The following is a 55,928-nucleotide window of genomic DNA, read 5'->3' on the forward strand; positions in this document are numbered from 1 at the left end:
TTTCTTTTTCTGTTCTCTCTCTCCCCCCCCCCCCCCCCCCCATCCTCCCCCCCCCCCCCCCCCCCCCCCCCCCCCCCCCCCCCCCCCCCCCCCCCCCCCCCCCGGCCCCGTACGTACGCAAGACCTCGCTCAGGCGGCCGGACCGGCCTTCGCGGCGGCGCCGGCCAGGGCCTCCAGGTCGCTCTTGCGCACCCGGATCACCAGCAGGGCGGTCGCCAGGGCCAGGCCCGCCATGGCGACGGCGGCGTAGAACGCGGTGGAGATGCCGTGGGCGAGGACGAGGTCGCCCCAGGGGTCGGGCAGGAAACCGGTCTCCTTGAAGGCGGCGATCTGTTCGGGGTCCGCCTGCGCCATGAAGGACGGGACCTGCTTCGTGGCCTCGTCACGACTGGCCGTGCCGAAGACGGTGACCAGGATGGACAGGCCCAGCGAGCCGCCGACCTGCTGGCTGGCGTTGAGCAGCCCGGAGGCCGCGCCCGCCTCCTTCGGCGCCACACCGGAGACGGCGGTGAGGGTGAGGGTCACGAAGTTGAGGCCCATGCCGAAGCCGAACAGCAGCATCGGCCCGAGCACTCCGGAGACGTAGGAGCTGTCGGTCCGGATGAAGGTCAGCCAGGCCAGCCCGGTTCCGGTGAGCGCGGACCCGAGGACCATGAAGGGCTTGGGACCGAAGCGCGGCAGGAAGCGCTGCGAGAGGCCGGCGGCGGTGATGATGGCGACCGTCACGGGCAGGAAGCCGAGTCCGGACTGGATCGGGGAGAAGCCCAGCACATTCTGCACGAACTGGACGATGAAGAAGAACATGCCGAACATCGCGGCGGCCAGGCCGAGCATGATCACGTAGGTGCCGGTGCGGTTGCGGTCGGCGAACATGCGCAGCGGGATGATCGGCTCGCGAGCCTGCGACTCGATGACGACGAAGAGTGCGAGCAGGACCAGGGCCGCGGCGAACGAGCCGAGGGTGATCGCGTCGCGCCAGCCCTTCTCCGCTGCGCTGATGAACCCGTACACGAGCGAGGCCATGCCGCCGGTGGAAGTGAGGGCTCCGGCGATGTCGAAGCGGCCGGGGTGGCGCTCGGACTCGGTGATGTAGAGCGGGGTGAGGACCGCGATCAGCACGCCGATCGGCACGTTGACGAAGAGGACCCAGCGCCAGTCGAGCCACTCGGTCAGCATGCCGCCGGCCAGCAGGCCGATCGCGCCGCCTCCTGCGGAGACGGCGGCGAACACCCCGAACGCCCGGTTCCGCTCGGGGCCTTCGGGGAAGGTCGTGGTGATCAGGGCGAGCGAGGTCGGCGAGGCGATCGCGCCGCCGACCCCCTGCAGGGCGCGGGCCGCGAGCAGTTGCCAGGGCTCCTGGGCGAAGCCGCCGAGGAGGGAGGCCAGGGTGAAGAGCAGGATTCCGGCCAGGAACACGCGGCGTCGGCCGAGGATGTCGCCCGCCCGGCCGCCGAGCAGCAGCAGGCCGCCGAAGGTGAGGGTGTAGGCGCTGAGCACCCACGACAGGTCGGTGGTGGTGAAGTCGAGGGCGCTCTGGATGTGCGGGAGCGCGATGTTCACGATCGTCGCGTCGAGGACGACCATGAGCTGGCACGCGGCGATGACGGCGAGCGCCACTCCGGGGCGCCCCTCCCGGCGTGCCGCGCCCGGTATCCGGGGCGTGGCGAGTTGAGAGCTTGTCACTGAGGATTCCCCCCAAAGTGAAATAGTGAACGCATTCGTTCACTGCGGGTCCACGGTAGGAGCCGAGCCTTAGTGAACGCAAGCGTTCACTAAGGCTGAAAATATGTGCGCCGAACGCGCAATCCGGTCGGAGGTGGGGAGATGGTGGGCTCGCGCTGGTCAGCGGCGTCGCCGGGGCGCAGGCGGGGTCCGGAGCTCGAACGGGCGATTCTCGATGCCGCGTTGGAGCAGCTCAGTACGGTCGGGTGGAACGCGCTCACCATGGAGGGTGTCGCGTCCGGCGCGCAGACGGGCAAGGCCGCGCTCTACCGCCGCTGGCCGTCGAAGGCGGACCTGGTGGCCGATGCGCTGCGCAGCGGTCTGCCGCGGATCGGTGACATTCCCGACTGTGGTTCGATCCGCGAGGACCTCTACCTCCTGTGTGTGAGCACGCGGGACGTGATGCACTCGCGCGCCGGGCAGGCGCTGCGGTCAGTGCTTCACGAATGCGATCACATGCATGCCGATCGGTTTCACGGAGTCATCTGGTCCGGTCTGCACGAGCCGGCCCAGCGCCTGATCAGGGAGCTTGTGGAGCGGGGAATCGCACGGGGTGATGTGCGGCCGGACGCGACTGGTCCGTTTGTCGTGGATGTCATTCCGGCGATGCTGATGTACCGCGCCAAGGTGTGCGGAAGCGAATGGGAGGACGCGGACATCGCGGCGCTGATCGACGAGGTGATGGTGCCGCTGCTCAGGGCGTGAGGCGTGGCGGGGGCGGCGCGGGGCGTGCGGACCGGGGTTCGCGTCCGATCCCGGGCGGGTCGGACCGGGGCGGGGGTGTGCAGTTGGCTCGGGGCGGCGTAACCTTGCTGGCGCCATGCCGTACGAAGCACCCACCCACACCGTCGAACGCTCCCTCCGTGCAACCACCGGCGCCAAGGTCATCGCCGGGGTCGACGAAGTCGGACGAGGGGCCTGGGCCGGACCCGTCACCGTGTGCGCGGCGATCACCGGCCTGCGCCGGCCGCCCGCCGGGCTCACCGACTCCAAACTGCTCACCCCCAAGCGACGCGACGCCCTGCTCGATGTCCTGGAGGACTGGGTCACCGCGTACGCGCTCGGGCACTCCTCGCCCGAGGAGATCGACGACCTGGGGATGACGGCCGCCCTCCGGCTGGCGGCGGAGCGCGCACTGGAGGCGCTGCCGGTGCGGCCCGACGCGGTGATACTCGACGGTAAGCACGACTATCTCGGCCCGCCCTGGCGGGTCCGTACGGTGATCAAGGGCGACCAGTCCTGCATCGCCGTCGCCGCGGCCTCGGTCATCGCCAAGGTCCGCCGCGACCGCATGATGGCCGAACTCGGTGAACGGGGCGGTGGAATCGAGGACTTCGCCTTCGCCGCCAACGCCGGATACCCCTCGCCCGTGCACCGGGCGGCGCTGGAGGAGCTGGGGCCCACCCCCTACCACCGGCTCTCGTGGTCGTACCTCGACGCGCTGCCCCGGTGGCGCCATCTCAAGAAGGTGCGCCGCAGCGAGGAGTCGATGGAGCTGGAAAACGGAGGCCAACTCGGCTTCGATTTCTGATCGCACGCGTGTGCCACCGACCGGTACGTTTCGTACCGGTGTTTGATAGATGTCAACTCATGCCTCTCACCCCCGCCATCGAGGAGCCTCAGATTCACGAGAGTGCCCAGGGTCCCCGCGTCACGCCGGCCGCGAGCCGCACCGCGCAGACCCCCCGCCCTGTACCTGGTCCGCGTCCCGCCGCCGTACCGCGGCCCGGCCGCCCCGGTCCCGCCAGGCCCGCACCGCCCGCGCAGCGTGCGCCGCAGGCCACCCCCGGACCCGTTCCCGCAGCCCCTGCCGCTGCCCCCACCGCACCGTCCGTCTCTGCGGCGGTGCCGCAGATCCAGCTGATCCCGGCCTCCGCCGAGGGCGCGCTGGACGCGGCCGAAGAGGCCGTCGACCTGCTGCTCGACACCGGGCGCGCGCCCGGCGACATCCTGGTGCTCACCAGTGGCGACCCGCACCCGTGGGCCGCGCACGAGCTGTCCTTCGGCGAGGCCGCGTACTGGGCCCTGCACGACGCCGGGGACGACGTCTTCTACGCGGACGCGGCGCAGGTCCAGCGCGCCGCCGACCGTCCCGTCGTGGTCTTCGCGGCCAACGGCGGAGCGGTCGACGCCATCGCGGGAGCCCTGCCGGTCGCGCTCACCCGGGCGGGTGCGCTGCTGATCGTGTGCGGCGACCCGCAGCAGATCAACTCCGTGCTGGGTGCGGGCGTCTGACGCCCTGCACCCGGCACGGGCGAGGGGCGGGGCGGGCCATGGGCCGGCCCCGCTGAAGCCCGCGCCGGGGCCCGGGTCGGAGCCTGAGGCCTGATCCGCCGTACGCCCGTTCCTGGGTGCACGGCCGTGAGGCATGCCCGCACGCAGGGCGGGCGTGCCGTGCCGTTGTACGAGGGGCAGCCGCACGGGTGGCTGCCCCGCAGTGACAGCAGCACGGGCGCGGACCGTACCCGTGGGGGCCGTACCCGTGGGGGTGCACCCCGGGGCCCTGCGGGGGTCAGCGCGCGGCGGTCCGCCGCAGGGCCTCGACCGCGCCGCCCCCGGTGTGCAGGGCCAGCGGAGAGAACTCGGCCACGGTGTCGCCCAGGCGCTGCGGCCGCGAGTCGGAGCTCGGGCGCCGACCGCCACGGCCCTCGCCCAGCACCTGCCAGCCCCCGTGGGTCAGCGTGATGTACGCGCCGCAGCGCAGACCGTGCAGGGTGCAGGCGTCCCGCAGCCCCCACATCCACGCGCCGTCCTCCTCGGTCCACCGCTCGTCGCCCTCGCGGCAGTAGAGCAGCACCGCCGTCCGCACCGGTGTCCTTCTGCGCAGGTCGTGCGGGAGCACCCGGCGCAGCCGGGACAGCAGGGCGTTGCGGTACTCCCAGCCGTCGGCCGAGGCCGACCGCTGCACGAAGGAGGCGCTCGCCACGAGCTGCTCCTCCGGGCCGAGGACGGCGATGACCGCGGTCGAGGGCACGGGGCTGTGCCGGGAGTGCAGCCCGCTGACGACCTCGCGCGGATTACGGAGGAGCGGAATGCCCGCCGCCGTCCATTCCGCGGGTTCCAGCAGTCTGCCGTGCCGGCTTGTGCCGCCGGTGGCTGTTGCCAGGGACGTGGTCGGGGGCGGCGCGAATCCGAAGGTCACGGTCCTCCCTTCGGGTACACGCCCGCGAACGGGCACGGTGGAGTCAGGGCGCGCCGCAGCGCGGCCCAGGAGGGTGCCGAGGAGCCGAGCGGGAGCACCCCAATTCTCGCGTGGCTTCTGAGCGTGCGGCAACGAGCAATTGACGCCGCCGACCGGAATTCGCCGGTATGCCGTTCATATCCTTGCCCCGCCACGCCGAAGATGACGCATTCGGCTAGCCCTGAAGCGCCAGCACCAGCGGGAACACCTCTTTCGCGCCTGCCCGTCGCAGCAGCCGGGCGGCGACCGCGACGGTCCACCCGCTCTCCGTGCGGTCGTCGACGAGCAGCACCGGGCCCGCGGACTGCGCCAGCGCATCGGCCAGCGCCGGGGGCACGGTGAGGGCTTGGTGGAGCCCCCGTACCCGCTGTGCGCTGTTCGAGGACACCGCTCCGAACTCCGGTGCCTGGTCCGTGTAGGCGAGCGCACCGAGCAGCGGCATCCGCCCGATCTCCGCGATCCGCGCGGCCAGCGAACCGATCAGCTGAGGGTGGCTGCGCGAGGGCAGGGCGACCACGCCCACCGGCCGGGCCGGTGCGTCCGGCGCCCCCGAGGCCCAGCCGCCGGGGCCCCGGGCCCAGTCCGCGAGCACCGCGACCACGGCCTGCGCGACGTCCTTCGGAACCGGCTGGTCCGGAGCTTGCGGGGCCAGCATCGGGCGCAGCCGGTTGCCCCATCCGATGTCGGACAGCCGGCCCAGCGCCCGGCCCGTCGAGGCCTGCTCCCCGGCGGGGATGCGGCCCTTGAGGTCGACGCCGACCGCCGCGAGCCCGGTCGGCCACATCTTGCGCGGCTCCAGCTCCACGCCCGGGCGGCCGAGTTCACCGCGCGCGGTGTCCAGCGCGGTGGTGGAGACCTCCGCGGTGAACCGCGCCCCGGCGCAGTTGTCACAGCGGCCGCAGGGCGCCGCCTCCTCGTCGTCGAGCTGGCGGCGCAGGAACTCCATCCGGCATCCGGTGGCCGCGGCGTAGTCGCGCATGGCCTGCTGTTCCGTGGCCCGCTGGCGGGCGACCCACGCGTAGCGCTCGGCGTCGTAGGCCCAGGGCTCGCCCGTCGAGGTCCAGCCGCCCTTGACGCGGTGCACGGCGCCGTCGACGTCGAGCACCTTGAGCATGGTCTCCAGCCGGGTGCGGCGCAGATCGACCAGCGGCTCCATGGCGGGCAGCGACAGTGGCCGGCCGGCCTGGGCCAGGACGTCGAGCGTGCGGCGCACCTGCTCCTCCGGCGGGAAGGCCACCGAGGCGAAGTACTGCCAGATCGCCTCGTCCTCCCGGCCGGGGAGCAGCAGGACCTCCGCGTGCTCCACGCCACGGCCCGCGCGGCCGACCTGCTGGTAGTAGGCGATGGGGGAGGAGGGCGAGCCGAGGTGCACCACGAAGCCCAGGTCGGGCTTGTCGAAGCCCATCCCGAGGGCGGAGGTGGCCACGAGCGCCTTGACCCGGTTCGCCTGGAGGTCGTCCTCGGCCTGCTGGCGGTCGGCGTTCTCCGTCTTGCCGGTGTACGAGGCCACGGTGTGCCCCCGGTGGCGCAGGTAGGCGGTGACCTCCTCGGCGGCCGCCACGGTCAGTGTGTAGATGATCCCGGAGCCGGGCAGGTCCCCGAGGTGGTCGGCGAGCCAGGCCAGCCGGTGCGCCGCGTCGGGCAGGGTCAGCACCGCCAGGCTCAGGCTCTCGCGGTCCAGAGGGCCGCGCAGCACCAGAGCGTCCGTACCGGCCCCGGTGCCGAGCTGTTCGGCGACGTCGGCGGTCACGCGGGCATTGGCCGTGGCGGTCGTGGCCAGCACCGGGACACCCGGCGGCAGGTCGGCCAGCATGGTGCGCAGCCGGCGGTAGTCGGGGCGGAAGTCGTGACCCCAGTCGGAGATGCAGTGCGCCTCGTCGACCACGAGCAGCCCGGTGGCGGCGGAGAGCTTCGGGAGGACCTGGTCGCGGAAATCAGGGTTGTTGAGCCGCTCCGGACTCACCAGCAGGACATCGACCTCACCCGCCGCCACCTCGGCCTGGATGCCCTCCCACTCCTCGGGGTTGGCGGAGTTGATGGTGCGGGCGCGGATCCCGGCCCGGGCCGCGGCCTCGACCTGATTGCGCATCAGCGCGAGGAGCGGTGAGACGATCACGGTGGGGCCGGCGCCGTTCGCCCGCAGCAGCGAGGTGGCGACGAAGTACACCGCGGACTTGCCCCAGCCGGTGCGCTGTACCACCAGCGCCCGCCGCTTGTGCGCCACCAGGGCCTCGATCGCGCGCCACTGGTCCTCGCGCAGCCTGGCGGCGCCCGTGGGGTCGCCCACGAGACGGGCTAGTACGGAGTCGGCCGAGGACCTCAGGTCTGCGTTCATGCCCCCATGCAACCTGATGCCTCCGACATCGCGCCAATGCCGCTCCGGGCCTGTGGACGGCGGCGGCGGGAGTTATCCACAGGGCTTTCGGGATCGGATCATGCGCGGGACCTTCGTGGCATGACGAACAACCACGAATCACGCACCCCGTCCGACCGGCCCTCCATCAGCCCGGCCGGAGCCGCCACCGGACCCCAGATCACCCTGCGCAGCCCGGCCGAACTGGCCGACGCGCTGCCCTACATGCTCGGCTTCCACCCGACCGACTCCCTCGTCATGGTCGCCGTGCACGGCGAGGGCGGGCGCTTCGGCGGCCGGCTCCGCGTCGGTATTCCCAGCTCGCCCGGGGAATGGGAAGACACCGCCCGACAGGTCGCAGAGTGCCTGATCAGGGGCAGCGAACGGCGCGGCGGCAAGCCCGACGGCATCGTCGTCTACCTCTGCCAGGAGCCGAGCGGGGAGGAGAGCGGCCGGCGGGTGATGGCCCGGCTGCGGCCGCTCGCCCAGGGGATCCGGCTGGCCTGCGGCGCGCTGGACGTGCCCGTACTGGAGGCCCTGTGCCTGTCCGCGGGACGGTTCTGGTCCTACGTATGCCCCGACGAGCGGTGCTGCCCGGCCGAGGGCAGCCGGCTGGCCGCCGTCGGCACCTCGGTGCTGGCGGCGACGGCCACTTTCGCCGGACTCCAGGTCAGGGGCTCCCTCAAGGAGATCGAGGGAAGGATGGCACCGCTGCGCGGGGCCGTGGCCGAGGAGGCGGAACGGGCCCTCGACCGGGCCGCCGCCGCCCTGATGCCCAGGATCCTCGACGGGGCCACCCGTGAGGAGGTCGGCGCCGAGACCATCGCCCTGGCGCGGACCCTGATGCGGCGCCTGACGCTGGCCCCGCCCGTCGAGGGCGGCGCCCACGCCGACGACTGGGACGACGCACTGCTCGGCCACGACGAGGCCGCCTCACTGATTCTGGGCCTCCAGGACCGCGAGATCCGGGACATCGCGGCGGAATGGATGGAGGACGAGGACGCGGCCCCGGCCCTGCGGCTGTGGCGGGCCCTGGCCCGGCGCTGCGTCGGGGCCTACGGCGAGCACGCTGCGGCCCCGCTCACTCTCGCCGGCTGGGTCTCGTGGTCCACGGGGGACGAGCCGACCGCCCGGATCGCCTTCGGCCTGGCCCTGCGGGCGGACGCCGAGTACCGCTTCGCCCAGCTGCTCCACCACGCATGCAACGAAGGGATCGACCCAGAGGGGCTGCGGCAGTGCCTGCGGGAGGAGCGGCGCCGCCGGGAGCCCCGGCGAGGGCGCTCCTCGGCCGGTACCCGTCCTCCTGGCCGGCGGAGCCGGACGGCCTCCCGCCGCGGGTCCCGCCGTACCGCGGGGAGCGAACAGTGAGCGCGCACCGGTTCACGTCGTCCGGCGGTCCGGTGAGACCGCTCAGGTACGCCCTGGGCCTGCCCCGGCGGCGCGGGCTTCACCCCGGGCACGCCCGGACGGCGCCCGGGCCCGTGACCCGGGCGGGGGTGGGGGCGTTCAGCTGGGGGGTGGTGGGGGCCCGGCCGCGCCGCCGCCCAGCTGAACCGACCGGAGCGCAGACAAGGCGACACATGTCTCACCCCGCACCTCCCCGCCCACCCGGCGTGCCCGCCGCCCGCAGGTCCGAACTGCCGCCCGTGCACGGCGCCGTCATCTGCGTCGCCGCGCCCTGTCTGGTCATCTCCCCGGAGCACGGCCAGCTGACCGGGCGGGGGATCGACGGGATCTACCGGTCCGGGCGCCGCCTCCTCTCCCGCTGCGTGCTGCGCGTCGGCGGCCGGGACCCGGTCGCCGTGCAGGGGCGCAGCCTCGCTGCCGACCGGGCCGTCTTCACCGCGACCGTGCGCACCGGCGCCGAGCCCGGCCCCGACCCCGACATCGGTGTGGAACGGGTCCGGCACGCGGACGGCACCGAACGGATCACCCTGCGCAGTTTCTCGGCCCGGCCGGTACGCCTGCCCGTGGAGGTGCTGCTCGGAACCGACCTGGCGGAGCTGGCCGCCGTGGCCGCGGGCCGGGCCGGGCCGGAGCTGCCCGCCGGGGTGCACGCTGCCGGACTGCGCTGGAGCACCGGCGAGGCGCAGGCCGTGACCGCCGCCGACCCGCCGCCCGACGACGCGCTGGCTTCGGCGGGGCTGCTGCGCTGGCAGCTCGAACTGGCTCCCGGCCAATCCCGCACCATCGAGCTGCGGACCACGCAGCAACGGGTGGGGCGGGCTCCCGCCGGGCAGGTGGCGAACCCGCTGGCCGACGCCCGGGCCGAGGGGGACGATCCGAGGGCCGAGGCATGGTTCCGGACCAGCGTCGAGGACCTGGGCGCGCTGCTCCTGAGGGACCCCGAGCAGCCGGGCGACGCCTTCGCTGCGGCGGGAGCGCCCTGGCGGCTCGGCCTGGCCCCGGCGGAATCGCTCTGGGCCGCCCGGATGGCGCTGCCGCTCGGGACCGGTCTCGCCGCGGCCACCCTGCGCATCCTCGCCCGGACCCAGACCGAGGAACGGGGGCCCGACCTCGGGAAGATCCCGGGCCCGCTGCGCGGAGCGGGCGCGCAGCTTCCGCCGGGGTGCACCGGCACCGAGGCGACCCTGGCCTTCCCCGCGGTGCTGGCCGAGGCCCGGCTCTGGGGCATGCCCGAAGAAGAGGTGGACCGGCTGCTCCCGGCCGCCGAGCGGTGCCTGCACTGGCTGCGTGGCGCGTGGGGGGAGGACGGCTTCCTGGCCGATCCCGACCCGGGTCCGCGGCGCTGCGAGACCCAGGCCCACGCCCATCGGGCCGCCGTGCTCGGCGCTGATCTGCTCGCCGCGTGCGGACGGCCCGGAGCCGAGGAGTGGCGGGAGCGGGCGGCCGGGCTGCGGGAGCGGTTCCGGGCCGGGTTCTGGATCGACGGCCCGGACGGCGGCCGGCCCGCTTCGGCCCTCCACCCCGACGGGAGACCGCTGCCACGGCTGACGGGGGCCGCCGCCCACCTGCTCGACACCGGACTGCTCAGCGGCGGCCGGCTTGCCCCGGGACTCCTGGACCGCACCCGCGCCGAGCAGCTGGCCCGGCTGCTCGGAGCCCCCGCCATGGATTCCGGATGGGGGCTGCGGAGCATGGCCGTCAAGGAGCCGGGGCACAACCCGTTCGGCCACCGCTCGGGCGCCGTGCGGGCGTACGAGAGCGCGGTGGCCGTGGCCGGACTGGCCCAGGCAGGCTTCGAGAAGGAGGCCGCGGGCCTGCTCGGAGGCCTGCTGGACGCGGCGGAGGCCTTCGGGTACCGGCTACCGGAGATGTTCGCGGCCGAGCAGCGCACCGCGGGCAGCGCCCCCGTGCCGCACCCGGCGGCCTGCCGACCGGCCGCCGTGGCCGCGGCGGCCGGGATCCACGCGCTGACCGCCCTCGCCGGAATCCGCCCCGACGCCCCCGCCGGCACGGTCGCCCTCGCGCCCCTCCCCGGAGCTCCCCTGGGCGGACTCAGACTCTCCGGTCTGCGGGTGGCGGGGGAGCCCTTCGCCGTCCGGATCAGCCGGCTCGGCCTCGGCATGGTGGAGGAGGCGGCCGATGCGCTCCAGTTGGGTGGCTGAGCACGCCCCACCCCGCTCAGGCCGGAACGGTCCGCTCGATCGAAGGCCCCGCCTTCGGGGCGCTGTCTTCAAGGTCACCAAAGCGCTGTTTATCGTCAGGCAGACGACTATGATCGCGGCATGTCGCCCTACGACCCGTCGGCCTATCCGCCCTTCGCCGTCACCGTCGACCTGGTCGTGCTCACCGTGCGGCGCCACGCGCTCTGCGCGCTGGTCGTCCGGAGAGGTGAGCAGCCGTTCCAGGGGCGCTGGGCGCTGCCCGGAGGATTCGTCCGAGGGGACGAGGACCTGGCGGGGGCCGCCGCCAGGGAGCTCTCCGAGGAGACCGGCCTGTGCGCGCACGACCCCGCCCTGCCCGGTGCGGGCAACGGGGCGCACCTCGAACAGCTGGCCACCTACGGTGATCCGAAGCGGGACCCGCGGATGCGTGTGGTCAGCGTGGCGCACCTGGTGCTGGCTCCGGACCTGCCTGCACCCCGGGCCGGGGGCGATGCCAACAGCGCGCGCTGGGCCCAGGTCGACGAGGTGCTGGCCGACACCGACGAGGCCTCCACGGGGCTGGCCTTCGACCACGCCCGGATCCTCGCCGACGGTGTGGAGCGGGCCCGCTCGAAGATCGAGTACTCCTCGCTGGCCACCGCCTTCTGCCCGCCGGAGTTCACGGTCGGCGAGCTGCGCCGGGTCTACGAGGCGGTCTGGGGTGTGTCCCTCGACCCGCGCAACTTCCACCGCAAGGTCACCGGTACTCCCGGATTCCTGGTGCCGGCCGGAGGTACGACGACGCGTCAGGGCGGGCGTCCGGCCCAGTTGTTCCGGGCGGGCGGGGCCACCCTCCTCAACCCGCCGATGCTGCGTCCGGAAGTCTGACACCGGGGCGTACGAGGCGCCGTCGGCAGCGGCGCGACCGCCGTGCCCCATCCCAGGACCGGGTCCGGCACCGGCACCGGCTCCGGCACCGGCTCCGGACCCGCCGTCCGTGCGGGGCCCGGCGGCAGTATCGGCATTCCATCGGACCGGTTGCGCTGAATATCGGACATATCGCGCTATCTTGCTTGCGGTACCCACCCTGCCGCTGAGCGGTCTCACCCCCCGCGAGAGAAGCGATGCTCCAGGCCATCGGACTCACCAGCAAGCCCCGCCCCGACGCCCCGCCCCTCGTGGACGACCTCACCTTCGAGGCCCGCCCGGGGCATGTGACCGCCCTGCTCGGCGAGCCGGGATCGGGCAAGACCACCGCACTGCGGCTCATGCTCGAACTCGAACCGGGCCGCGGCGTCACCTACTTCCGCGGCCGCGCGCTGCACCGGATCCCGCACCCCGGCCGTGAGGTCGGAGTGCTCCTCGGCGACGTTCCCGGCAACCCCGCGCGGACCGTCCGCAACCAGCTGCGGATGCTCTGCGCCGCAGCCGGGGTGCCGGCCTCCCGGGCCGACACCATGCTGGAGGTCGTCGGCATCGCGGGCCTGCGGGACCAGCGCCTCGGCTCGCTGTCGCTCGGCATGGAGCGCCGGGTCGCCCTGGCCTCGGCACTGCTTGCCGATCCGTGCACCCTGCTGCTCGACGAGCCCGGCGCCGGACTCTCCCCCCGCGAGCGCGGCTGGCTGCACGGGCTGCTGCGCGGCCATGCCTCCCTCGGCGGCGCGGTGCTCTTCACCACAGACGACGCCAAGGAGGCCGCCCGCAGCGCCGACCGCGTCGTCAGCATCGAGGCGGGCCGGCTCGTCGCCGACCAGGATGCGGCCGAGTTCGCCCGGACCAGGCTGCGTCCGCGGGTCGCCGTGCGCACCCCGCACGCGGCCCGGCTGGCCGACGTACTGGGCCGCGAGGCCCGGGCCGCCCGGCGCGCGGTGGAGATCGTCGCCGAGAGCGGCAGCCGCCTGTCGGTGTACGGCAGCAACTGCGCCGAGGTCGGCGAGGCGGCGTTCCGGCACGGCGTGCTGGTCCACCAGCTCGCCGACGAGACGGGCGACGCCGGCGCGCCGACGGTGCCCGTCCCGGCCGCGCGCACCGCGGCCGGAACGCCACCGGAGCCCGGCACGGGCCACGCCGAAGCCGTCGCCGAGTCCGTCGCCGAGGCCTCCGGCGACCACCCCCGGCAGATCCGCTCCGGGCGTCCGGCCTCGGCCGTGCGCCGTGTGGGCGGCCCGCTGCGTCCCCTGCGCTACGAGCTGCTCCGGGTCTTCGGGACCGCCACCCCCGTCCTCACCGCCGCCCTCGTCGTCGCCGTCTCCGTCCTCACCGCCCTGGTACTGGCCCGGACCGGGCAGACCCCGCAGAACCGGCTGCTCGCCGCCTGGCCCGAACTGCTGCCGCTGCCGCCCGCCGCCCTGGGCGCCGGCCTGCTCGGCGCGCTGGCCTTCGGCGAGGAGTACCGCTACCCCGCACTCGCCGCCGACCGGGGCACCGTGCCCCGCCGGATGGGGCTGCTCACCGCCAAGCTGGGCATCTGCGCCGCCCTCGCGCTGCTGCTGGGCGCCCTGACGGTGGCCGCCGACGCCGCCGCCCTCGCACTGGTCTTCGACAGCGGCCCGCTGCGCACCCCGGTGGAGTGGCTCTCCCCGGCCGTGAGTTGGACCGGGCTGCTCATCGGATGCGCCTGGGCCGGCGTACTGGCCTCCGGTGTCTTCCGGTCCGCCACCGCGGGACTGGCCGCGGTGCTCGCCGTGCCGGTGATGGTGGTTCCGCTGGTGCGCAAGGTGCTGGCGGGCTCGTTCGCGTACCCGTCGACCGGGCTCGGGTCCCGTCTGCGCGGCCTGACCTGGGGGCAGTGGCCGCCGGAGGCCGACCGCCTGCTGGTGGGGGCCCTCCGGGTGATGGCCCAACCCGTCGGGACCGCACTGGTGTTGTCGCTGATGGTCCTGTTGTGCGCCTATGGGTTCACCGGACTGCGCAGCCGGGTCCGTTGGTGATCGTTCCGGTTCGGGAGAAGTCGCGGACGGGACCGTTGCAGTCCGTGTCACGTCAAGCGGACCGCAACTCCCCGCAAAAGGTCTGGTTCTTTACGATAAGTCGTCAATTGCGTAGGTGGCACCGATCACCCTTTCGTGTGCTTTTCACCAAAGACCTCAAGGGTCATGGAGGCACGGCCGACAAAGGATTCGTGAGTACCCTTGCGCACACCATGATGACCGCCGCCCGCCACGCCGACTCCGGCCTCGCCGGCCCGGGCGAACTCGACCGCTATCCCTACGCGGAGACCCCCGGGTCCGACCGCGTCGGAGCACCCCACTGGGACGGTGCCGACGTCGAGTTGAGCCGCGTGGGCCGCCGAGCGGCAGGCAGCCGCGGACGCGGACTGCACGGCCAACTCGTCCAGCAACTCGGCCAGATGATCGTTTCCGGTGACCTCGGTGCGGACCGCCCGCTGGTCCCCGAGGAGATCGGCCAGCGCTTCGAGGTCTCCCGCACGGTCGTCCGCGAATCGCTGCGGGTCCTGGAGGCCAAGGGCCTCGTCAGCGCCCGCCCCAACGTCGGCACCCGGGTCCGTCCCGTCGCCGACTGGAACCTGCTCGACCCCGACATCATCGAATGGCGCGCCTTCGGCCCACAGCGCGACGACCAGCGCCGCGAGCTCGGTGAGCTCCGCTGGACCATCGAGCCGCTCGCCGCCCGCCTCGCCGCCGGCCACGGCCGGCCGGACATCCAGCAGCGCCTCGCGGACATGGTCGAGATCATGGGCCACGCCCTCGGCCAGGGCGACGCGATCACCTTCGCGCGCGCCGACAACGAATTCCACGCGCTCCTCATCCAGGTCGCCGGAAACCGCATGCTGGAGCACCTTGCCGGCATCGTCTCCGCCGCCCTCCAGGTCTCCGGCAGCCCGATCACCGCCTGCGACCGCCCGAGCGAGACCTGCGTCGCGCACCACGCTCGGATGGTCGAGGCCCTCGCCGCGGGTGACGCGACGGGTGCCGAGAACGCCATGCGCCAGCTCCTGACGGTTCATCCGGAGGTCGAGCGCGTGGTCCCCGCCCCGCGCGAGCACTGACGGGCGGACGCGCGGGGGTGCGGGGGTGCAGAACATGTCGCCGGGCCCGGTCGGGTCCGGCGACACCGGCGTGAGGCCCCGTTTCGTGGCGGTTCGGCATACACGGAACACCGGGTTCGACCACAGGAGCGGCACTCGTGCGTACGGGGTGTGACTCGGGCCACGAAGATTGGGCGTAACGCTCTGCGAGGTCACGCGATGACGTAAGAGGTGATGGCCGACGGAGGGAAGACAGCAGCCCTTGGGGGTGCTGTGCAGCTCCCCGGCCCCTGCCCGCGCCGCCGGCCCATCCCCGGTCGGTGGTCGTCGGCTCCGGTCCAGCACCACCAGGCCCGGGGTCGGAAGCCGTTCCCATCGTTCCGAGAGGTTGTTCGTGTCGGCCAGCACATCCCGTACGCTCCCGCCGGAGATCGCCGATTCCGAGTCTGTGATGGCGCTCATCGAGCGGGGCAAGGCCGAGGGGCAGATCGCCGGCGATGACGTGCGTCGGGCCTTCGAGGCTGACCAGATTCCTGCGACCCAGTGGAAGAATGTTCTGCGCAGCCTCAACCAGATCCTCGAGGAAGAGGGTGTGACGCTGATGGTCAGTGCCGCGGAGTCGCCCAAGCGCACCACCCGCAAGAGCGTCGCAGCCAAGAGCCCGGCCAAGCGGACGGCCACCGAGACCGTCAAGAAGACGGCGGCCCGGACGACGGCGGCGCAGCCCGCGGCCACCGCGGTCCCGGCGGACGCGGACATCGCGGAAGCTCTCGCGGGAGAACCCGGAACGGAGCCCGCCGCCAAGAAGACGGCGGCGAAGAAGACGGCGGCCAAGAAGGCCGCGCCCGCCAGGAAGACCGCTGCCAAGAAGACGGCGGCGAAGAAGACCGCCTCCAAGAAGGACGCGGACGAGGACGAGACCGCGGACGAGGGTCCCGACGCCGCCAAGGCCGAGGCCGAGGAAGAGGAGGAGGGCGGGGAGAACAAGGGCTTCGTCATCTCCGACGACGAGGACGACGCCCCCGCCCAGCAGGTCGTGGTCGCCGGCGCCACCGCCGACCCGGTCAAGGACTACCTCAAGCAGATCGGCAAGGTCCCCCTCCTCAACGCCGAGCAGGAGGTGGAGCTCGCCAAGCGCATCGAGGCGGGTCTGTTCGCCGAGGACAAGCTGGCGAACTCCGACAAGCTGGCGCCCAAGCTCAAGCGCGAGCTGGAGATCATCGCCGAGGACGGCCGCCGCGCGAAGAACCACCTGCTGGAGGCCAACCTCCGCCTCGTGGTCTCCCTCGCCAAGCGTTACACGGGCCGCGGCATGCTCTTCCTGGACCTGATCCAGGAGGGCAACCTGGGTCTGATCCGCGCGGTCGAGAAGTTCGACTACACCAAGGGCTACAAGTTCTCGACCTATGCCACCTGGTGGATCCGGCAGGCGATCACGCGCGCCATGGCCGACCAGGCACGCACCATCCGTATCCCGGTGCACATGGTCGAGGTCATCAACAAGCTCGCCCGCGTCCAGCGCCAGATGCTCCAGGACCTGGGCCGCGAGCCCACCCCGGAGGAGCTGGCCAAGGAACTCGACATGACCCCCGAGAAGGTCATCGAGGTCCAGAAGTACGGCCGTGAGCCGATCTCCCTGCACACGCCGCTCGGCGAGGACGGCGACAGCGAGTTCGGTGACCTCATCGAGGACTCCGAGGCGGTCGTCCCGGCCGATGCCGTGAGCTTCACGCTGCTGCAGGAGCAGCTGCACTCGGTGCTCGACACCCTGAGCGAGCGCGAGGCCGGCGTGGTCTCGATGCGCTTCGGCCTCACGGACGGCCAGCCCAAGACCCTGGACGAGATCGGCAAGGTCTACGGGGTCACGCGTGAGCGGATCCGCCAGATCGAGTCGAAGACGATGTCGAAGCTCCGGCACCCGTCCCGCTCCCAGGTGCTGCGCGACTACCTGGACTGACCGGGCGGCTTTCGGTGGCGCCGGCCGCCGCCGAAAGCCGATGGGGACGACAGGGCGACGGTGGCCGCGCGGGTGCGCCCGGCCACCGGGCGACCCACTCTGGGTGGAGTCATGCACACTCGGAGTCAGGAGGCCTCATGCGTCGTCCCTTTGCCCGTGCTCTGGCGGGAGCGCTGACCCTGGCGGCGGGAGCGGCCGCGGCGCCGTTCGCCCAGGTGCCGCACGCGGCCGCGGACAGCGTGGTGATCGGCGGGAAGCCGGTGAAGGTGGCCGACAGCCCCTGGGTCGTCGCCCTCGCCAGCCGTGACCGGTTCGGGGGTACGCGGGGCGGGCAGTTCTGCGGAGGCGTGGTCGTGTCCCCGACCAGGGTGCTGACGGCGGCGCACTGCCTGGGCAGCCAGGTGCTGGGCGGCCCGGTCGAATCCGTGGCCGACTTCCGGGTGATCGCCGGACGTACGGAGCTCCGGGCGGCCGAGGGCCGGGAGATCGCGGTGCGCGGGGCGAGGGTGAACCCGGCCTACGACCCGGCGAGCAATGCCGGGGACCTCGCCGTTCTGGAGCTGGCCGAGTCGGTACCGGCCCACTACGTGCTGCCCATGGCGGGGGCGGGGCATCCCGCCTACGCGGCGGGGACCGAGGCGGCGGTGTACGGCTGGGGCGACACGAGCGGCTTTGGTGACTACGCGTACGGGCTGCGTGCCGCTGGGGTGACGGTGCTGGCGGACGAGGTCTGCGGGCGTGCCTACCCCGGGGACGCGGACGGGCAGTACCGCGCGGAGTCCATGGTGTGCGCGGGGGACAGCGGCGGCGGCAAGGACGCCTGCCAGGGCGACAGCGGCGGGCCGCTGGTGGCCCAGGGGCGGCTCATCGGGCTGGTCTCGTGGGGCCGGGGCTGCGGGCGCGCCGACAGCCCTGGGGTCTACACGCGTGTCGCCCCGTTGGTCGACTTCGTGCTGGCCCTGGAGACGGGCGCGCAGCCCGAGAAGGTCCAGGGCGTCGGGTGGGACGCCCGCGGGGCCTCTGGGCCGTACGCAGGGCCCGTACAGGGGCATCGCACGCCCTAGCCGCAGGGTCGCGGATGTGAGGACGGGCGGCACCCCTGGGTCTCAGGAGTGCCGCCCGTCGACCGGCCTGGCCGGTCCTGGCTCGTCGGATGCGAGGTGCAGGCCTGTGTCAGCGGTCCTCGGGTTCGGCATTGGCAGCCGGAGCGGACGTGAGCCGCTCGGTCTCATCCTGTATTTCCGCGGCGATCTTCTTGAGTTCCGGCTCGAACTTGCGCCCGTGGTGGGCGCAGAAGAGCAGTTCACCGCCGCTCAGCAGGACGACGCGCAGATATGCCTGGGCGCCGCAACGGTCGCATCGGTCAGCGGCCGTCAGCGGGGTCGCGGGTGTCAGAACAGTAGTCACGTCGCCTCTTCTCTAGCTCGACGAGCTGTCGTACCAGGGTCAACATCCAACCAGGCCGAAAACGTTCCCGCTCGCGGCTTTTCCTCGAAACTTCCTTCCGAAGCTGGCCGGCTGTTGCCGGTTGGCGGCGAAGGAGCCGTATTGCGTTGCTTTACGGTTTCGCGTTGTCAGTCGTGCGCTTGTTGCAGTTCCATCCTCCCCCGGCGTGAGTGCCAGGTTGTTCATGAGGACGTGCCCGAACCCTAAATGGTTCATGCGCGGAAGGGAACGTGATGTTTCCTTCACCCGCGCGGGGGATCGAACATCCGTACGGATCTGGACTAGGCTGAGGAATGCGCGAGGGTGGCGTTGCATCGGCTCTACCTGGCCTCGGTACCCTTCGAGCGGCACCCGAGCCACCCCTGCGCCCGACCGGGCCAGAAAAGAAATTCAGCGAGGAGCGAACTGCGTGACCGCCGACACGTCCGTGCCTTCCAGCGCGCTGCTGTCCGGAGCAGACCGGGACGGTTCCAACTACACCGCGCGGCACCTGCTCGTCCTCGAAGGGCTGGAGGCCGTCCGCAAGCGCCCCGGCATGTATATCGGCTCCACCGACAGCCGGGGCCTCATGCACTGCCTGTGGGAGATCATCGACAATTCCGTCGACGAGGCCCTGGGCGGCTACTGCGACCACATCGAGGTGATCCTCCACGAGGACGCCTCCGTCGAGGTCCGGGACAACGGCCGCGGCATCCCCGTGGACGTCGAGCCCAAGACCGGCCTGTCCGGCATCGAGGTCGTCATGACCAAGTTGCACGCCGGCGGCAAGTTCGGCGGTGGCTCGTACGCGGCCTCCGGCGGCCTGCACGGCGTCGGTGCCTCCGTGGTCAACGCCCTCTCCGCCCGCCTCGACGTCGAGGTCGACCGCAACAGCGCGACCCACGCCATCAGCTTCCGGCGCGGCGTCCCGGGAATGTTCACCGAGCAGGGCCCCGAGAGCCCCTTCGACCCCGCCAACGGCCTCCGCAAGGTCAAGCGGGTCGCCAAGGGCAGGACCGGCACCCGGGTCCGCTACTGGGCCGACCGCCAGATCTTCCTCAAGGACGCCCGGCTCAACCTGGAGACGCTCTACCAGCGCGCCCGCCAGACCGCCTTCCTCGTCCCCGGCCTGACCCTGGTCGTCCGCGACGAGCGCGGCATCGACGGGGCCGGCAAGACCGAGGAGACCTTCCGCTTCGACGGCGGCATCAGCGAATTCTGCGAGTACCTCGCCCAGGACAAGGCCGTCTGCGACGTCCTGCGCCTGACCGGCACGGGCACCTTCAAGGAGACCGTCCCGGTCCTCGACGACCGCGGCCACATGACCCCCACCGAGGTCACCCGCGAGCTCGGCGTGGACATCGCCCTGCGCTGGGGCACGGGGTACGAGACCAACGTCAAGTCCTTCGTGAACATCATCGCCACCCCCAAGGGCGGCACCCACGTCTCCGGCTTCGAGCGCTCGGTCGCCAAGACCGTGAACGAGGTGCTGCGCTCGGCCAAGCTGCTGCGCGTCGCCGAGGACGACGTGGTCAAGGACGACGCGATGGAGGGCATGACGGCCGTCGTCACCGTCCGGCTCGCCGAGCCGCAGTTCGAGGGCCAGACCAAGGAGGTGCTCGGCACCTCCGCGGCCACCCGGATCGTCGCCGCCGTGGTCGCCAAGGAGCTCAAGGCCTTCCTGACCTCCACCAAGCGCGACGACAAGCAGCAGGCCCGCGCCGTGATGGAGAAGATCGTCGCGGCGGCCCGGACCAGGATCGCGGCCCGTCAGCACAAGGAGGCGCAGCGTCGCAAGACCGCGCTGGAGACCTCCTCGCTCCCCGCCAAGCTGGCCGACTGCCGCAGCGACGACGTGGACCGCAGCGAGCTCTTCATCGTCGAGGGCGACTCCGCCCTCGGCACCGCGAAGCTCGCCCGGAACTCGGAGTTCCAGGCGCTCCTGCCCATCCGCGGCAAGATCCTCAATGTCCAGAAGTCCTCGATCTCGGACATGCTCAAGAACGCCGAGTGCGGGGCGATCATCCAGGTCATAGGAGCCGGCTCGGGCCGGACCTTCGACATTGACGCCGCCCGGTACGGCAAGATCGTGCTGCTCGTGGACGCCGACGTCGACGGCGCGCACATCCGCTGCCTGCTGCTCACGCTCTTCCAGCGGTACATGCGGCCGATGGTCGAGGCCGGCCGGGTCTTCGCGGCCGTGCCGCCGCTGCACCGGATCGAGCTGGTCCAGCCGAAGAAGGGCCAGGACAAGTACGTCTACACGTACTCGGACAACGAGCTGCGCCAGACCCTGCTGGAGTACCAGCGCAAGAACATCCGGTACAAGGACTCGATCCAGCGCTACAAGGGCCTCGGCGAGATGGACGCGGACCAGCTGGCGGAGACCACCATGGACCCCCGCTTCCGCACCCTGCGCCGGATCAACATCGGCGACCTGGACTCGGCCGAGCAGGTCTTCGACCTGCTCATGGGCAATGAGGTGGCCCCGCGCAAGGAGTTCATCACGAGCTCCGCGGCGACCCTGGACCGCTCGCGCATCGACGCCTGATCCGGGTGCCGCCGGAGCGCGGCGGCACCGAACACCGAAGGCGCCACGGCAGACCGGTGCTCTTCGCTCCATCACCTGTTGGAGTGAAGAGCACCGGTACACCAGTCCGGAAAGCGCCCATTCCGCACATCCTTGTGGGCACGCGGCCAATGCGGCAGCGGACAAGGAGAGTTCGGTGGACAAGCACGAAGGTCGTGATACCGGAACGATCCGGCTCGACGACCCCTGGTACGACGCGCTGGCCGTCGGGTGGGGCGAGGGTGAGGAAACGTCCCAGCCGGTCCCGGTCCCCGGTGGCGGGCGCCCCGCGCCCGGCGCATCCGACATCTACCTCGAAGTGCAGCGCAGCGCCGCCTTCCAGGAGGTTCGCACCCGCTACCGCAGGTTCGTCGTCCCCGCCACCGCAGGGTTCTTCCTCTGGTACGTCGCCTACGTGGTCGCCGCCACCGCCGCGCCCGGCCTGATGGCCCGGCCCGTGGTGGGCGCGGTCAACGTGGCCATGCTGGCCGGGCTCGGCCAGTTCCTCAGCACCTTCCTGCTGACCTGGGCGTACGCCCGGCACGCACGGCTGCGCCGGGACCGGGCCGCGCTCGATCTGCGCTGGACCGTCTTCGAGCAGGAACGCGGCCAGGAGCGGACCCGGGCGGGGAGGGCCGGCCGGTGACCACCGAGCACCAGACCCTCGCGCTGATCCTGTTCAGCGTCTTCATCGCGGTGACCCTCGGCATCACCACCTGGGTCAGCCGGAACCGGCACGGGTCGGCTGAGGAGTTCTACGCGGGCGGGCGATTGTTCTCCCCGATGGAGAACGGTTTCGCCATCGCGGGCGACTACATGTCCGCGGCCTCGTTCCTCGGCATCTCCGGCCTGATCGCCCTCTTCGGCTACGACGGGCTGTTGTACTCGGTGGGCTTCCTCGTGGCCTGGCTCGTGGTGCTGTTCCTCGTCGCCGAACTGGTCCGCAACTGCGGGCGCTTCACCCTCGCCGACGTGGTCGCCGCCCGGATGAGCGAACGTCCAGTGCGGATCGCGGCCGGCACCTCCTCGGTCGTCGTCTCCGTGCTCTACCTCATCGCGCAGATGGTCGGCGCGGGCAGTCTCGTCGGCCTGCTGCTCGGGAGTTCGGGCCCCGCCGCCCGGACCCTCGCCGTGGTGGGGGTCGGGGCGCTGATGGTCGTCTACGTCTCCTTCGGCGGGATGCGGGCCACCACCTGGATCCAGATCGTGAAGGCCGTGCTGCTGATGGGCGGCGCGATCACCCTGACCGTGCTCGTGCTGCTGCGCTTCCACGGGAACTTCGACCAGCTGCTCACCAGCGCCGCCGACCGCAGCGGGCACGGCCGGGCGTTCCTGAGCCCGGGCCTCAAGTACGGCGGGGACTGGACCGCCCGCGTCGACTTCATGAGCCTCGGTCTGGCGCTGGTCCTCGGCACCGCCGGGCTGCCGCACATCCTGTCGCGGTTCTACACCGTGCCCACCGCACGGTCGGCCCGCCGCTCGGTGGTGTGGGCGATCGCGCTGATCGGTGGGTTCTACCTGATGACCATCGTGCTCGGCTTCGGGGCGGCCGCGCTGGTGGGACCGGACGAGGTACGGGCCTCCAACGCCTCCGGGAACACGGCCGTTCCGCTGCTGGCGGCCTTCCTCGGCGGGGGCGCCGGCTCCACCGGGGGCGCGGTGCTGTTCGCCTTCGTCGCCGCCATCGCCTTCGCCACCATCCTGGCCGTCGTCGCCGGCATCACCCTGGCCTCCTCGGCCTCCGTGGCCCACGACCTGTACGCCTCCCTCAAGCGTCGCCACGCCCGGCAGCGCAGCGAGGTCGCGGTGGCCCGGGTCGCGGCCGTCGGCATCGGGGCGGTCGCGATCGCCCTCGGGCTGCTCGCCCAGGACCTCAACGTGGCGTTCCTGGTGGGGCTGGCGTTCGCGGTGGCGGCTTCGGCCAATCTGCCGGTGCTGCTGTACTCGCTCTTCTGGAGCGGCTTCACCACGCGCGGAGCCGTCTGGTCGGTGTACGGCGGCCTGATTCCGGCGGTGCTGCTGGTGCTGGTCTCGCCGGTGGTGTCGGGCAGCGCCGAATCGCTCTTCCCCGGAGTGGACTTCCAGTACTTCCCGCTCCAGAACCCGGGGATCGTCTCGATCCCGCTGGGCTTCCTGGCGGGCTGGCTGGGCACGGTCACCTCGGGCGAGGAGGCGGACGAGGCGAAGCACGCGGAGACGGAGGTCCGCTCTCTGACCGGAGCCGGAGCGGTCTGAGTGTTCGGAGCGGTGGAGCGGCGGTGCGGCGGATGGTCGGCCGGGGCTGCCGGTCGGCCGGGCGCCGTCAGGCCGGCCCCTCCGACGGGAGCCAGGTGTAGCGGTGCTCCGGGCGGCCGGTCTCGCCGTAGCGCAGGGCGAGGCTGACCCGGGCGGTGCGTTCGAGGAGCTTCACGTAGCGCTGGGCGGTCTGCCGGCTGATGCCCGCGCGGTCGGCGATCTGCTGGGTGGACAAGGGGCCTTCGGCGGACCGCAGCACCTGGCGGACGAGCTCCGCGGTGCTGGCGGAGTGGCCCTTGGGGAGCTCGTTCGGGGATCCTGCGGCGGCGAGGGCGCCGAAGATCCGGTCCACCTCGGCCTGTTCGGCCTCGCCGCCCGTGTCCAGGGTGCGGCGCAGGGACCCGTACGCCTCCAGCCGGCTGCGCAGTCCGCCGAAGGTGAAGGGTTTGACCAGGTACTGCAGGGCGCCGAGGCGCATGGCGGCCTGCACGGTGGCGAGGTCGCGGGCGGCGGTGACCATGATCACATCGGTGCGGTGGCCGAGCTGGCGCAGGCGCCGGACGAGGTCCAGGCCGTTCTCGTCGGGCAGGTAGTGGTCCAGGAGGACGAGGTCCACCGGATGTGAGGTGAGGAACTCCAGGGCCTCGGCGGCCGAATGGGCCTGCGCCGTCACCAGGAATCCGGGAACTTTCGCCACGTACGCCGCGTTGATCCGGGCAACACGCATGTCGTCGTCGACGACCAATACGTGGATCGGGGTCTCGTTCACCGCAGGGCCTCCGGGAGTACGACGGAGAATTCCGCCCCTCCGTCCGCTGCTTCACCGGCCCGGGCGCTGCCGCCCTGCCGCTCCGCGAGGCGGCGTACGAGGGCGAGGCCCAGCCCGCGCTCGCGGTGGGCCTTGGGCTGCTTGGTCGACCAGCCCTCCGTGAAGATCTCCTCACGGCGCGCGGCGGGCACCCCGGGGCCGCTGTCGCGCACCCGCAGCACGGCGGTACGGCCCTCCGCGCGCAGCTCCACCTCGACCAGGGGCGCCGCTGAACCCGCGGCGGCGTCCAGGGCGTTGTCCACGAGGTTGCCGAGGATCGTGACGAGGCCGCCCGGGTCCACCAGGCGGTCGGGGAGGAGGGTGGAGCCGGCCAGACGCAGGGGGACACCGCGCTCGGCGGCGACGGTCGCCTTGCCCACCAGCAGGGCGGCCAGAAGCGGGTCGTGGACCTTCTCGGTGACCTGTTCGGCCGTGGTGCGGTGCACGCCGGCGACCTCGGTCACGAACTCCACCGCCTCCTCGTGCAGGCCCAGCTCCAGCAGGCCGAGGAGGGTGTGGAGGCGGTTGGCGTGCTCGTGGTCCTGGGCGCGCAGGGCATCGATCAGGCCCCGGGTGGAGTCGAGCTCGCGGCCCAGGTGCTCCAGCTCAGTGCGGTCGCGCAGGGTGGCGACGGCGCCGCCGTCCTCGGTGGGCATGCGGTTGGCCACCAGTACCCGGGGACCCTGGACGGTGAGCAGGTCCCGGCCGGTGACACGGCCCGACAGGACGTCCGCGGTGCGGCCCGCCCCCAGTACGTCCTCCAGCGGGTGCCCCGCGCAGCCCTCGGCGGCGTCCGGGGCGAGGCCCAGCAGGCGGGCGGCCTCGTCGTTGACCAGCCGGACGCTGCCGTCGGGGGCCAGGGCGATCACGCCCTCGCGGATCGAGTGCAGCATGGCCTCGCGCTCGGCGAGCAGGCCGGCGATGTCGGAGAAGGCCAGATCGCGGGTCTGCCGCTGGATCCTGCGGGAGAGCAGGTAGGCGGCGAGGGCACCCGCCGCCAGGGCGCCGCCCGCGTAGGCGAGCAGGCCGGGGATCGCGCCGAGCAGCCGGTCGCGGACGCTGTCGTAAGCGATGCCGACCGAGACGGCGCCGACGATCTCGCCGTCGGCCGCGAGGAGCGGGACCTTGCCGCGGGCGGAGCGGCCCAGGGTGCCCTCGTCGATCTCCATGACCTCGCGCCCCGCCAGGGCATCGCTCGGGTCGGTGGAGACGGGCAGCCCGATCCGGTCCGCACTCGGGTGCGAGCGGCGGATGCCGTCCAGGTCGAGCACGACCACGTACTCGGCTCCGGTGGCCCGGCGGATCCGCTCGGCCGAGGACTGCACGGGGCTGTCGGCCGAGGCCCCGGAGTCGAGGACCCCGGCGGCCAGCGCGGGATCGGCCGCGGCGCTCTGCGCGATGGCCAGGGCGCGCCGCATGGCCTGGTCGTCGAGCTGGGCGCTCAGCGGCGCCAGGAACAGCCCGGTCGCCAGTACGGCGACCCCGGCGGCGATGGCCAGCTGGGTCAGCAGGATCTGGGAGACGGCCCGTCTGGGCAGCCCGAGGCGCCGAGCGCTCATGAGGGGGAACCGCATGGGCAGCAACGGTAGGTCGGCACCGGCACAAGCGGAATGCTTACGCCCGGCTTGTCGGGTACCCCACTCCCGTCATGCCCGGACCGTGTTCCACACCTCACTGCGGGTGAAGTAGGTGTCGTAGAGCTCCTGGACGTCCAGCAGGGACTCCGGCGGCACTTTCCCGTAGGCGATCCGTTCCAGGTGGCGGAAGTACTCGAACCGTTCGATGCCCGGCGTGATGACGATGAGGATGTCGGCGTTCTCACCGGGCGCGGCGGCGAACGCGTGATCGAGGCCGGGCGGCACGATGACGAGGTCGCCGCGTTCCGCGGTCACCACCTGGTCGCCCGACAGGAGCTGCGCGGTGCCGTCGAGCAGGTAGAAGAGCTCGGCGGACCGGGAGTGGTGGTGGGGCGCGGCCCCGTCGGCGCCGTCCAGCAGGCTCACCCGCTGTGTCGACAGGGCGCCGCCGGTGGAACCGCTGTCGGCGAGGAGCCGGATGGTGGTCGGGGCGGCGCCGATCGTCTCGGTCGCGGCCGAGCGCACGATCACCGATTCGTCGAAGGAAGGCACGGTCAGGGACATGTCGTCTGCTCCTGGGAGAGGTGGGAGAGGTGGGAGAGGGGGGATGGGGGTGGGAGCCGGTGACGGCGGGCGGGCGGGTGGGCGGTCAGGTGCGGGCCGGCTCGGTGGCGGCGCGGACGGCAGGGGCCGGACGCTCGCGCAGCAGGAGGCCCGCGGTCAGGGCGACGGCGAGGGCCGTGGCCCCGTGGACCCCGTAGGCCTGACCCGCGGGTCCGTCGTTGGCAAGGACGATCACCATGTCGCCGGCGGGGACGAAGGTGATCGCCGCGAGCGCCCAGCCGAGCGCCCGGCGCTGCCCCGTGAGCAGGAGCGCGAGGACGACCAGGCCGGTCGCGACATCGCGTACGCCCTTGACGGCGAGGAAGGCGGCGCCGTCGTGCTGCGGCCAGGTCGGCAGCCCGAAGTCGGCGGCCGTGGCCTGCGGTGCGAACAGGTAGCTGAGCCCGACGTACAGGATGAACGCGCCGCCGGTGGCGGCCAGGACGGTGGTGAGGCGCTTGAGGGACATGGGAGTTCTCCTGAAGGTGGGTGAGAGAGCCGGCGGAGGGCAGGGGGATCAGCGCGAAGCGGCGGCGCGGCGGACGGTGCGCCGCCGGCGGACGTAGGCGGGACGCCCGACGGTCTGCCACAACAGGCGCCCGGCGAGGGGCAGCGCGGCGAGCATCGCCGCGCGCTCGGCCCGGTCGGCGTCCTCCAGGACCATCCCGAGGAAGAACAGCAGCTTGGGCTTGGGCGTGGCGGCCAGGAAGTGCTCGCCCAGCCGGTCCCACTCGTGCGCGGACAGGTGGCGGGCGGCGAGCGGCAGGAGCGATTCCTCCTCGTCGTCCAGGTGCTCCAGCAACACGGTCCGGTGCTCGGCGAGGACCGACACGAGCGTGTCGCGTTCCGCCTCCCCGGCCCGGCTCTCCCAGGCGGGCAGGGCCTCCCCTGCGGCCGCGAGACTCGCAGCCACCCGCTCGTGCTGGGCCTCCATGCGCAGGACGAGATCCGCTTCGAGGTCGACCCGGGCCATCAGCGGCGGCCACAGGTACTCGTCCTCGCCGTGGTGGTGCCCCGTCAGGCCGAGCCGGTAGTCGCGGAAGTGGTCCCCGAGGACCCGTGCCCGCGCCGTGTCGCCGGGGGCCACCGCGGCGATCAGCTCGACCAGCAGGCGCGCCTCGCGGCGCAGGCCGCGGTGGATGACCACCATCTCGTGGGTGTTCGGCCGTGCCGTGCTCCCCTCCGATCGCGGAGCTCGTGCCGTCCGTGGCTGTGTCGTCTTCATGGAAAGAGACTCGACGTCGCTACATGGAGGGTTCTTGGAAGTTGCTTGGAAGGTTCCGTGACGTCATTCGGCCTTGTGAGGGCCGGAGTTGACCGACGCGGCGTACGTTGGTGGAGTCATGGTCCACATACGCGTACTCGGCTCCTTCGCGGCCGAGCGGGACGGCGAGGCGATCCCGCTCGGCGGCCACCGCCAGCGCTCCGTACTGGCCCTGCTCGTATCGGCGCGCGGCCGGGTCGTGTCCGTCGACCGGATGATCGAGGAGCTCTGGCAGGGGGCGCCCCCCGCCCGGGCCGTCGCCTCGCTCCAGGCCTACGTCTCCAACCTGCGCCGCCTCCTCGAACCGGGCCGGGCCCCGCGCACCCCCGCCCGCCTGCTGGTGAGTGCGCCGCCCGGGTACGCGCTGCGGCTTCCCGAGGACGCCGTCGACGCCTGGCGCTTCGAGCGACTGCTCGGCCGGGCCCGCGCGGCCCTGCCCGCCGGGCCGGACACCGCCGGCGCCCTGCTCCGCGAGGCGCTGGCGCTGTGGCAGGGGCCGGCGTACGCGGAGACGGCCGACGAGCCGTGGACCCACGCCGAGATCATGCGGCTCGGCGAGCTGCGGCTGGCCGCCCGCGAACTCGGCATCGCCGCCGGGCTGCGGGGCGGCGCCGACATCGCCGGGGCGGTCGCCGAGGCCGCGTCGCTGACCCGTGACGAGCCGCTGCGGGAGGAGGCCTGGCGGCTGCACGCCCTCGCGCTGTGGGCGGCCGGCCGGCAGGCCGACGCGCTCTCGGCACTGCGCCGGGCCAGGACGGTACTGGCCGACGAAGTGGGACTGGATCCCGGTGCCGCCCTGGTCGAGCTGGAGAAGGCGGTCCTGGCCCAGGACGACCGGGTGCTGCGCGAGGCCACGCGGCCAACGGAGCCCGTGGTCCCCGCGCCGCCCGAGCGGTCCGTGGCGCCGGGCCCGGCGGCACGGCCGGTGCAGCCCGCGGCGCCGGCCGCCACCGGGGCCGAGCTGTTCGTCGGGCGCGAGGAGGAACTGGAGCGGCTGACAGCGGCGGCGCACCGGGCCCGCGCGGCCGGCCCCGGCGTCGCGCTGGTCACCGGCGAGGCCGGGCTGGGCAAGACGGCGCTGCTGCACGCTCTGGGCGACCGGCTCCGCGCCGAGGGCTGGCTCGTCGCCTTCGGGCGCACCACCGACGCCGAGGGCGCGCCACCCGCCTGGGCCTGGGTCGAAGCACTGAGCGCCGTCGCGGTGGCCGCCCCGCCCGGGCCCGCGGCCGCCGCCGCGCTGGCGCCCCTCCTGACCGAGGCAGCTCCCGCCACCGGCCGTGCGGCCGTCGGCGAGGATGTCGCCGCCGGGCGGTTCCGGCTGCACCGCGCCGTCGGCCGGTGGCTGGCGGAGGCCGCGAGCGGGCGGCCCGTCGCCGTCGTCCTGGACGACCTGCACTGGGCCGATGCCGAGACGCTGGCCCTGCTGTCGGGTGCGGCCGAACTCCCCCCGGGCACCGCGCTGCTCGTCGTGGGCGCGTACCGGCCGGAGGACACGGAGGGCCGGCTCGGCGACACCCTGGCCGGACTGGCACGGCGTTCACCGGCCCGGATCGCGCTGCGCGGCCTCACCGAGGAGGCCGTGGCCGAGGTGGTCCGTGCCGTGGGGGGCCCGCAGCTCGACGCGGAGGTCATGACCGCGCTGGCCGAACGTACGGGAGGGAACCCCTTCTACGTCCGGGAGAGCGCCAGGCTGCTGGGCAGCGAGGGCTCGCTGGTGGCGCTGTCCGAGGTGCCCGAGGGCGTACGGGACGTACTGCGCCGGCGGCTCGGACGCCTCCCCGAGGCGGTGGTGGCCGTACTGCGCCTGGCCGCGGTGGCCGGACGGGAGTCCGGCGTCGAGGTCCTGGCCGGGGCGGCGGACACCGGGGAGGACGGCGTACTGGGCGCGCTGGAGGCCGGTCTGCTCGCCGGGATGCTGGTCGAACCCGAGCCCGGGCGGGTCCGGTTCGCCCACGCGCTCGTACGCGACACCCTGCTGGCGGACCTCAGCCGGCTGCGCTCCTCGCGGATGCACGGCAGGATCGCGGCCTGCCTGGAGCGGCTCGCCCCGGACGACGTCTCCGCACTGGCCCACCACCACGTACGCGCGGCCTCCTCGGCGACGGCGGCGAAGGCGGTCGGGTACTGCCTGCGGGCCGCCGGGCTCGCCGAGAGCCGTTTCGCCCATGACGTGGCCGCCGCGCTGCTCGCCGAGGCGGTGGAGTGCTTCGAGCGGATTCCCGCGGCGTCCGGCGCCGACCGGGACGCCGAGCGCGCCGAGCTGCTGGGCCGGATGGTACGGGCCCAGGTGCGGGCGGGGGCGGTCATGGCGGCCCGCACGACCCGGCGTACCGCGATCGACCGCGCGGTCGGCGCCGGCCGGGACGACCTGCTGATCGCGGCGTTCACCGCATGGACCGAGCCGACCCCGTGGCAGACCCGGCCCTACGGCGTGGTCGACGGACCGGTGGTGGAGCTGCTGGAGCGCCTGCTGGCGCGGCCCGGTCACGCACCCGCCGTACGGTGCGGGCTGCTGGGCGCGTACGCCGCCGAGCTGTCCGACGCCAAGGTGGCGGGCGTACGGGCGGCGGCGCGCGAGGCGCTCGCCCTCGCGGAGGGCACCGGGGACCCCGTGCTGCGGGCGGGGGCGCTCGCGGCGCTGGCCAAGGAACTCGACGCCGACCTGGAATGGCCCGAACGCGCCGCGCTGGGCGGGGAACTCGAACGGATCGGCGCCGCGCACGAGCTGCCGGGCCACCAGTGGTACGGGATGTTCATCCGCTCCACGGCGCTGGCCGCCGAGGGCGATGTGGCCGGCGCCCGTCGGCTCGTGGAACGGTGGACACGGTTCGCGCGGACCTACCGGATGTCCGGGCCGGTCGCCGTCGGCGAGACCGTAGAGGCGACCTGGGCCCACGTCGAGGGGCGGTTCGAGGAGGCGGAGAACCTCTACCGGCAGGCGGCCGCGCGGATGGCCCGGCAGGGATCCCCGCACGCGGAGGGGATCCTCGCGGTCGCGATCGCGACGCTGCGGGTGAGCCAGGGGCGGCTCGCGGAGTCGCTGCCGCGGCTGCGGCAGGTGTACGCGGCCTTCGGCCCGCCGGCCGGGGACCTGCTCGCGGTCGCGCTGGCCGCCGCGGGCGAGGAGCGGGAGGCCCGCGAGGTCCTCGACCGGGCGGGGCCGCTGCGGACGGACTACTTCTTCAAGGTCTTCGCGACCTTCCGGGCGATGACCCTGGTCATGCTCGGGGAGCGGACGGGCGCCGAGGAGCTGTACGCGGCCCTGCTGCCGTACCGTGACGCCCCGCCGCCCTCCTCCGGGTTCACCGTGGCGGTGCGCCCGGTCGCCCGCACCCTGGGTGAACTGGCCGTGCTGCTGGGCCGCGAGGACGAGGCCGCAGGCCACTTCGCGCGCGCGACGGCCATCGCCGAGCGGTGGCACAGCCCGTGGGGGGCCGCCTGACGTCCGGGGCGGCCTGACGTCCGGGGCCGCCTGAGGTCCGGGACCGGCGCCAGGGCGGGCCGGAGACGGTGCTGGCCGGACCCGTCACGGCATCGGCTGGGGTGGGCGGGGGCCGTGGTACTGCCCGCTCGGCCGCATCCGCAGCGGCCGCTCCTGGTACTCCTCCAGCGCGTGCGCCATCCAGCCCGCCGTACGGGCGACCGCGAAGACCGTCTCCCCGGCCTCCGGCGGCATCCCGCACGACACCGTCAGCACGGCCAGCGCCAGGTCCACATTGGCGTGCAGCCCGCCCTGCCGGGCCATCACCATGGCCACCTCGCGCGCCGCACTCAGCGCCGGACCGGCCTGCTCAAGCCCTTCCAGCCGGGCGAAGAGCGCCCGCGCGCGAGGGTCCTCGCCCTGGTACAGCCGGTGGCCGAGCCCGGGGACCCGGCGTCCCGCCCTCAGGTACTCCGCCACCACCGGCGCGGCCCCGCCCTGTTCCAGCACCTCCACCAGCATCCGGTGCGCGAGCCGTCCGGCCGCGCCGTGCAGCGGGCCCTCCAGGGCGCCGAGCCCGGCGGACACCGCCGCGTACGGATGGGCGCGCGCGGAGGCGGCCACCCGTACGGCCAGGGTCGAAGCGGCCAGGTCGTGGTCGACCAGCAGGGCCAGCGCAAGGTCCAGCACGGCCAGCGCGTCCGGGTCCGGCTCCCGCGCCGTCAGCCGCGACCACAACTGCCGGGCGATCCGGCCGTCGCCGGCCCACCGGGCCGGGCCCGCCGCGGGCAGCGCGCCGACCAGCGTGGGGATCAGGGCGCGCGCGGAGCCGAGTACGGCTTCCTCGGACAGGTCGAAGCGCAGCGGATCCGCCACCGCGGCGGCGGCGACCGCCACCCGCAACCGGTCGATGGGGCCGCCGTGTTCCGGGAGCGCGGCCACCGCCCGCCTGGCCGCGTCCAGAGCCTGCGGGGGCGCGGTGAACCGGGCCCCCGGCGTGAGGGTGCCCGTCCAGAGCCACTCGGCGACCTCCTCGTAGCGGTACCGGGAGGCCAGCTCCACGGCGTCCACGCCGCGGAAGAAGTACCGGTCGGGCTCGATGAGGGTGAGCGCCGTACGGACGGAGAGTTCCCCGGTGGGGGCCGCCGCCTCGCGCCGGCTCCGCCGGGCCAGCGCCTCCACCTCGGCGGCGTCGAAGCTGCTGCCCCGCCCGGCGGGATCGCGGCGGCTGGTGAGCTGGCCCCGGCTGACGTACGCGTACACGGTCGCCGGTTTCACCCCGAGTGCGCGGGCCGCCTCCTGCGTGCTGAGCCTGCGCCCGCTGTCCGTCTGGTCGCTCATGACGAACACCCTACAGATGGACGGATATATTGATTCAATCAATATTGACAGCGATTGAATCCATCATGGATGGTCGATCCATGAACACCACCTTGGAAGTACCCCGCGGCCTCGCGGGAGTCGTGGTCACCGAAACCGGGCTGGGCGACGTCCGGGGCCGGGAGGGCTTCTACCACTACCGTCAGTACTCGGCCGTCGAGCTCGCCGCCACCCGCAGCTTCGAGGACGTGTGGCACCTGATGTTCCGGGGCACGCTCCCGGCCGACGCCGCCGAGCGCGCCGCCTTCGCGGCCGAGATCGCACCCCTGCGCCGGCTGCCCGAGGAGGTGCGGGACGCCCTGCCGGCCCTGGCCCGGGCCACCCGGCTCTCCGGCCCCCTGGCCGGGCTGCGCACCGCGCTCTCGCTGCTCGGCGCCTGCACCGGCTTCCGCCCGGTCTACGACCTCGACCCCGGCCGCCGGGCCGCCGACGCGCTGGCCGCCTGCGCCGCCGTACCGACCCTGCTGACCGCCCTGCACCGGCTCGGGCAGGGCCTGGAGCCGGTGGAGCCGCGCGAGGACCTCCCGTACGCCGCCAACTACCTCTACATGCTGACCGGCCGGGAACCCGACCCGGTCCGGGCCCGCGCGGTCGAGCGGTACCTGATATCCACCGTCGACCACGGCTTCAACGCCTCGACGTTCACCGCCCGGGTGATCGCCTCCACCGGCGCCGATGTCGCCGCCTGCCTGACCGGGGCGATCGGCGCGCTCTCCGGCCCCCTGCACGGCGGCGCCCCCAGCCGGGCCCTGGACACCCTCGACGCCATCGGGACCGTGGACCGGATCGGGCCGTGGATCCGCGAGCGGGTCCTGGCGGGCGACCGGATCATGGGCTTCGGCCACCCCGTCTACCGCACCGAGGACCCCCGCTCCTGCATGCTGCGCGAGATCGCCCGCCAGTTCGGCGGCCCCCTCGTGGACTTCGCCGTCGAGGTCGAGCGCCAGGTCGAGGAGATCCTCGCCGAACTGAAGCCCGGCCGGGAACTGCACACCAACGTGGAGTTCTACGCGGGCGTGGTCATGGAGCTCTGCGGGCTCCCGCGCGAGATGTTCACACCGACCTTCTGCGCGGCCCGCGTGGTCGGCTGGAGCGCGAACATCCTCGAACAGGCCACCGACTCGAAGATCATCCGTCCGGCCGCCCGGTACACCGGCCCCACCCCGCCCCATCCGGTGCCGCCCCTGCGCTGACGGAGCCTCGCTACGATCGACCGGGTGAACAGCAGGCAGCCCATCCCCGTCGTCGTCCTCGCCGGTTTCCTCGGATCCGGCAAGACCACCGTGCTGAACCACCTCCTCGCCAGTCGCGGGGGCACCCGCATCGGGGTCGTCGTCAACGACTTCGGATCGATCGAGATCGACGCGATGTCGGTGGCCGGACAGGTCGGGGACTCCATGGTCTCCCTCGGCGGCGGCTGCCTGTGCTGCGCCGTCGACGGCAGCGAACTCGACGCGTACCTGGAGAAGCTCTCGGCCCCCGTCCACCGGATCGACGTGATCGTCATCGAGGCGAGCGGACTGGCCGAGCCCCAGGAGATGATCCGGATGCTCATGGCCAGCGAGAACCCGGCCATCCGGTACGGCGGCATGGTGGAGGTCGTGGACGCCGCCGAATTCGACGCCACCCGGACCAGACACCCGGAGACCGACCGCCACCTCGCCGTCGCGGACCTGGTGGTACTCAACAAGACCGACCGGGTGGACGCGGCCGAGCGGGCCCGGATCGAGCAGGAGCTCGCCGTGCTCTGCGCCCCGGGCACCCCGGTCATGGCCACCGACCACGGGCGGATCGATCCGGAACTGCTCTTCGACCGGCGGCCCTGGACCGAGACCCGCGGGCAGCTCTCCTTCGAGGACCTGCTCGCGGAGGCCGGCGGCCACGACCACGGCCACGACCGCTGCGGTCACGCGCACGCCGCGTACGAGAGCACGGAGTTCACCTCCGAACAGGCCCTGTCCCCGCGCCGGTTCATCGACTTCCTCGACCGGCGTCCGGCCGGGCTCTACCGGATCAAGGGCTTCGTCCACTTCGGCGTACCCGGGCACGAGGAGCGCTACGAGGTCCACGCGGTCGGCCGCTTCCTCCGCTTCGCCCCGGGACCCTGGGGGCGGGGCGAAGCGCGCGTGAGCCGGCTCGTCCTGATCGGCTCCGGCACCGACGGGCCCGGTCTGCTGCGCGAGCTGGAGGCCTGCCGCGAACCGGCCCCGCACGAGGCGCGCCCCGAGAGCATGTGGGGCGTACTGCGGTACGTAGCCCGGCCCGCGGAGCCCGGGCACGAGGTCCCCGGGACCGGCCCGGACGAGACCTGAGGGCGTCACCACCCGCACTCCGGATGGGACGGCCTAGGCGACCTCGACCCCGAACTCGCCCAGCAGGTCCTCCAGGCCGCCGCGGTAGCCCTTGCCGCCGATCACGAAGTCCCAGTCGCCGTTGGAGCGGTGCCGGAACGAGCCGAGGACCAGGGCGGTCTCGCCGGCGCGCCCGTCGGAGACGTCCAGCCGGCCCAGTTCCTCGCCGCCCGCGGACAGCAGCCGGATGTGTGCGTCGGTGAATCCGGCGAGGTCGGCGTGGGGATCGGCCTCCGGGTCGATCGCGGCCACGAGGACCAGCCGGTCGGCCTGCGACGGCAGGGCGTCGAAGGAGACCTCCAGCGCCGCCTTGTCGGGCGCCGCGTGCTCGCGGGCCCGTACCGAACCGTCCGGGGTCCGCGGGTTGTTGAAGAAGACGAAGTGCTCCTCGCTCAGCACCCGGTTGCCCGTGCAGACGAGCGCGCACACGTCGAGGGCGACCGAACCGGACCAGGACATGCCGAGCACGTTGTGGTCGGTCGGCGGAGCCGGCTCCGGCTCGGGCGCCCGCTGCGCGGGCGCCGCGGCGCTGCCGCCGCCGAGCCGTCCCCGCAGTCCGTACTGGTGGAGCAGCTCGACCAGGTCCGCCCCGGGAACCAACTCCAGCGGCTTGCCGTTGGCAAAGGTGTACGACCCCGGTCCGAAGGACGCGGTGGTGACCAGCACCCCCTTGTTCGCCCCCTTGTCCTGGACCGTGCCGTACAGATCACGCACGGCCGTCGGCGGCACCGTGTTCCGGTAGCGCTTGACCTGCACCACGATCCGCCCGCCCCGGATCGGCGCCGGGTCCACCGCCTCCACATCGACCCCGCCGTCGCCCGACCGCTGCGTCGTCACCGCCTCCATGCCCATCGCCCGGAACAGCTCGGCGACCAGGTTCTCGAAGGCGATCGGGTCCATCACGAAGAGATCCGGCTCGTCCTCGTCCGCGTCGCCCGCGTGCCCGCCGTGGCTGACGACACCTCCGCCGACCTCGTCGGGCCGGCGCCCGGGGCGCACCGCCGTCAGCTGGTCGGGCCGCGCCGACAGCAGCCCGCCCAGCCCCGAGACCAGACAGTCCACCGCGCTGACCTGCTCCAGCCGCAGTCCGGCGAAGGCGTCGCGCGCCGCCGGCACCGTGGCGAGCACGAACCGCGCCTCCTGGCCCGTCACCGGATCGTGGCAGTCCACGAAGCCGTTGACCACGACCGAGTCCAGTACGCCGAACTCGTCCGCCGCGTACAGCTCGCGCACCACCAGCAGCACGCACTGGGCCAGCAGGTCCCGGTACAGCGCCCGTCGTTCCGTGACCGGGCGGGGCTTCACCTTGTCCTGGTCCGTGCTCGGCAGGTACTGCACCGCCCGGGCCTCCGGTACCACCGCGTAGCCGGGCAGCTCCCAGTCCAGCACCAGCTGGCGCGCGGCCGGGTCGTACGCGGCCGTCACCTGCCTCGGCAGTGCCTCGGGCCAGGCCGTCGAGGCGTAGAGAGCGGCCGAGAAGTACTCCACCGCCGCCTCGGCGTCACCCGCGCGCAGTGCGTCGGACAGCTCGGTGAGTCCGCCGTCGTGCGCCCGCATCCCGGCGAGCTGCTCCGCCGCCCACCGGTCGTACTGCTGCCGGTACGCGGCCAGTTGCTGCCGCCGCTGCGCCTCCGCGGCGTTCGCGGCCTGCCAGGCCTGGGTGTAGCGGGCGTGCGCCTCCCGCTCCGCCTGCGCCCGGTGGTTCGAGCCGAGCGTCCAGCCGCTGCTCTGCCGCTGGAAATCCTCGATGCGGGGCATCGGCACCGGGTGCGCCAGCGCCCCGGGGTCGAAGGGCTGCAGCCGGTCGGGCCGGGCCAGGGCGGATATCCGGAACGCCGGTGCCCGGCAGCCCGCGGCCAACAGGCCCTTGAGGGCTTCGACCTCGGCGTCGAGCTGCGCGGTACGCCGTAGGGCCTCGGCCTCGCGGTACTGCCGGTGGCTCCGGTTCGCGTCCCGTTCGTGGGCCCGCTGCCGGCGCTCGGCCTCGCGCTGCTGGACCAGCTGCGTCTGTTGCTGCCGGCGCTGGGCCTCCGCCCAGTTCCCGATCAGTCCGCTGCCTGCTCGACGGCTCATCAGCTGCGTTCTCCCCCCACCGCGTCCACGGGGAAAACACTAGTCGGCATTCGGGTGGTACGTCCCCCCGGTCGTACCACCCGAATGCCTTCCCGCGACCTACAGCGCGGCTCCCGCCAGCGCCGCGACCGCCGACGGCAGTGCCGCCCCCGAGCCGTCCCGGCGCGGGTCCACGGCCGGCAGCTCGGCCGGAGTGCCGTTCGCCGCCGCCGCGCGGACGGGGGAACCGCCCGCCCAGGCCAGGACCAGTACGTCCTCGCCCTTCAGGAACCGCTGGCAGCGCACGCCACCCGTGGCCCGGCCCTTGCGCGGGTACTGGTCGAAGGGGGTCAGCTTCCCGGACAGCACCGAGTCGTCCAGGGTGCCGTGCGAGCCCGCCACGGTGAAGACCACGGCGTCCCGCGCCGGGTCCACGGCCGAGAAGTGGATCACCTTGGCGTTGTCGGCGAGCTTGATGCCCGCCATACCGCCCGCCGGGCGGCCCTGCGGGCGGACCTGGCCCGCCGGGTAGCGCAGCAGCTGGGCGTCGTCGGTGATGAAGACCAGGTCCTCCTCACCCGTGCGCAGCTCGACCGCGCCGACGATCCGGTCGCCCTCCTTGAGGGTGATGACCTCCAGCTCGTCCTTGTTCGCCGGGTAGTCCGGCACGACGCGCTTGACCACGCCCTGCTCGGTGCCCAGCGCGAGGCCCTGCGAGGACTCGTCCAGCGAGGTCAGGCAGATCACCTTCTCGTCCGGCTCCAGCCCGGAGAGGAACTCCGAGACCGGGGCGCCGCCCGCCAGGTTCGGCGCGGCATGCGTGTCCGGCAGCTGCGGCAGGTCGATCACCGACAGCCGCAGCAGCCGCCCGTACGAGGTGACCGCGCCGACGTCGGCCCGGGCGGTCGCCGCGACCTGCGAGACGATCAGGTCGTGCTTGGCGCGGGCGCCGCCCTCCTCCTCCGGCAGCGCCTCGCCGTTCGCCGTACGCGCGAGCAGGCCCGTGGAGGACAGCAGCACCCGGCACGGGTCGTCCGCGACCTCCAGCGGAACGGCCGCCACCGCGGTGCCCGCGGACTCCAGCAGCACCGTACGGCGCTCGGTGCCGAACTTCTTCGCGACCGCCGCCAGTTCCGAGGAGACCAGCTTGCGCAGCTCGCTGTCCGACTCCAGGATCCCGGTCAGCTCGTCGATCTCGCCCGTCAGCCGGTCGCGCTCGGACTCCAGCTCGATCCGGTCGAAGCGGGTGAGCCGGCGCAGCGGGGTGTCCAGGATGTACTGGGTCTGGATCTCGCTCAGCGAGAACCGCTCCATCAGCCGGGACTTGGCCTGCGCGGAGTTGTCGCTGTCCCGGATGAGCCGGATGACCTCGTCGATGTCGAGGAGCGCCACCAGCAGGCCCTCGACCAGGTGCAGCCGGTCGCGGCGCTTGGTGCGGCGGAACTCGCTGCGCCGCCGGACGACCTCGAAGCGGTGGTCGAGATAGACCTCCAGCAGCTCCTTGAGGCCCAGCGTCAGGGGCTGCCCGTCCACCAGCGCCACGTTGTTGATGCCGAAGGACTCCTCCATCGGCGTCAGCTTGTAGAGCTGCTCCAGCACGGCCTCCGGGTGGAAGCCGTTCTTGATCTCGATGACCAGGCGCAGGCCGTGCGAGCGGTCGGTGAGGTCCTTGACGTCGGCGATGCCCTGGAGCTTCTTCGAACCGACCAGGTCCTTGATCTTCGCGATGACCTTCTCGGGGCCGACCGTGAAGGGCAGTTCGGTGACGACCAGGCCCTTGCGGCGCGCCGTCACGTCCTCCACGGTCACCGTCGCGCGGATCTTGAAGGTGCCGCGGCCGTTCTCGTAGGCGTCCTTGATGCCCGAGAGCCCGACGATCCGGCCGCCCGTGGGCAGGTCGGGACCCGGCACGAAGCGCATCAGCGCCTCCAGGTCCGCCTGGGGGTACCGGATCAGGTGGCGGGCGGCGGCGATGACCTCGCCGAGGTTGTGCGGGGGCATGTTGGTGGCCATGCCGACCGCGATCCCGGACGCGCCGTTGACCAGCAGGTTCGGGTACGCGGCGGGCAGGGCGACCGGCTCCCGCTCCTGGCCGTCGTAGTTGGCGGTGAAGTCGACGGTGTCCTCGTCGATCGACTCCGTCATCAGCGACGTGGCGTCGGCCATCTTGCACTCGGTGTAACGCATCGCGGCCGGCGGGTCGTCGTTGCCGAGCGAGCCGAAGTTGCCGTGGCCGTCGACCAGCGGCAGCCGCATGGAGAAGGGCTGGGCCATGCGCACGAGGGCGTCGTAGATCGACGCGTCACCGTGCGGGTGGAGCTTGCCCATGACCTCGCCGACGACACGGGCGCACTTCACGTAGCCGCGGTCGGGGCGCAGGCCCATCTCGTTCATCTGGTACACGATGCGCCGGTGCACCGGCTTCATGCCGTCCCGGGCGTCGGGCAGGGCGCGGGAGTAGATCACCGAGTACGCGTACTCGAGGAAGGAGCCCTGCATTTCGTCGACGACGTCGATGTCGAGGATCTTCTCCTCGAAATCCTCCGGCGGCGGGGTCTTCGTGCTGCGGCGGGCCATCGCTGCGCGGCTCCTTAACCAAAATGGGGTGTGCTGGGTGTCGGGCGGGGTGTCTGGCTGGGTCTTGCTGGGTCTGGCGGTCTTGGTGGTGTCCGGCGAGGGTACGACGCGGACCATTGTGGCCCGGCGCACCGACAACGCCGACTCCGACCCCGGGGGTCCCCCGGACGGAGTGCGGGGGAGTGACCCGGGAACTTATCCGGCGGTCGGCGCGCTTGCATACAGTGGCAGGTCGATAAGAAATCTCTGCATCGCGATCGAAGGGACCACATGCCCATGGGTCACACGGCCACAGCCCAGGCCGGCTCCGGCGGCCTGACAGCGACCGAGCACCGGCTGGCCAACGGCCTGCGCGTGGTGCTCTCCGAGGACCACCTGACCCCGGTCGCCGCGGTCTGCCTCTGGTACGACGTAGGCTCGCGCCACGAAGTCAAGGGACGCACCGGCCTGGCTCACCTCTTCGAGCACCTGATGTTCCAGGGGTCGGCGAGCGTTCCCGGCAACGGGCACTTCGAACTGGTCCAGGGCGCCGGCGGTTCCCTCAACGGCACCACCAGCTTCGAGCGCACCAACTACTTCGAGACGATGCCGACCCACCAGCTGGAGCTCGCGCTCTGGCTGGAAGCGGACCGGATGGGGTCCCTGCTGGCCGCCCTGGACGACGAGTCCATGGAGAACCAGCGCGACGTTGTCAAGAACGAGCGCCGCCAGCGGTACGACAACGTTCCGTACGGTACGGCCTTCGAGCGGCTCACCGCCCTGGCCTACCCCGAGGGCCACCCGTACCACCACACCCCGATCGGCTCCATGGCCGACCTGGACGCCGCCTCCCTGGAGGACGCGCGCACCTTCTTCCGTACGTACTACGCGCCCAACAACGCCGTGCTCTCGGTCGTCGGGGACATCGACCCCGAGCAGACGCTCGCCTGGGTCGAGAAGTACTTCGGCACCATCCCCGCGCACGACGGCAAGCAGCCGCCCCGCGACGGCTCGCTGCCCGACGTCATCGGGGAGCAGCTGCGCGAGGAGATCGTCGAGGAGGTCCCGGCGCGTGCGCTGATGGCCGCCTACCGGCTGCCGCACGACGGCACCCGTGAGTGCGACGCCGCCGACGTGGCGCTGACCATCCTGGGCGGCGGCGAGTCCTCGCTGCTGCACAACCGGCTGGTACGCCGCGACCAGAGCGCCGTCGCCGCCGGCTTCGGCATGCTGCGCCTGGCCGGGGCGCCCTCCCTGGGCTGGCTGGACGTCAAGACCTCCAGCGGGGTCGAGATCCCCGCCATCGAGGCGGCCGTGGACGAGGAGCTGGCGCGGTTCGCCGCCGAGGGCCCGACCGCCGAGGAGATGGAGCGCGCCCAGGCGCAGCTGGAGCGCGAGTGGCTGGACCGGCTGAGCACGGTGGCCGGCCGCGCCGACGAACTGTGCCGCTTCGCGGTGCTGTTCGGCGACCCGCAGCTGGCGCTGACCGCCGTCCAGCGCGTCCTCGACGTCACCGCCGAGGAGGTGCAGGCCGTGGCCGCGGCCCGACTGCGCCCGGACAACCGCGCGGTGCTCGTCTACGAGCCGCTCGCGGCCGACGAGTCCGACCAGCACGACGAGTCCGACGACTCCGACGAGAACGAGGGGGCGGAGCAGTGAGCGACACGGCAGCCGTCACGATGACCTTCCACCCGCGCCCGCAGGCCGGCGAGCCGCAGCCGTGGGCCTTCCCGGCCCCCGACCGCGGGCAGCTGTCCAACGGGCTGACCCTGCTGCGCTGCCACCGGCCGGGCCAGCAGGTCGTCGCGGTCGAGGTCAACCTCGCCGCCCCGCTCGACGCCGAGCCCGAGGGCCTGGACGGCGTGGCGACCATCATGGCGCGGGCGTTCTCCGAGGGCACCGACAAGCACTCCGCCGAGGAGTTCGCGGCCGAGCTGGAGCGCTGCGGCGCCACCCTGGACGCGCACGCCGACCACCCGGGCCTGCGGGTCTCGCTGGAGGTCCCGGCCTCCCGGCTGCCCAAGGCGCTGGGTCTGCTCGCCGAGGCGCTGCGCGCCCCCGCCTTCGCCGACGCCGAGGTCGACCGGCTGGTGCGCAACCGGCTCGACGAGATCCCGCACGAGCTGGCCAACCCGCAGCGCCGCGCCGCCAAGCAGCTCTCCAAGGAGCTCTTCCCGGCCACCCTGCGGATGTCCCGCCCGCGCCAGGGCACCGAGGAGACGGTCGCCCGGATCGACTCCGCCGCCGTGCGCGCCTTCTACGAGGCCCACGTACGCCCCGCCACCGCCACCGCGGTGGTCGTCGGCGACCTGACCGGCATCGACCTGGACGCCGTGCTCGCGGACACCCTGGGCACCTGGACGGGCAACACCGCCGCAGCCCTCCCGGTGCCGCCGGTGACCGCCGACGACACCGGCCGCGTGGTCATCGTGGACCGGCCCGGCGCGGTCCAGACGCAGCTGCTGATCGGCCGGATCGGGGCGGACCGCCACGACCGGGTGTGGGCGGCCCAGGTGCTGGGCACGTACTGCCTGGGCGGTACCCTCACCTCGCGCCTGGACAAGGTGCTGCGCGAGGAGAAGGGGTACACCTACGGCGTGCGCGCCTTCGGTCAGGTGCTGCGCTCCACCGCGGACGGCAAGGGCGCCTCGATGCTCGCCATCAGCGGCTCGGTGGACACCCCGAACACCGGACCGGCGCTGGAGGACCTCTGGAAGGTGCTGCGCACCCTCGCGGAGGGCGGTCTGACCGACGCCGAACGCGATGTCGCCGTGCAGAACCTGGTGGGCGTGGCCCCGCTGAAGTTCGAGACGGCGGCCTCGGTCGCGGGCACCCTCGCCGACCAGGTCGAGCAGGAGCTGCCGGACGACTACCAGGCGCAGTTGTACGCCCAGCTCGCCGAAACGGGCACGGTGGAGGCGACCACGGCGGTCGTCAAGGCCTTCCCCGCGGACCGGCTGGTCACCGTCCTGGTGGGCGACGCGGCGCTGATCGAGGAGCCCGTGCGGGCTCTTGGGATCGGAGAGGTCACGGTCGTCTCCAACTGACCGGCGGATGACGGCTCCTTGAGGGCCGACGGAAGGTTTCGGCAAGGGGTTCTGGTGACTTGGTCACCAGAACCCCTTTTGTCCGTTTAGTGGTGAGGTTGCTTTTATGTGGTGTGGCGTACGCAACAAAAAGCCGTGTCTGTTTGGCGATTGACTGATGATCCGCCTAGCGTCGGCCGTGCTGTCCGTCAGTTGTGCCCGCCGCACCCGCGGCACCGGGCAGCGATCGCCGAGTCCCCGTCAGGCGCGAGCCTGGGGAGCCGGGGACCCACATGAGTCCCTGGGGTGAATCGGACCCCCTCGCAAGAGGAGATCCGTAGGAGACCTTCCTGCTCCGAACCCGTCAGCTAACCCGGTAGGCGAGAAGGAAGGAAAGGATCAAACCCTTCATGGCGTTTGGCAGTCGTCCCGCTGGTACCGGTAAGCACCGTGGCTCCAGCCGTCTGAGCAAGAAGACCGCCGGCTACGCCGGTATCGCCGCGATCGCCACCACGGGTGTGGTCGGCTCCCTCGCCGCCCCGGCCTTCGCCGCGGACAACCACAGCAGCAACATCGGCCAGGACACCGGCCTGGGCGCCGTGGTCGTCGCCGAGGACCTCGCGGGCGACATCGCCGACCAGGCCGAGTCCCAGCACCGCGGCGCCGAGCAGGACGCCGTCAAGGCGCAGGCCGAGGCCGACGCGAAGCAGCGGGCCGCGGAGGCCAAGCGCCTCGCCGAGGCCAAGGCGAAGGTCGAGCGCGAGGCCGCCGAGCGCGCCGCCCGCGAGGAGGAGCGCAAGCGCCTCAACACCTTCGTCGCCCCGGTGGACGGCTCGTACGTCAGCACGCAGTACCACGCGGGCGGCGGCATGTGGTCCTCCGGCAGCCACACGGGCATCGACTTCCACGCCGCCTCCGGCACCTCGGTCCACGCCGTGGGCGTCGGCACCGTCGTCGAGGCCGGCTGGGGCGGCGCGTACGGCAACAACGTCGTCATCAAGCACAACGACGGCACCTACACCCAGTACGGGCACATGACCTCGCTGAACGTCTCCGTCGGCGAGCAGGTCACCCCGGGCCAGCAGATCGGCCTGTCGGGCTCCACCGGCAACTCCAGCGGCCCGCACCTGCACTTCGAGGCCCGCACGGGCTCGCAGTACGGCTCGGACATCGACCCGATCGCGTACCTGCGCTCGCACGGCGTCAGCGTCTGACCCCGCCTCGCGCACCGCTTCACCGAAGACCCCGGCTCCCCGAGCCGGGGTCTTTGTGTTGCGTCTTTGTGCAAATGTTTCGTATTTCTGGCCGCTCTCGGAAATTATCGTGTGTTGCAATAGAGTCGCAGTGCACGCATGTGCGTGCAATGAGGCTGGCAGTCGGAAATAGGCGGAGGTTCGGTCTTGCGTATTCCTGCGCACGCGGTATGCACAGCAATCCGCGACGACATCGTCTCCGGGGTGTTCGAGCCGGGCGGTCGGCTGACCGAGGAGGTGCTGGCCCGCCGGTACGGGGTCTCGCGCGTCCCGGTGCGCGAGGCCCTGCGGACCCTGGAGTCCGAGGGGTTCGTGACCACACGGCGCCACGCGGGGGCCTGCGTGGCCGAGCCCACCGAACAGGAGGCCGCGGACCTGCTGGAGCTCCGGATGCTCCTGGAGCCGCTGGCTGCCGCCAGAGCCGCCCGGCGGCGCACCGACGCGCACCTCAAGGTGTTGCGCGGGCTGGTCAGGCTGGGGCAGGAGCGGGCCAGGCGGGGCCAGGGCGAGGACCTGCGGTCCCTGGGCGGCTGGTTCCACGAGACGCTCGCACAGTCCTCCGGCAGCCCCGGGCTGATCGCGCTGCTCACGCAGATGCGGCACAAGATCGCGTGGATGTACGTGGTGGAGGCGCCGGCCCGGCCGGTGGAGTCCTGGGCGGAGCACGGGGCGATCGTGGACGCGGTGGCGCGCGGCGACGCCGAACGGGCGCGGGCGCTGACCGCGATCCACGCCGACCGGGCGGCGGGGGCGCACCGGCTGCGGCTCCGCCCGGCGGTGAGCACTTCGCAACCTGCCGTAAACATGTCGAGCGGCCGGCATTAACAGGAGCCGTATACAAAGGGTGGGACCGCGTGAATTCGCTGTCCGGCGGCCGGCCCTTTCCGTGTCGGGCCGATTCGCCGTGCGGGAATTCCGGCGGAGCTGAATTCTGCGTGCACCGGATTCCGGCGGGCCCTTTTCCCTGCCGGGCGGGATTTCTTCGGAGCCCGCCACCCACGGGGGCTGCGGTTCCGCGGCGCGAGCGCACCGGGCGGGCCCGCCGCGTGGCAGGGCCCCGTACGCGAACGACGAAGCCGCGGCCCCCGGATCGGGGGCCGCGGCTTCGCGCGTGAAGTCGAACCCGAAGGGTCAGACGGTCTCGGGGAGCTCCTCGAGACCCTCGGCGACCAGCTTCGCGAGGCGGTCGAGCGCGGCGTCCGCACCCTCGGCCTCGGAGGCGAGGACGATCTCCTCGCCGCCCTGGGCGCCCAGGCCCAGGACCGCCAGCATGGAGGCGGCGTTGACGGGGTCGCCGCCGGACTTCGCGATGGTCACCGGGACGCCGGAAGCGGTCGTCGCACGGACGAAGATCGAGGCGGGACGAGCGTGCAGGCCCTCGGCCCAGCCGACGTTGACGCGGCGCTCTGCCATGGTGATGCCCTTCAGGTTCTTACGGTTGTCTAGACCAGTCTCTCACGACGTCCGGAATGCTCGGACCTTCCTCCGGCCTGAATTTTCCGCCGTTCGACCTTCCCCAGCTTGCACTGATTCGTCCCGTACTGTCTCAGCGCCGCGCGAGCGCTCCACGGCCTGATCCGGCCGTAAGGTGGGCCCATGACCATCGAGTCGGACCCCTCGTACCCGGCCCACTGGGAAGCCGATGTCGTCCTGCGCGACGGCGGCACCGCCCGGATCAGGCCCATCACCACCGAGGACGCGGACCGGCTCGTCAGCTTCTACGAGCAGGTCTCGGACGAGTCGAAGTACTACCGGTTCTTCGCCCCCTACCCCCGGCTCTCCGACCGCGACGTGCACCGCTTCACGCACCACGACTACGTGGACCGGGTCGGGCTCGCCGCGACCATCGGCGGGGAGTTCATCGGCACCGTCCGCTACGACCGCATCGGCGCCGACGGACGGCCCGCCTCCGGACCCGCCGACGAGGCCGAGGTCGCCTTCCTCGTCCAGGACGCCCACCAGGGCCGCGGGGTCGCCTCAGCCCTCCTCGAACACATCGGCGCGGTGGCCCGCGAGCGCGACATCCGGCGGTTCGCCGCCGAGGTGCTGCCCGCCAACACCAAGATGATCAAAGTCTTCACGGACGCCGGCTACCAGCAGAAGCGCAGCTTCGAGGACGGCTCCGTCCACCTCACCCTCGACCTCGAACCCACCGCCGAGTCCCTCGCCGTGCAGCGCGCCCGCGAACAGCGTGCCGAGGCCCACTCGGTGCAGCGGCTGCTGGCCCCCGGCTCGGTGGCCGTCGTCGGAGTCAGCCGCTCCGGTGCGGGCGTGGGCGCGGCCGCACTGCGCAACCTGCGCGACAGCGGCTTCCACGGCCACCTCTACGCCGTCAACGAGGCCGTCACCCGCGACCTCCTCGACGGCGTGCGGGCCTACCGCACCATCGAGGCCATCGGCGCCCCGGTCGACCTCGCGGTGATCGCGGTCCCGGCCGACCGGGTCCCCGACGCGGTGGCCGCCTGCGGCGAGCACGGGGTGCAGGGGCTCGTCGTCCTGTCCGCCGGATACGGGGAGAGCGGCCCGGCCGGACTCGCCCGCCAGCGCGAACTGGTGCGGCAGGTGCGCTCGTACGGGATGCGGCTGATCGGGCCGAACGCCTACGGGGTGATCAACACCGCGCCGGAGGTGGAACTCAACGCCTCCCTGACCCCCGCGCCGATGCCCACCCGCGGCCGGATCGGCCTGTTCACGCAGTCCGGGGCGATCGGGATCGCCCTGCTCTCGGCCCTGCTCCGGCGCGGCGAGGGCCTGTCCTCCTTCGTCTCCGCGGGCAACCGCGCCGACGTGTCCGGGAACGACATCCTCCAGTACTGGTACGACGACGAGGCGACCGACGTCGCCCTGCTCTACCTCGAAACCCTGGGCAACCCGCGGAAGTTCACCCGGCTCGCCCGCCGGACGGCGGCTGTCAAGCCGGTGGTCGTCGCCAAGGGCGGCCGGCACAGCCCGGCCGGGCACGTCGTCCCCGACACCCGGCTGCCGGAGGCCACCGTCTCCGCCCTGCTGCGCCAGGCCGGCGTCATCCGCGTCGACACGGTCACCGAGCTGGTGGACGTCGGCCTCCTGCTGGCGGCGCAGCCGCTGCCCGCCGGGCCCCGGATCGCAATCTTCGGCAACTCCGAATCCCTCGGGATCCTCACCTACGACGCCTGCCTCACCCAGGGCCTGCGGCCGCTGCCGCCGCTGGACCTGACGACGGCGGCCGCGCCGGCGGACTTCCGCGCCGCCCTGACCGACGCGCTCCGCTCCGAGGACTGCGACGCGGTGGTGGTCACGGCCATCCCCTGGGTGAGCGAGGACGCTCCCGCGGACGACCTGGCCGGTGCCCTGCGCGAAGCCGTGGCCGAGTACCCGGGCAAGCCGGTCGCGGTCGTGCACGTCGAGCTCGGCGAGCTCGTCGAGGCCCTGTCCGCCGTGCGCGGTGTCCCGCACTCCGCCCCGGCCCGGAGCTGGGGCCCCGTGGCGGACCCGGAGAACCGCGGACCGGCCGGGCCGCCGGCCGCCGCCGGCGACAGCATCCCCAGCTACCCCGCCGCCGAACGCGCGGTCAAGGCCGTCGCCGAAGCCGTCCGGTACGGGCAGTGGCGCCGGGCCACCGCCGACGACGACGGGCGGGTCCCCGAGTACGAGGACATCGACGAGGCCGGGACCGCGGACCGGCTGGCCGGGCTGCTGGCGGACGCCGGCCCCGGCGCCGTGCTGACCCTGACCGACCGGGACGCCCGCGGGCTGCTCGCGGGCTACGGGATCCGCGTCCTGCCCACCCTGCCCGCGCCGAGCGCCGACGCGGCGGTCCGCGCCGCCGGGGTGCTGGGCTACCCGGTGGCGCTCAAGACCACCGCGCCGCACCTGCGCCACCGCGCGGACCTGGGCGGCGTACGCCTCGACCTCACGAACGAGGCCGAGCTCAGGCGCTCGTACGAGGAGCTCACCGACGCCCTGGGCAAGCCGGCCGAGCTCCAGCCCGTGGTGCAGGCCATGGTGGCGCGCGGGGTCGACACCGTCGTCCGCTCCGTCATCGACCCCGCGGCGGGCGCCGTCCTCTCCTTCGGGCTCGCCGGCGTCGCCTCCGAGCTGCTCGGCGACACCGCGCACCGGCTCGTCCCGGCCACCGACCGGGACGCCGCCGGACTGATCCGGTCCATCCGGACAGCGCCCCTCCTGTTCGGCTGGCGCGGCAGCGACCCCGTGGACACCCCCGCCCTGGAGGAACTGCTCCTGCGGCTGTCCCGCCTCGTGGACGACCACCCCGAGGTGATCGGCGTCTCACTGGAACCCGTCGTGGTCGCCGCCGAAGGCGTCTCCGTGCTCAGCGCCACCGTCCGCGTCGCGCACCCGCCGGCCCGCGGCGATCTCGGCCCGCGGACCCTCCCCAGTTACTGACCGGGTACGGCGCGGCCTGAGGGCCCCGTACGGGCCTTAGGATGGACCTCATGGCGAAATCCGGTACGACGACCCAGGGGCTGCGCACGGCGATCGAGCGCAGCGGCTACTACCCGGCCCTCGTGGCCGAGGCCGTGGAGGCCGCGGTGGGCGGCGAGCCGATTTCGTCGTACCTGGTCCACCAGGAGACGACCTTCGACTCCAACGAGGTGCGCCGCCACGTCACCGTGCTGGTCCTGACCGGCAACCGCTTCATCGTCAGCCACACCGACGAGCAGGCGGCCGACGCCGGGTCCCCGTCCCCGTACGCGACCACCTCCACCGAGTCGGTCAAGCTGTCCAGCATCTCCTCCGTGGTGCTCAGCCGTGTCGTCGCCAACCCGGAGTCCTACACCCCCGGCACCCTGCCCCGCGAGGTCGTCCTGACCATCGGCTGGGGCGCGGTCTCCCGCATCGACCTGGAGCCGGCCGCCTGCGGCGACCCGAACTGCGACTCCGACCACGGCTACACCGGCAACTCCACCGCCGACGACCTCAGCCTGCGGGTCAGCGAGGCCGGCGACGGACCGGAGGCGGTACGCCAGACCCTGGTCTTCGCGCAGGCCCTCAGCGAGGCGACAGCGGCGACGTCTTCCCCCTCCGCCCGCTGATGGCGTACTCCGCGGCACAGGAGTGGCCCGAGCCGGAGCTGCTGGACCTGGCCGGCGCCCCCGTCCCGGAGTACGGCGCCGGGTCGCTCGCCGATCTGCTGCCCACGCTCGTGGCAGGCCAGGGCGTCCCGGGTTTCACCGCCGCCATCACCGAGCTGACCCCGGCCGACCGGAACTGCGTGTTCCTGGTCGACGGCATGGGCTGGGAGCAGATCAAGGCCCACCCGGACGAGGCCCCGTACCTCACCTCCCTGCTCGGCAGCTCGCGCGGCGGCACCGGCCGCCCGATCACCGCGGGCTTCCCGGCGACCACCGCGACCTCGCTCGCCTCCGTGGGCACCGGCCTGCCGCCGGCCCGCCACGGCCTGCCCGGCTACGCCGTGCGCAACCCCGCCACCGGCGAACTCATGAACCAGCTCCGCTGGTACCCGTGGACCGCGCCGAAGCCCTGGCAGCCGTACCCGACCGTCTTCCAGCAGGCCGACAAGGCCGGGGTGGCGACCGCCCAGGTGTCCTCGCCCGCCTTCCAGACCACCCCGCTCACCAAGATCGCGCTGAGCGGCGGCACCTTCCTCGGCCGGATGACCGGCGAGGAGCGGATGGACCTGGCGGCCGAGCGTCTCGCCGCCGGTGACCGCTCGCTCGTCTACACCTACTACAGCGAGCTCGACGGGGCCGGCCACCGGCACGGCGTGGACTCCGACGCGTGGCGCGGCCAGCTGATGTACGTGGACCGGCTCGTCCAGCGGCTCGCCGAGCAGCTGCCGCCGCGCACCGCCCTGTACGTGACCGCGGACCACGGCATGGTCGACGTCCCCTTCGACGAGGACTCCCGGATCGACTTCGACGAGGACTGGGAGCTGAGCGCAGGCGTCGCCCTGCTGGGCGGTGAGGGGCGGGCCCGGCACGTGTACGCGGTGCCGGGTGCGCAGGCGGACGTGCTGACCGTGTGGCGCGAGGTGCTCGGCGACCGGTTCTGGGTCGCGAGCCGCGAAGAGGCCCTGGAACTGGGCTGGTTCGGCACGCCGGGCGAGTGCGACGAGCGCGTGCTCGGGCGCATCGGCGACGTGGTGGCGGCCGCCCAGGCCGATGTCGCGATCACTGCCTCGCGCAACGAGCCGAACGAATCCGCCCTCACCGGAATGCACGGCTCCATGACCGCGGCGGAGCAGCTCGTCCCGCTGCTCGAAATCCGCACCTGACCCTCGCCCCTCACCCCGTACGCACTGCCCCACCATCTGCCCACGACCCGAAAGGTCCGTACTTCCCACGCCCGAGCTGGTGTTCTTCTCCGGAACGATGGACTGCGGAAAGAGCACCAACTCGCTGGGGAATCCGCCATCTCACGCAGGGGCCGCCGACCACCGCTGCCCCACGGTCTGCCCGCCCCGAAAGGTCACCCTCCTCTGATGTCCGAATTGGTATTTTTCTCCGGCACCATGGATTGCGGGAAGAGTACTTTGGCGCTCCAGATCGGACACAACCGATCGGCCCGCGGGCTCCAGGGCGTGATCTTCACGCGCGACGACCGGGCGGGGGAGGGCAAGCTGTCCTCCCGGCTGGGCCTGGTGACGGAGGCGGTCGAGGCGACCGAGGACATGGACCTGTACGCGTACCTTGTGAACCAGCTGTCCAAGGGCGGCAAGGCGGACTACGTGATCGTGGACGAGGCACAGTTCCTGGCCCCGGAGCAGATCGACCAGTTGGCCCGGATCGTGGACGACCTGGGCCTGGACGTGTTCGCCTTCGGTATCACGACGGACTTCCGCACGAAGCTCTTCCCCGGTTCGCAGCGTCTGATCGAGCTGGCGGACCGCCTGGAGCAGCTCCAGGTGGAGGCGCTGTGCTGGTGCGGGTCCCGAGCCACCCACAACGCCCGCACGATAGACGGCGAGATGGTCGTCGAGGGCGCGCAGGTCGTAGTCGGCGATGTGAACCGCCCGGCGGGGGAGATCGGCTACGAGGTCCTCTGCCGCCGGCACCACCGCCGCCGCATGACGAGCGGTTCGGCCCAGGCCGGAGCCCTCTCTCCGGACGTCCTTCCCGTCAATCACGCCTGAAAGCCCGCCGCATGATCGTTCCCGAAGCGGTGCGCACCGCCGGGGGACGGCAGCCTGTGACCAAATGCTTAGAAGACACCTGGTGTATGCCGTGACGATGCGCCTCTGACTCGTACGAACGGCTGCGGCACACGACCAGTCACAGCGCCGTTCCGCCGTTCTCGGGAAACCTCCGTCCGGCCCCGCGGCCTCCACCTGCACTGAAGCTCCTATTGGTCGTCAAGCGGCGGTGAGCCAGTCGCGGTAGGCGTTGGCGAGGTTGTCGTCGCGGCGGGTGCCGCGCTCGATGCAGGAGATGACCGAGGGCCAGACGCCGAAGTGGTTGGCGACGGCGGTGAGGGTGATGTTCCTGGCCTGGCGTGCGGGCCGCAGATCGGCGATCTCGGGGACCGTGACGGTGGTGGTGAGGCAGCGGAAGACTTCCCGGGCGATGGCCCGTTTGAGGAGCCGGATGATCTCCTTCTTGGTCCGGCCGGCCGCGGTCTGGCGGGCCACGTACTCGCGGGTTCGGCGGTCGCCGGCCATCCGGCCGGGGGCGATCCGGCAGAGGGCCGCGTTGGCGGCGCGGTCGCCGCCGCGGGAGAGGCGGTGACGGTTGGTCTTGCCGCTGGAGGCGGGAACGGGTGCGACTCCGCACAGGGCTGCGAAGGAAGCTTCGGTGCGGAGGCGGTCCCTGTTGCCTCCGGCAGTGATCAACAGCTGGGCGGCGGTATCGGGGCCGACGCCGTAGGCGCCGCGCAGGCCCGGATTGTGGTCGGTGACCATACTGTCGAGTGTTGCTGTGAGCCCGTCGTGCTCGGCGGTCAGGGCCTGGACGCGTCGGGCGAGGCTCTTCAAAGCGCTCAGGACGGCGGTGTGGACGGCGTCTGCCGTTGCCGTGGGACGCATGCGCGAAAGGGCGTCGATCAGCGGTTTGCCGTGCAGGGCCCGGTAGCGGGCGCGGATGGACTCGGGGGCGCTGATGAGGATGTGCCCGATCTGGTTCATCGCGGCGGTGCGGGATTTGACCGTGGAACGGGCTGCGTTGTGGAGGGCGCGTATGCCGGTGACGGTCTCGTCCTTGGGTGCGCTGGAGGCACGTCCGGAGAGTGCGGCTCGGGCGGCGGCGTAGGCGTCGATGGGGTCCGACTTGCCGCTGCGGCGGCGTTCGGCGCGGTCGGGGCGGTTGACCTCGACCACGCAAAGGCCGTCGGCTCGGGCGGCGCGGGTGAAGCCGGTTCCCGGCCAACATGCTGGCGAAGCTAGACAGAATGGTCCAGAGCCCCTTGCGGGCGGGCTGGCGGTGCTGGCGGCGGCGGATCGCGGTGAAGTCACGCGGAAGGCGGAGGAGCACCGGCGCAAGTCTGAGCATCGCACCGAACAGGAACGTCGTGGAGACCTGGTTCGTGCCGCAGAGAGCTTGCTGTCCCGGTTCTCGGACGCGTGTCTCACGGCCTTCGCTGAAGCCGCTCCGAACGGCAGGCTCGACCGCGGCAAGGACGGTGGATGGACGTTTGAGCTTGGCCAGGCTGGCCTGGCATTCTCCTATGCTCGCACCGCTGCCCCCGAAGGCTGGAGCAATGGCACGAGGCCGCCCTTCGACATCATCGCGTATGCCGCGATGTCGCTGCGCTTGAAGGGGGCCAGCGCCTATCAGGGCCGCAGTCACTCCCTGTGGTATTGCGATGCCCAGGGGCAAGGGGAGTACCGCTGGTTCGAAACCGCGTTCATGACCACTCCGCTCATGGCCCAGACGTCCGCCATCGAGCCGTTCGCGCTCCTCCCTGACTCAGCGGCCAGGGGTGCCGTGGGGCCGGGTATTGACGTCCGCCAGGTTGCCTGGCCTTTCATGCCTCTGGAGATTGCTGAGCCGGAGGAATTCATCAACCGGTGGGCCAGTTGGCTCGCCGCAGGTTCCCAGGGGCACCTGGGACGACCTAGGTGTATTGCCCTGTGAGGTCGGGCGCGGGGCTTGCGGGTGCTTTGCCTGCGAGCGCGGTGTGTCCGCGGTGGTGATTGTAGGTATGCAGCCGGTGCGCGAATGCGTCGCGTCGTTCCTGCTCTGAGGTGTAGGGACGGGCGTAGGCCCATTCCTCCAGCAGGGTGCGGTTGAGGCGTTCGACTTTGCCGTTGGTCTAGGCCGGTAGGGCCGGGTTCGCTTGTGGGTGATCCCGGCCGCCGCGAGCGCGTCGCGCCAGGCGTGGGATTTGTAGCAGGAGCCGTTGTCGGTCAGGACCCGCTCGACTGTGATCCCGCAGGCGGTGAAGTAGGCCTGTGCCCGCTGCCGGAAGGCGGTCGCGGTCTCCTTCTTCTCGTCTGCGCGGATTTCGCTGTAGGCGAGGCGGGAGTGGTCGTCGACGGCGGTGTGGATGTAGCCGTAGCCGGCGCCGGACTTCTTGCGGCCGGCTGGGCGGCCGAGGGCCTTGTGGCCGCCGCCCTCGGGGATGTTCCCGAGTTTCTTGATGTCGACGTGGACGAGCTCGCCCGGCTGCTCGCGTTCGTAGCGGCGTATGACACGGCCGGTGGCCCTGTCCAGGTGGGTCAGACGGGCGAGCCCGAAGCGGGTCAGCACGCGGTGGACCGTGGAGGGCACCAAGTCCAGCAGGTGGGCGATGCGGGCCGGTCCCCACCGGCGGGTGAGGCGGACCTTGATGATCCGGCGTTCGGTGCGGGTCGGTGTCCGCCTCGGGCTGTGGTGCGGGCGGGACGAGTGGTCGCCCATGGCCGCTTCGCCGTGAGCGCGGTAGCGGGCGGCCCACCTCTGGGCCGTGGTCGGCGAGACCTGGAAACGTTCGGCGGCCCGGCGCAGCGGCCAGCCGTCCTCGACCACGCAGCGGGCCAGGCGCAGGCGGCCGGTCTCGGTCAGAGGTGCATTACGGTGAGACATGAGGGCCTTCTGTCGTTCGGTGGAGATGTCGCAATCCACACCGAACCCGGAAGGCCCTCACCCGTTCAAGACGCCTCAGCCGAGACCTCCATCACCCGTCCACAACCTCCCGGGGCAATACACCTAGCTCCGTGTCGTGGTGTAGGTCGATGTCTGGTGGCGCGGCCCGCTATGCCCTGCGGTCCGAGGCTTCGAGAACGAGGGCTGCACCTTGCCCGCCACGAGCTCGCGGCGACTGGAGACTCCGAGCTTCTGCAGGATGCTGCTCACATAGTTTTTGACGGTCTGCCGGGCCAGGTGCAGATCGTCCGCGATCTCCTCATTGGAGTAGCGGCGCAGCAACAGGCCGAGAATCTCCTGCTCCCGTCGGGTCATGAGACGGGCGACCGCGTCTTCGCTGAGGGCGACGGGGCTCGGTTCCTGGTTCTGTTCGCCGAAGTGCCAGACCGGCTTCCCCTCGATCGCCAAGTCGATCGCGCTGATGAGCCGCTCCACCGGAGCACTCCGGTGCACAAAGCTGTCGGCGCCGTGGGTGAGACACTTGGCGAGGGTCCCCGGAGCCGTGGTGCCGGAGTAGACGAGCACCAGCGGTGGGGCGGCCAGCTGCTTGAGTTGTTCGCAGAGCAGGATCCCGTCGCCCGGTCCGGCGAGGTCGGTGTCCGTGATGACGATGTCCGGGAAGCGGCGCGCGCACATCTCCAACGCGTCCCGCCAGAGGCCCGCCTCCCCCACGACCTCGAACTTGCCCACATCACTCAGAAGGTTGGACAGTGCCCTTCTGGAGAGTGGGAACGGGTCGGCGACCATGATTCTACTGCTGTTCTCGCGTGGACTTCCCTGCGTTCCGTACATGACTCCCCCGTTGTACGTTTTGCCTTCCCCTCGAACTGCGGCCCCCACAGACAGCGAGCGTCAGGCAGTCGCAGCGTGAGTCGTCTGCGCAGCACCCTCGAGGGAAACTTGCCACGTGAAAGATTCACGTTCACTGCTATCGCAAAGCTAACCGGCGGGTCTTACGCCGGTCAAACGATCCGTAAGCAGTCGAGAATTCAACTTCTGCCCTACCAATGAGGCGTAACCCCCCCAATATCGACCGCCGTTGCTCGCCTGGCGGGAAATTCCCGGCCGAAGGTCAAGTTAGCCTCAAGTTGCTGGGAACATGCTTTGCCATTTCACGACCCGGCGTCTCGTCATATAGGTCGGGTGGCGGGTGCCGGGCGCCCGGTGTGGGGGGTGGAGAACGGCCCGCCGGGCCGGCCGTACGGAATGACCCCGTACGGCCGGCCGGGCATTATCAGGCGTCGGCGATGAGCTTGCCGGCGGCACCCCAGCTGTCCGTCGGGACCTCGTGGATCCAGACCTGAACCGTGTCCGCCGGGATCTTGTACGCGTCGACGAAGGCGTCGGTGATGCGCTCCACGAGCTCCCGCTTGAGCTTGATGTCGCGGGGACCCTGCTGAACGGTGACGATCGGCATAGCGCTGCTCCTCAATATCGATGCGGTTCCCGGTGGATCCGGGATGCTCACCGCATGACTCAAGTCCAGCGCAGGGTCAGGTTCTGACCAAGACTCAACCAGAACCAGCAGCCATCATGAATCGTGATCGTGAGGCGCTTCGTCACGAGGCGCCGTTACGAGGTGCCCGGTCCACCGGGCCGTCTGCCTCCACCAGGCCCGCCTGCCTGGCGCATGCGTCGAGGAGCAGGTGGAGAAAGGGCGTGGTGGAGACGCGGCGGACCGTGAGTGTCGTGGTCACCGCGAGCCCGGGTCCGATGAGCGGCAGGAAGACGATCCGTGAACTGCGCAACTGCCTGGCGTGCTCCGCGTAGACGACGGTCCAGGTCGGAGGTCCGGTGCCGATGGCGGCCAGGGTGTCTTCCAGGGTTCTGGAGGTCGGCGGACCCGGAATCGGTTCGAAACCCGCGTCACGGCAGGCGGACAGCACCAGGTCCACCAGGGCGGGGTTGCTGCGTCGCGATGTCAGCCTCAGCGGCAGGTGCGCCAGGTCCTTGAGCGTGACACCGGCCACCGTGGCGAGCGGATGGTGGACGGGCAGCGCGACGGCCAGCGGATCCTGCCACACGGGGCGGAAGGAAAGGTTCCTGTCGCTGCCTGCTCCGCGCATGAAGGTGGCGTCCAACTGCCCCTTCGCCAGGCGGTCCAGGCGCTCTCTGGTCGGCGCGGAGAACAGCTCGACGGTGATGTGCGGAGCCCTGCGCGTCAGGTCGTCCAGGACGTGGTCGAGGCGGGCGCCGAGACCGGTGCTCGTACCGAGGCGCAGGATGCCTGTGTGGGCCTGCGCGAGGTCGGCCACGGCGGCGAGGGCACGGGCCTCGGCCTCCAGTACCGCGCGGGCTTCGGGCAGGAAGTGCTCACCCGCCGGGGTCAGCCGCACATGGCGGGGAGAGCGGTCGAAGAGCTCGACACCCAGCTCCTTCTCAAGTCGGCGAACCTGCTGGCTGACAGCAGGCTGACCGATGTGCAGCCGCTGGGCGGCCCGGCCGAAGTGCCTCTCCTCCGCCACGGTGACGAAGTAGCGCAGCTGACGCAGCTCCACGAGGCCCACCTCCCTGTCGGTCCGAGGCCATGGATCACGTCAGCATAAGCAGGTCCGCGGGGGGGGCGCGGGGGGGGGGGGGGGAGTCAGAGCAGGGAGGGAGCGGGACGGGTAGGGGGGAGGGGGTGGCGGAGAGTGT

At 72.4% G+C, this 55,928-nt stretch carries 41 protein-coding genes, 3 pseudogenes and 1 riboswitch; of the genes and pseudogenes, 25 read left to right on the forward strand and 19 right to left on the reverse strand.

The window, feature by feature from the left end:
• Positions 1-129 precede the first annotated feature (129 nt).
• Positions 130-1,683 carry an MFS transporter gene (locus tag ACZ4YL_RS11540; RefSeq protein WP_382545044.1) on the reverse strand — a complete coding sequence of 518 codons (1,554 nt, stop codon included), beginning with the start codon at positions 1,681-1,683 and terminating at the stop codon, positions 130-132.
• A 141-nt stretch (positions 1,684-1,824) separates the two neighbouring features.
• On the opposite strand from ACZ4YL_RS11540, the gene ACZ4YL_RS11545 reads away from it, so the two are divergent.
• From ACZ4YL_RS11545 to ACZ4YL_RS11555, 3 genes are all read left to right on the forward strand, one after another.
• A complete protein-coding gene (locus tag ACZ4YL_RS11545) occupies positions 1,825-2,427 on the forward strand; it encodes a TetR/AcrR family transcriptional regulator (RefSeq protein ID WP_468115691.1) in 603 nt (200 codons plus the stop codon).
• Between the two features lie 115 nt (positions 2,428-2,542).
• A complete protein-coding gene (locus tag ACZ4YL_RS11550) occupies positions 2,543-3,253 on the forward strand; it encodes a ribonuclease HII (RefSeq protein ID WP_314248690.1) in 711 nt (236 codons plus the stop codon).
• Between the two features lie 59 nt (positions 3,254-3,312).
• A complete protein-coding gene (locus ACZ4YL_RS11555; RefSeq protein WP_468115693.1) occupies positions 3,313-3,957 on the forward strand; it encodes a hypothetical protein in 645 nt (214 codons plus the stop codon).
• Positions 3,958-4,234: 277 nt separating this feature from the next.
• Here ACZ4YL_RS11555 and ACZ4YL_RS11560 read toward each other — a convergent pair whose 3' ends face one another.
• Both ACZ4YL_RS11560 and ACZ4YL_RS11565 read right to left on the reverse strand, forming a co-directional pair.
• Positions 4,235-4,864 (reverse strand): hypothetical protein, encoded by a 630-nt coding sequence (locus ACZ4YL_RS11560; protein WP_468115695.1) that lies wholly within the window; start codon positions 4,862-4,864, stop codon positions 4,235-4,237.
• 214 nt (positions 4,865-5,078) lie between these two features.
• Entirely contained in the window at positions 5,079-7,238 is a 2,160-nt protein-coding gene (locus tag ACZ4YL_RS11565) for a RecQ family ATP-dependent DNA helicase (protein WP_468115697.1), read from the reverse strand.
• A 120-nt stretch (positions 7,239-7,358) separates the two neighbouring features.
• On the opposite strand from ACZ4YL_RS11565, the gene ACZ4YL_RS11570 reads away from it, so the two are divergent.
• From ACZ4YL_RS11570 to ACZ4YL_RS11600, 7 genes are all read left to right on the forward strand, one after another.
• On the forward strand, positions 7,359-8,624 hold the full coding sequence (locus ACZ4YL_RS11570) for a DUF4192 domain-containing protein (RefSeq protein WP_468115699.1): 1,266 nt from the start codon (positions 7,359-7,361) through the stop codon (positions 8,622-8,624).
• Between the two features lie 212 nt (positions 8,625-8,836).
• A complete protein-coding gene (locus ACZ4YL_RS11575) occupies positions 8,837-10,825 on the forward strand; it encodes a glycogen debranching N-terminal domain-containing protein (RefSeq protein WP_468115701.1) in 1,989 nt (662 codons plus the stop codon).
• Positions 10,826-10,945: 120 nt separating this feature from the next.
• Complete coding sequence (locus ACZ4YL_RS11580; RefSeq protein WP_468115703.1) at positions 10,946-11,692, forward strand: NUDIX hydrolase; 747 nt, start codon at positions 10,946-10,948, stop codon at positions 11,690-11,692.
• A gap of 236 nt (positions 11,693-11,928) precedes the next feature.
• Positions 11,929-13,734, forward strand: a complete 1,806-nt coding sequence (locus ACZ4YL_RS11585; RefSeq protein ID WP_468115705.1) for an ATP-binding cassette domain-containing protein — start codon at positions 11,929-11,931, stop codon at positions 13,732-13,734.
• A gap of 191 nt (positions 13,735-13,925) precedes the next feature.
• A complete protein-coding gene (locus tag ACZ4YL_RS11590; RefSeq protein ID WP_468115707.1) occupies positions 13,926-14,813 on the forward strand; it encodes a FadR/GntR family transcriptional regulator in 888 nt (295 codons plus the stop codon).
• 373 nt (positions 14,814-15,186) lie between these two features.
• Positions 15,187-16,749 carry an RNA polymerase sigma factor gene (locus tag ACZ4YL_RS11595; protein ID WP_468115709.1) on the forward strand — a complete coding sequence of 521 codons (1,563 nt, stop codon included), beginning with the start codon at positions 15,187-15,189 and terminating at the stop codon, positions 16,747-16,749.
• 137 nt (positions 16,750-16,886) lie between these two features.
• Positions 16,887-17,813 carry a serine protease gene (locus ACZ4YL_RS11600; protein WP_468115711.1) on the forward strand — a complete coding sequence of 309 codons (927 nt, stop codon included), beginning with the start codon at positions 16,887-16,889 and terminating at the stop codon, positions 17,811-17,813.
• A gap of 109 nt (positions 17,814-17,922) precedes the next feature.
• Here ACZ4YL_RS11600 and ACZ4YL_RS11605 read toward each other — a convergent pair whose 3' ends face one another.
• The gene (locus ACZ4YL_RS11605) at positions 17,923-18,156 is read right to left on the reverse strand and encodes a DUF7455 domain-containing protein (protein WP_030016583.1); all 234 of its coding nucleotides are present in this window, start codon (positions 18,154-18,156) and stop codon (positions 17,923-17,925) included.
• Between the two features lie 448 nt (positions 18,157-18,604).
• On the opposite strand from ACZ4YL_RS11605, the gene ACZ4YL_RS11610 reads away from it, so the two are divergent.
• The 3 genes from ACZ4YL_RS11610 to ACZ4YL_RS11620 all read left to right on the forward strand — a co-directional run bounded on the left by ACZ4YL_RS11610 (position 18,605) and on the right by ACZ4YL_RS11620 (position 22,978).
• Positions 18,605-20,725: a DNA gyrase/topoisomerase IV subunit B gene (locus ACZ4YL_RS11610; RefSeq protein ID WP_301365909.1), complete on the forward strand. Its 2,121-nt coding sequence runs from the start codon at positions 18,605-18,607 to the stop codon at positions 20,723-20,725.
• 175 nt (positions 20,726-20,900) lie between these two features.
• On the forward strand, positions 20,901-21,389 hold the full coding sequence (locus tag ACZ4YL_RS11615; RefSeq protein ID WP_468115714.1) for a DUF485 domain-containing protein: 489 nt from the start codon (positions 20,901-20,903) through the stop codon (positions 21,387-21,389).
• A complete protein-coding gene (locus ACZ4YL_RS11620; protein WP_468115716.1) occupies positions 21,386-22,978 on the forward strand; it encodes a solute symporter family protein in 1,593 nt (530 codons plus the stop codon). The genes ACZ4YL_RS11615 and ACZ4YL_RS11620 overlap by 4 nt, the downstream gene beginning before the upstream one ends.
• A 67-nt stretch (positions 22,979-23,045) precedes the next feature.
• Here ACZ4YL_RS11620 and ACZ4YL_RS11625 read toward each other — a convergent pair whose 3' ends face one another.
• The 5 genes from ACZ4YL_RS11625 to ACZ4YL_RS11645 form a co-directional block, all read right to left on the reverse strand.
• On the reverse strand, positions 23,046-23,705 hold the full coding sequence (locus ACZ4YL_RS11625) for a response regulator (protein ID WP_468116252.1): 660 nt from the start codon (positions 23,703-23,705) through the stop codon (positions 23,046-23,048).
• 38 nt (positions 23,706-23,743) lie between these two features.
• Complete coding sequence (locus tag ACZ4YL_RS11630; protein ID WP_468115718.1) at positions 23,744-25,345, reverse strand: sensor histidine kinase; 1,602 nt, start codon at positions 25,343-25,345, stop codon at positions 23,744-23,746.
• Between the two features lie 87 nt (positions 25,346-25,432).
• Positions 25,433-25,927, reverse strand: a complete 495-nt coding sequence (locus tag ACZ4YL_RS11635; RefSeq protein ID WP_468115720.1) for a cupin domain-containing protein — start codon at positions 25,925-25,927, stop codon at positions 25,433-25,435.
• A gap of 85 nt (positions 25,928-26,012) precedes the next feature.
• On the reverse strand, positions 26,013-26,435 hold the full coding sequence (locus tag ACZ4YL_RS11640) for a DUF4267 domain-containing protein (RefSeq protein ID WP_468115722.1): 423 nt from the start codon (positions 26,433-26,435) through the stop codon (positions 26,013-26,015).
• 48 nt (positions 26,436-26,483) lie between these two features.
• The gene (locus ACZ4YL_RS11645; RefSeq protein ID WP_468115724.1) at positions 26,484-27,116 is read right to left on the reverse strand and encodes a hemerythrin domain-containing protein; all 633 of its coding nucleotides are present in this window, start codon (positions 27,114-27,116) and stop codon (positions 26,484-26,486) included.
• Positions 27,117-27,309: 193 nt separating this feature from the next.
• Here ACZ4YL_RS11645 and ACZ4YL_RS11650 point away from each other — a divergent pair, with 193 nt between their 5' ends.
• The gene (locus ACZ4YL_RS11650; RefSeq protein ID WP_468115726.1) at positions 27,310-30,672 is read left to right on the forward strand and encodes a BTAD domain-containing putative transcriptional regulator; all 3,363 of its coding nucleotides are present in this window, start codon (positions 27,310-27,312) and stop codon (positions 30,670-30,672) included.
• Positions 30,673-30,756: 84 nt separating this feature from the next.
• Here the strand turns inward: ACZ4YL_RS11650 and ACZ4YL_RS11655 are convergent, their stop codons facing one another.
• The gene (locus tag ACZ4YL_RS11655) at positions 30,757-31,992 is read right to left on the reverse strand and encodes a citrate/2-methylcitrate synthase (protein ID WP_468115728.1); all 1,236 of its coding nucleotides are present in this window, start codon (positions 31,990-31,992) and stop codon (positions 30,757-30,759) included.
• 65 nt (positions 31,993-32,057) lie between these two features.
• On the opposite strand from ACZ4YL_RS11655, the gene ACZ4YL_RS11660 reads away from it, so the two are divergent.
• The gene (locus tag ACZ4YL_RS11660) at positions 32,058-33,224 is read left to right on the forward strand and encodes a citrate synthase (protein ID WP_468115730.1); all 1,167 of its coding nucleotides are present in this window, start codon (positions 32,058-32,060) and stop codon (positions 33,222-33,224) included.
• A gap of 24 nt (positions 33,225-33,248) precedes the next feature.
• Positions 33,249-34,343 carry a CobW family GTP-binding protein gene (locus tag ACZ4YL_RS11665; RefSeq protein ID WP_468115732.1) on the forward strand — a complete coding sequence of 365 codons (1,095 nt, stop codon included), beginning with the start codon at positions 33,249-33,251 and terminating at the stop codon, positions 34,341-34,343.
• Positions 34,344-34,376: 33 nt separating this feature from the next.
• On the opposite strand, the gene ACZ4YL_RS11670 is transcribed toward ACZ4YL_RS11665, so the two are convergent.
• The gene (locus ACZ4YL_RS11670; RefSeq protein WP_468115734.1) at positions 34,377-36,455 is read right to left on the reverse strand and encodes a restriction endonuclease; all 2,079 of its coding nucleotides are present in this window, start codon (positions 36,453-36,455) and stop codon (positions 34,377-34,379) included.
• A gap of 99 nt (positions 36,456-36,554) precedes the next feature.
• Positions 36,555-39,011 carry a DNA gyrase/topoisomerase IV subunit A gene (locus tag ACZ4YL_RS11675; protein ID WP_468115736.1) on the reverse strand — a complete coding sequence of 819 codons (2,457 nt, stop codon included), beginning with the start codon at positions 39,009-39,011 and terminating at the stop codon, positions 36,555-36,557.
• 276 nt (positions 39,012-39,287) lie between these two features.
• On the opposite strand from ACZ4YL_RS11675, the gene ACZ4YL_RS11680 reads away from it, so the two are divergent.
• The 4 genes from ACZ4YL_RS11680 to ACZ4YL_RS11695 all read left to right on the forward strand — a co-directional run bounded on the left by ACZ4YL_RS11680 (position 39,288) and on the right by ACZ4YL_RS11695 (position 44,094).
• On the forward strand, positions 39,288-40,649 hold the full coding sequence (locus ACZ4YL_RS11680) for a M16 family metallopeptidase (RefSeq protein ID WP_468115738.1): 1,362 nt from the start codon (positions 39,288-39,290) through the stop codon (positions 40,647-40,649).
• A gap of 20 nt (positions 40,650-40,669) precedes the next feature.
• Positions 40,670-42,037: a M16 family metallopeptidase gene (locus ACZ4YL_RS11685; RefSeq protein ID WP_314248763.1), complete on the forward strand. Its 1,368-nt coding sequence runs from the start codon at positions 40,670-40,672 to the stop codon at positions 42,035-42,037.
• Positions 42,038-42,254: 217 nt separating this feature from the next.
• A riboswitch (cyclic di-AMP (ydaO/yuaA leader) is annotated at positions 42,255-42,413 on the forward strand.
• 13 nt (positions 42,414-42,426) lie between these two features.
• A complete protein-coding gene (locus ACZ4YL_RS11690) occupies positions 42,427-43,230 on the forward strand; it encodes a M23 family metallopeptidase (RefSeq protein WP_468115740.1) in 804 nt (267 codons plus the stop codon).
• A 186-nt stretch (positions 43,231-43,416) separates the two neighbouring features.
• Entirely contained in the window at positions 43,417-44,094 is a 678-nt protein-coding gene (locus ACZ4YL_RS11695; RefSeq protein ID WP_314248665.1) for a GntR family transcriptional regulator, read from the forward strand.
• Between the two features lie 306 nt (positions 44,095-44,400).
• Here the strand turns inward: ACZ4YL_RS11695 and ACZ4YL_RS11700 are convergent, their stop codons facing one another.
• Entirely contained in the window at positions 44,401-44,682 is a 282-nt protein-coding gene (locus ACZ4YL_RS11700) for an HPr family phosphocarrier protein (RefSeq protein ID WP_030012489.1), read from the reverse strand.
• A gap of 183 nt (positions 44,683-44,865) precedes the next feature.
• Between ACZ4YL_RS11700 and ACZ4YL_RS11705 the strand changes: the two genes are divergently transcribed.
• The 4 genes from ACZ4YL_RS11705 to ACZ4YL_RS11720 all read left to right on the forward strand — a co-directional run bounded on the left by ACZ4YL_RS11705 (position 44,866) and on the right by ACZ4YL_RS11720 (position 50,365).
• Positions 44,866-47,655 carry a bifunctional acetate--CoA ligase family protein/GNAT family N-acetyltransferase gene (locus ACZ4YL_RS11705; protein ID WP_468115743.1) on the forward strand — a complete coding sequence of 930 codons (2,790 nt, stop codon included), beginning with the start codon at positions 44,866-44,868 and terminating at the stop codon, positions 47,653-47,655.
• A gap of 50 nt (positions 47,656-47,705) precedes the next feature.
• Positions 47,706-48,305, forward strand: a complete 600-nt coding sequence (locus ACZ4YL_RS11710; protein ID WP_069924106.1) for a DUF5998 family protein — start codon at positions 47,706-47,708, stop codon at positions 48,303-48,305.
• The gene (locus tag ACZ4YL_RS11715; protein WP_468115745.1) at positions 48,305-49,507 is read left to right on the forward strand and encodes an alkaline phosphatase family protein; all 1,203 of its coding nucleotides are present in this window, start codon (positions 48,305-48,307) and stop codon (positions 49,505-49,507) included. Before ACZ4YL_RS11710 ends, ACZ4YL_RS11715 begins: the two co-directional genes overlap by 1 nt.
• A 207-nt stretch (positions 49,508-49,714) precedes the next feature.
• A complete protein-coding gene (locus ACZ4YL_RS11720; protein WP_468115747.1) occupies positions 49,715-50,365 on the forward strand; it encodes a thymidine kinase in 651 nt (216 codons plus the stop codon).
• A gap of 402 nt (positions 50,366-50,767) precedes the next feature.
• On the opposite strand, the pseudogene ACZ4YL_RS11725 reads toward ACZ4YL_RS11720, so the two are convergent.
• Both ACZ4YL_RS11725 and ACZ4YL_RS11730 read right to left on the reverse strand, forming a co-directional pair.
• Positions 50,768-51,352: pseudogene (locus tag ACZ4YL_RS11725) on the reverse strand (transposase); the annotation flags it as partial.
• Between the two features lie 36 nt (positions 51,353-51,388).
• Positions 51,389-51,553 (reverse strand): annotated as a pseudogene (locus ACZ4YL_RS11730) (IS110 family transposase); the annotation flags it as partial.
• 94 nt (positions 51,554-51,647) lie between these two features.
• Here ACZ4YL_RS11730 and ACZ4YL_RS11735 point away from each other — a divergent pair.
• Positions 51,648-52,301 carry a hypothetical protein gene (locus tag ACZ4YL_RS11735; protein ID WP_468115749.1) on the forward strand — a complete coding sequence of 218 codons (654 nt, stop codon included), beginning with the start codon at positions 51,648-51,650 and terminating at the stop codon, positions 52,299-52,301.
• Here ACZ4YL_RS11735 and ACZ4YL_RS11740 read toward each other — a convergent pair.
• From ACZ4YL_RS11740 to ACZ4YL_RS11755, 4 genes and pseudogenes are all read right to left on the reverse strand, one after another.
• Positions 52,282-53,231, reverse strand: a pseudogene (locus ACZ4YL_RS11740) (IS481 family transposase). The gene ACZ4YL_RS11735 and the pseudogene ACZ4YL_RS11740 sit on opposite strands and share 20 nt — an antisense overlap.
• A 123-nt stretch (positions 53,232-53,354) precedes the next feature.
• A complete protein-coding gene (locus tag ACZ4YL_RS11745; RefSeq protein WP_468115751.1) occupies positions 53,355-54,083 on the reverse strand; it encodes a LuxR C-terminal-related transcriptional regulator in 729 nt (242 codons plus the stop codon).
• A 442-nt stretch (positions 54,084-54,525) separates the two neighbouring features.
• Positions 54,526-54,708 carry a 4-oxalocrotonate tautomerase DmpI gene (gene dmpI / locus ACZ4YL_RS11750; protein WP_468115753.1) on the reverse strand — a complete coding sequence of 61 codons (183 nt, stop codon included), beginning with the start codon at positions 54,706-54,708 and terminating at the stop codon, positions 54,526-54,528.
• 142 nt (positions 54,709-54,850) lie between these two features.
• Positions 54,851-55,789, reverse strand: coding sequence for a LysR family transcriptional regulator (locus tag ACZ4YL_RS11755; RefSeq protein ID WP_468115755.1), 939 nt, complete (start codon positions 55,787-55,789; stop codon positions 54,851-54,853).
• Positions 55,790-55,928: the final 139 nt, after the last annotated feature.

It is taken from the genome of Streptomyces sp. NPDC030021 (genome assembly GCF_055574035.1).

Bases quoted from the DNA above. Each gene is read 5' to 3' on its own strand.
- ACZ4YL_RS11545 (WP_468115691.1), top strand. From the start codon at position 1,825: ATGGTGGGCTCGCGCTGGTCAGCGGCGTCGCCGGGGCGCAGGCGGGGT.
- ACZ4YL_RS11550 (WP_314248690.1), top strand. From the start codon at position 2,543: ATGCCGTACGAAGCACCCACCCACACCGTCGAACGCTCCCTCCGTGCA.
- ACZ4YL_RS11555 (WP_468115693.1), top strand. From the start codon at position 3,313: ATGCCTCTCACCCCCGCCATCGAGGAGCCTCAGATTCACGAGAGTGCC.
- ACZ4YL_RS11565 (WP_468115697.1), bottom strand. From the start codon at position 7,238: ATGAACGCAGACCTGAGGTCCTCGGCCGACTCCGTACTAGCCCGTCTC.
- ACZ4YL_RS11570 (WP_468115699.1), top strand. From the start codon at position 7,359: ATGACGAACAACCACGAATCACGCACCCCGTCCGACCGGCCCTCCATC.
- ACZ4YL_RS11575 (WP_468115701.1), top strand. From the start codon at position 8,837: ATGTCTCACCCCGCACCTCCCCGCCCACCCGGCGTGCCCGCCGCCCGC.
- ACZ4YL_RS11580 (WP_468115703.1), top strand. From the start codon at position 10,946: ATGTCGCCCTACGACCCGTCGGCCTATCCGCCCTTCGCCGTCACCGTC.
- ACZ4YL_RS11585 (WP_468115705.1), top strand. From the start codon at position 11,929: ATGCTCCAGGCCATCGGACTCACCAGCAAGCCCCGCCCCGACGCCCCG.
- ACZ4YL_RS11600 (WP_468115711.1), top strand. From the start codon at position 16,887: ATGCGTCGTCCCTTTGCCCGTGCTCTGGCGGGAGCGCTGACCCTGGCG.
- ACZ4YL_RS11625 (WP_468116252.1), bottom strand. From the start codon at position 23,705: ATGCGTGTTGCCCGGATCAACGCGGCGTACGTGGCGAAAGTTCCCGGA.
- ACZ4YL_RS11630 (WP_468115718.1), bottom strand. From the start codon at position 25,345: ATGAGCGCTCGGCGCCTCGGGCTGCCCAGACGGGCCGTCTCCCAGATC.
- ACZ4YL_RS11635 (WP_468115720.1), bottom strand. From the start codon at position 25,927: ATGTCCCTGACCGTGCCTTCCTTCGACGAATCGGTGATCGTGCGCTCG.
- ACZ4YL_RS11640 (WP_468115722.1), bottom strand. From the start codon at position 26,435: ATGTCCCTCAAGCGCCTCACCACCGTCCTGGCCGCCACCGGCGGCGCG.
- ACZ4YL_RS11645 (WP_468115724.1), bottom strand. From the start codon at position 27,116: ATGGTGGTCATCCACCGCGGCCTGCGCCGCGAGGCGCGCCTGCTGGTC.
- ACZ4YL_RS11650 (WP_468115726.1), top strand. From the start codon at position 27,310: ATGGTCCACATACGCGTACTCGGCTCCTTCGCGGCCGAGCGGGACGGC.
- ACZ4YL_RS11655 (WP_468115728.1), bottom strand. From the start codon at position 31,992: ATGAGCGACCAGACGGACAGCGGGCGCAGGCTCAGCACGCAGGAGGCG.
- ACZ4YL_RS11660 (WP_468115730.1), top strand. From the start codon at position 32,058: ATGGATGGTCGATCCATGAACACCACCTTGGAAGTACCCCGCGGCCTC.
- ACZ4YL_RS11670 (WP_468115734.1), bottom strand. From the start codon at position 36,455: ATGAGCCGTCGAGCAGGCAGCGGACTGATCGGGAACTGGGCGGAGGCC.
- ACZ4YL_RS11675 (WP_468115736.1), bottom strand. From the start codon at position 39,011: ATGGCCCGCCGCAGCACGAAGACCCCGCCGCCGGAGGATTTCGAGGAG.
- ACZ4YL_RS11680 (WP_468115738.1), top strand. From the start codon at position 39,288: ATGGGTCACACGGCCACAGCCCAGGCCGGCTCCGGCGGCCTGACAGCG.
- ACZ4YL_RS11685 (WP_314248763.1), top strand. From the start codon at position 40,670: ATGACCTTCCACCCGCGCCCGCAGGCCGGCGAGCCGCAGCCGTGGGCC.
- ACZ4YL_RS11690 (WP_468115740.1), top strand. From the start codon at position 42,427: ATGGCGTTTGGCAGTCGTCCCGCTGGTACCGGTAAGCACCGTGGCTCC.
- ACZ4YL_RS11700 (WP_030012489.1), bottom strand. From the start codon at position 44,682: ATGGCAGAGCGCCGCGTCAACGTCGGCTGGGCCGAGGGCCTGCACGCT.
- ACZ4YL_RS11705 (WP_468115743.1), top strand. From the start codon at position 44,866: ATGACCATCGAGTCGGACCCCTCGTACCCGGCCCACTGGGAAGCCGAT.
- ACZ4YL_RS11710 (WP_069924106.1), top strand. From the start codon at position 47,706: ATGGCGAAATCCGGTACGACGACCCAGGGGCTGCGCACGGCGATCGAG.
- ACZ4YL_RS11715 (WP_468115745.1), top strand. From the start codon at position 48,305: ATGGCGTACTCCGCGGCACAGGAGTGGCCCGAGCCGGAGCTGCTGGAC.
- ACZ4YL_RS11720 (WP_468115747.1), top strand. From the start codon at position 49,715: ATGTCCGAATTGGTATTTTTCTCCGGCACCATGGATTGCGGGAAGAGT.
- ACZ4YL_RS11745 (WP_468115751.1), bottom strand. From the start codon at position 54,083: ATGTACGGAACGCAGGGAAGTCCACGCGAGAACAGCAGTAGAATCATG.
- dmpI (WP_468115753.1), bottom strand. From the start codon at position 54,708: ATGCCGATCGTCACCGTTCAGCAGGGTCCCCGCGACATCAAGCTCAAG.